Raw genomic sequence first — 57,187 nt, forward strand, 5'->3', positions numbered from 1 at the left:
GCACCGGCGACCGGTATGCCGCAGCGGATCAGGAAGCGCAGGCTCACCGCGCCCGCGCCGAGGCCTGCGGGCAGCACCTGGTTGGCGGCGGAGGCGGCGAACTGTGCCGCGACGAGCCGCCCAGGGTGCAGACGTCCGGGCACCGCGCCCTGCAGGGCGCGGTGCCGCGCAGGGCCACGTCGCCAAGGTCGCCGCGGCGGCCACCAGCGTCATGCCCGCTCGTCCGCGCCCAGCGCCGGGGCGATGCGGACCTCCAGGCCGTCGAGGCGGTGCCGCTCCCAGTCGCGGGCGTACCGGGGCGGTGTGCCGCCGGGGGCGGTGAGGGCGCCGACCGGGACGCTGCGGGTGGTCCGCAGGATCTCGGCCGTCGTGGTGTTGGCGTTGTGGCCGCGGGTCGCGCCGGACGAGCAGCCGGTGTAGTAGGCGACGGGGATGGCCTCGTGCCCGGTGAGCAGGCAGGGCGGGCGTACGCCGAGACGGTGGAGTTCTGCGGCGGAGCGGGCCCAGGACTGGCGGCCCGCGGTGCTGCGGTCCACGGTGCGGTCCAGGACGGCGTACTGCACGGCCAGATGTCCGGCCAGCCCGACGCCGATCACGGCGGCGGCCGCCGGGCGCCACCGGCCGTTCGGCTTCCTCGCCAGGTGGAGCAACGCGTCCGCGACCGGGATGGCGAGCAGTGCGTAGGCGGGCAGGAGGAAGCGGGGCGCCGCGTATCCGATCATGAACAGGTACGGGAAGGCAGCCGTCGCGGCACAGAGCAGCGGCACCATGGTGCGGGTGGTGCGACCGGCCAGGACGGCGATCGCCAGACCGCAGGCGGCGAGCAGGGGCAGGACGAACCACCAGGCGTAGACGACCGGGTGGGGCATCTGGCCGTCGCAGGGCCGGCACAGGGTGCTGCCGACCAGGCTGCGCACCTGGTCGTCGACCGCGAGGTTCCAGCCCAGGTCGCCCTGGATCCGGGAGGCCTGGTTCAGCCGCTCCCGCAGGCCGCCGTAGCTGACGAACGCCTCGATCACCCACTCGGCGCCACCTGCCACGAGGCCCGCCGCCAGGGCGACCCCGAGCCGCCGGTGCCGTGCCGCGACCGCGAGGACGAGCAGAGGGAGCACGACCCATACGGCGTCGGTGGGCCGCATCCACGCCATCAGCGCGGCACCGGCCAGGACGCCCCACAGGGCTCGCCCGTCGAGGCGGTCGGCGCGGGCGCGCAGGAAGCAGCCGACGCAGAGCAGGGCGCCGAATGCGACCCAGAGGTTGGGCATGGCCTGCGGGCCGTAGAAGAGGGTCACCCACAGGGTGGCGAACAGGGCGCCCGCGCCGGCCAGGACGCGGGGCGGGAACAGTCCGCGCCAGGCGCGCAGGGCCAGGTACAGGGCGAGTCCGGACAGGACGGCGAGATAGACGCGCAGCAGGGTCGTGGACGAGGACCAGGAAGCGACGGGCCACACCAGAAGCGATACGCCACGCGCGCGTGGCGCGCTGAAGAAGGCGGCCGGGGCCTCGGTGCCGACCTGGCTGACGTACACCACCTCGTCCCAGCCGAGGCCCATCGAGGGCCGCGCGAGGAGGAGTTGGGCGAGGGTGAAGGCGCCGGCCACCGCCGCGAGCAGGCCCGCGCCGCGCGCTCGCCAGGACCCGCCTGGCACGGTCGCCGCGTAGCGCCGCTCCATGCTCATGAGCATGGGCTTCGTGCCGTGCGTCATCGTCCACCCCTTATCCCTACAAGTCCGAAAACAGGGACAAACTAACCCGTAAGGGATGTGCACGCAGTGCGGAGTTCGGCCAGGTGCCTGATGCCGGCGGGTGACACACTCTGCGGTGTGAGCCTGACCTTCGACGATCTCCTCACCCGCGCCCGGTCCCTCCCCCGCGACGGCCGCCGCGCCGTCCTCGGTATCACCGGCAGCCCCGGCGCGGGCAAGACGACGCTCGCCGAGCACCTGGTGCGGGAGCTGAACGGTGCCGGGGACCCCTGGGTCGCGCATGTGCCCATGGACGGCTTCCACCTCGCCGACGTCGAACTGGACCGGCTCGGCCGCCGGGACCGCAAGGGCGCGCCGGACACCTTCGACGCGGCGGGGTACGCGGCGCTGCTGCGGCGGCTGCACGAGGAGGCCGGCGGCGGCACCGTGTACGCGCCCGGCTTCGAGCGGGTCCTGGAGCAGCCGATCGCGGGCGCCGTTCCGGTGGAGCCGACGGCCCGGCTGGTGGTGACCGAGGGAAACTACCTGCTGCTGGACACGGGCGCGTGGGCGCGGGTGCGCCCGCAGCTGGACGAGGTGTGGTTCTGCGAGCTCGACGAACCCGAGCGGATCGGGCGGCTGGTCGCCCGGCACGAGGAGTTCGGCAAGGCGCACGAGCAGGCGGTGGCCTGGGTGCTGGGCTCGGACCAGCGCAACGCGGAGCTGGTCGCCGCGACCCGCGACAGGGCCGACCTGGTGGTGCCGGGCACGGCGCTGCCCGTCCCGCAGGAGACGCCGGCCGCCCGCGCGGGGGCCTGACCGTATGGGGCTGGACATCACGGTTCTGGCCGTGGACTGGGAGCGGCTGGAGTCCACGCCGGTGCGTGAGCGGCTTCCGCTGCTGGAGGAGGCCGCGTTTCCCGACGTCGACCTCGACTGGGACGCGCCGCCCGAAGTCGGGTGGGTGTGGCCGGCGGTACCGGGTCCGCACTGGTGCGGCCGGTACGCGTTCCACTGCACCAGCGGCTCGTACAAGCCGCACTTCTGGGCGGGGGAGGCCTGGGAGGACGTACGGGACTTCGCCGCTCCCGCGCTCCGGGAGAGCCTCGACGGGTTCCTGGCGGGCCTGTTCTGGCACGACGACCCCGCGCCGCCACCGCTCGACGGCCTCCTCCACGGCGATCCCGATCCCCGGCGGCCCGGCCTGCTCGTCGCGTGCCCACCGAAGGCGGTGGCGGAACTGGCCGCGCGGTGGGCCACCGCCGAACCGCTGCTGGACGGACTGCGCGAGGCATACGCCGTCCATGCCGCGCGTCCCGGCGGATGGATCGAGGACTTCGACGCGTTCGCCGTACTGCTCCGCGAGTGGGCGGCAGTGGTGGGCGAGGCCGAGCGGCGGGGGTGGGGGCTGCTCGGCCTGCCCTGGTGACCGCGACGGCCGACGGGGCCCGGCGGTCTACTCGGCCCGCAGGGTCAGCTCCGGCTCCCCGTGCGCGTCGCCCGCCGCCTCGCCGATCACGGCGGTGAACGCCTCGGTGCGGACGGCCAGCCCTGAACCGTCGTACGCGAACGTGGGCGCGAACCCGCCCGTCGGTCCGTAGCGTACGGCGAAGACGTGCAGGTCCTCCGGGGCGCCGGGGGCCGGTCCCGCCTCCAGGGCCGTCGAGCTGACCAGGTGCCGCCAGCCCTCGTCGGGGTTGCCGTAGCCGCGGGGGTCGGCCGCCAGGGCAAAAGCCGCCTCTTGCTGGGTCCGTTCCGCGCGGGCGTCGAATTGGTCCACACCGTCCGACTCCGGGTGGGTGAGGCGGAGTTCGCCCGCCGACGTGACCTGGCCCTGCGCGGTCCGGCGCACCCGGTCGCCGTCGTCGGCGGCGTACGGCAGGCCGGCGAGCAGGTACGGCGTCCCGGGCAGCCGTTCCACCGCGACGGTCGTCCAGAGGCTGGTGCCGTCGGTGACGTACAGGGACCGGACGTGGCGCAGGACGTGATCGCGGCCGACGACCGGCTTGGTGACCAGCTTGGCCGCGAGGCCGTCGGCGCGGACGTCCCGGACACGGACCTCGCCCATGGGGCGGCAGAACAGGAAACCGTCCGTCACCGGGCCGAAGCCGTGCTGCCGGTTCACCGCGGCCGGGAGGTAGTACGTGCCCGCCGCCTCGACCAGCGACGGCGTCATACGGTCGTCGAAGGCCACCGAGACCGTCCCTGCGCGGAGTTGGTGGCGCGTGGGCGTCGTGGACGGCGTGCGGTGCCAGCGGGTGCTGTCCTGGATCTGCCAGACCAGCATCCAGGCGAAGTGACCGTCGACTCCCCCGTCCGCCTTGACCGCGTGCCGACCCCAGCGGGTGTCGCCCCGGTAGCGCCCCAGGTCGGAGCCGATCCGGGCGCCGAAGTAGCGCAGCCCGAGGACCGACTCGAAGCCGCTGTGCTGCTCGCTGTAGCGCGGGCCGCCGTTGTCGAAGCCGCCGCCCGTGAGACGGGCGTCGATGTAGCGGGCGAGCGCGTCGCCGTCCTCGGCGAAGATCTCCTCGCCGCTGATCCGGTGCGCCTGGGCGAGGAAGGACAGGGAGATCGGGCCGTAGTTGTTGTCGTAGGCACCGCCGTGCTCGGGAGGCAGCAGGGCGCCGCGGTCCGCGACCCGGTGGGCGCGGATCTTGTCGGCGTACAGGGCGATCGCCCGCGAACGCACCTGCTCGCCCTGGCCCGGCGGGAGATGACGGGCCAGCATCAGCCCGCCGACGACGCAGCCGATGGCCTGGTTGCCGGCCTCCTGCGGATTGAAGAAGGTCGCCTCGGTCAGCCAGCTCCAGTAGCCGTGCGCCACCTCGACGAGTTCGGCGCGCTGCTCGTCCTCGACCAGCCCCTCCGCCAGGTCCAGCACATTGACGGTCTGGAGCAGCGCCCACACCGTGCTCGGCCAGTCGCCGATGGGGTGCGCGCCGGAGGCCAGGGTGTAACGGGCGTACGGCAGACCGGAGCCGCGCACCGTCAGGTTCGGGTAGCCGGGGTTGTCGTCGACGTACACCCGCTCGCGCAGATGGAAGGCGAGGCTGCACCGCACCGCCTCCGGCAGCCGCGGGTCCTTGCCGCGCTGCCAGGCGAGGGCGAGGAGCGAGGTGATGCCGAGGGACGTGTCGCCGATGTCGTCGACGCAGTCCGGGTGCTCCAGGTTGCCCTCCGGCGTGAGCCGGGCCAGGGCCTGCTCGACGACGTCGGCGAGGACCGCGTCGTACGCCTCGGGGCTGTCCGGCAGGTCGTGCAGCGGGCCGCGCTGGTGCGTGAGGTGCACGGGAGGGGACGTGAGGTGCACGGGGATCAGCCCTTCATGCCTGAGATGGCCATGGCGTGGTTCGTCGGGGTCACACGACGGGTGCGGGCCGGCGGGCGTGCAGTGCGACGGTCAGTGTGTGCGGGCCGAGTCCACCAATGTAGACGCGGTTCCCGGTCGTCGCATCGGTGCCGCCCACCACGGTGTAGTCCTGACCCGGGTCGTACCGCAGCACGTCGCTCCGGTCCGGACCGGCAAGCGGTTCGCCCGCCTCGACGTCGGTCTCGATCCGGATCTCGTCGTCACCGACCCGGTAGGTCATCGGCGCGGTCGTCAGGCACCAGCGTCCGTCGCCGATCGGTACGGCGCCCTCCGGCACACCGCCCGGCCGGAAGGTCAGTTCGAGGGCCCAGGGCACCCGTGGTCCGCTGATGTCGATCCGCAGGTCGGCCCCGTCGTCCCGCAGGTCCACCTCGACTCGGGTCGTGTGGGAGACCTCGTCCTGGGGCCGGTCCGGGAAGGCCATCGCGGCGGAGAAGCGTCCCTCGTCCACCAGTCGGTAGCCGCCGTCGTCCCGCCTCTCGTCCTTCGGGAGCGGCTGGTAGTAGGCGGCCGTGAGGGTTTCGGTGAGCCGGTACCGGTCGGGGGCGAGCTGTTCCATGTCGGCGGAGCGGAACGGGCCCAGGTCGAAGAACCCCCGCGAGAGACGGACCGCGTCGAGGACGGCGTCGCCGGCGAACATGCGCAGGAAGGTGGGGTTGCAGGCGAGGCCCGATCGGATGCGCCGGTGCTCGGGCACGTCGGAGCCGCCGTACACCACCGTGTGCGCGGCGGCCGAGGCGCGTGCGGCGAGGCGTGCGGTGGTGAGGTACCGGTCACGCGGAAGCGTCTCCGCCTCCGGGGACGGCAGGGCGCGGCACAGGTCCGGGGTGAGGAGGCTCTGGGCGAGCAGGTCGGCGGCGTCGATGCCGCCGGCGGCCGCCAGCCGTGCCGCCCGGGCGAAGTCGCCCCGGCCGGTGCGGATCGCGAGCAGCCGGTAGTGCGGCAGGTAGGGCGCCAGCGGGAACGAGTGCTTCTGGTCCTGCCGTCGCGAGTGGACGGTCTCCACCGTGCCGTCCGGCCTGATCAGGTCCAGGGTCGTGGCGAGATTGCGCTCGACGGCGTCCAGCAGGTCGGCGCGGCCGAGTACGTCGGCCAGCAGCAGCAGCGACGGGTTGGACACGTGGGCCGCGTAGTTGGCGCTGCGTTCCGAGTACAGGCCCTCCGCGTCGATGTCGACGCCCTCGGCGAGCCACTCCTCGACGCGGTCGAGCAGCCGGTGGTCCGGGAACGACCGGTGCAGCCGGGCCAGCGCCGCGCACAGCTCCCAGCGGTGGTTCGGGGTGTGCACCCCACCGCTCAGGAGACTGCCGGAGGCGGCGCCGGCGATCTCGGCGAGCGCGGCCGTGACCTCGCGCAGTTCCGGCCCCGCGCCGACGGCGAGGACGTGCGCGTCGCACACGTCGTTGACGGTGAACGCGGAGTCCGGCGGTGACTGCACGTTGTCGCCGCCCGCGAAGAGGCCGGAGGCCGTCTGCACGGCCCGTAGGGCTCGGAGGTGGGTCATCGAGGCGGCGACGGCCTGCCCGCTGCCGTGCAGTGCCGAGTCCGGGGAACGGTACGCCGCGACCAGGGTCTTCACCCGCCACGCCAGACCACGGTGCGGCACACCGGCGGGTTCCTCGTCGGGGCGGGCCGCCAGCGGGGCGGCCTGCCGGTCGGCGGCGCGGGCCACCGCGCGGACGAACTCGTGGTCGAGCGGGGTGGGCAAGGTCAGTCCTTCAGTCCGGCGTTGATGTCGGCATTCATGACGTACTTCTGGAACACCAGGAAGACGACGATCAGCGGAACCATGGAGATGACCGATCCGCCGAGCAGCACCGACCAGTTGATGTTCTGCGCCCCGACGAGGCTCTGGATGCCGATCTGCACCGTGAACTTCTCTGGGTCGTTCAGCATCAGCAGCGGCCAGATGTAGTCGTTCCACCTCCACTGGAACGACAGGATGGCCAGCGTCAGCATGATGGGCCGGGAGAGCGGCACCATGATCCGCAGGAAGATCGACAGCTCTTTCGCGCCGTCGATGCGGGCGGCCTCGATGAGTTCGTCGGGGACCGTCAGGAAGAACTGGCGGAACATGAAGCAGCCGGTCGCGGTGAGCAGGGCCGGGAGGATGATGCCGGACAGCGAGTTGTAGAGGCCGAGGTCGCGGACCACCAGGAACAGCGGGGCGAGCATGACCTCGGCCGGCAGCATCGTGGTGGCCAGGATGCAGAGGAAGAAGGCCTTGAGCCACTTGTTGTCGTACTTGGCCAGCGCGTACCCGGTGCAGCAGCTGACCCCCACCGTGAGGATCGTCGCGATCACGCACACGATGATCGTGTTGATGAAGTACCCGGAGAAGTTGGCGCTCGCCCACGCTTCCTTGTAACCCGACAGGGTCGGGTCGTCGGGGAACACCGTCAGCGGAAGGGAGAACAGGTCTCCCGCCGGTTTGAGGGAGCTGAGGACGAACCACACCACCGGCACCCCGTAGAGGGCCGCCAGGACCCACAGCAGAGTCGTCGCGGGAATCGCGCGCCGAAGCCCGCCGCTCGCCGCGCCGCGGCGCCGCTTCCTGGGGACGGCCGGCACGGAGTCGGCGTCGGCCTTGCGCACTGTGTCTGTGGTTGTCATCGGTTCTCCACCCGCCGGTTGACCATCATCTGGATGATCGCGACGGCCATCAGGATGAGCATGAGCACGAACGACGCGGCGCTCGCGTAGCCGATCTGGCCCGACTTGAACCCCGTCTGGTAGATGTACTGGACCAGCAGGTTGTTCGACGTTCCGGGTCCACCGTTGTTGAGGGAGGCGAACACCGCGTATTCCTTCATCGCGTGGATCGTGTTGAGCAGGATGACGATGAAGGACGTGGGGGCGATGCTCGGCAGGGTGATGCTGAAGAACTGGCGCCACGGACCGGCGCCGTCGAGCGCGGCCGCCTCGTAGTACGACGTCGGGACGTTCTTGATCGCCGCGATGAACAACAGCATGGAGAAGCCCGTCCAGGCCCAGGCCGCCGCCACCACGACCACGAGCAGTGACAGGTCCGCGTTCGACTGCCAGGGAACGGCGCTTCCGCCGACCTTCTCGATGAAGTAGTTGACCAGTCCGAAGTTCTCACCGAACAGCCATCGCCACAGGACACCCACGATGATGGGCGACAGCAGCCACGGGATGAAGAAGAAGATGCGGGCGACCGACGCGCCCTTGGCGTGCTTGCTCACCAGCACGTTGGCGATGAGCAGCGAAAACACGAAGTTCAGCGGAACGAAGAGCACGGTGTACAGCAGCGTGCGGGTCGTCGCGGCGTAGAAGGTCGAGTCCCCGAGCAGCTTCTGGTAGTTGTCCAGTCCGACGAACTGGAACGCCCCTACGCCCGTGTAGTTCGTGAAGGAGTAGACGAGCCCGATCACCGCCGGCCAGACGAAGAACAGCGCGAAGAGCACGACATTGCCCGCGATGAGGACGAGCGGTGCGAGGGTGTACTTGCTGCGTCTCCTGGGCGGGCTCACGGACACGTCCGAAGCGTCCGGGGCGCGTTTTGTCATCTTCCTGACTCCGTGCTGGTGGAATGGTTTCCTGGGGCTCGGGCCATGTGCCCGGCATCACGTGGGTCCTGGGGGTCCGGGCGGCGGGGTCGAGACCCCGCCGCCCGGACCCGTCGGCCTACGCTCAGCCGCCGACCTGCTGGTTGTAGCCGTCCACGATGTTCTGCAGGGCCTTGTCGGACGACTGCTCACCGTTGATCGCCTTGCCGAGCTCCGCCTTGGTCGGGTCGTCGGCGAGGCTCTTGCCCTTCAGCACCCAGTTCGTCTGCGCGCTGTTGAAGTAGCCGGAGATCGGGTCATAGAGCGGGATGGACTCGTTGTACAGCTTGAACGCCGCCTGCGCCGCCTCGGACTTGAAGGGGTACTTCGGGTTCAGACCGCTCTCGACCGGCAGGAAGCCGGAGGCCTCGCACAGCGCCTGGTAGTGGTCGGGCTCGTACAGCCAGGACAGGAACTTCTTCGCGGCGGCGGCCGCGTCGGCGTTGTTGTTGAAGCCCACCGTCATGCCGCCGCTGTTGACGTCACTGGCCTGCACCGGCTGGGCCGGCGTCGGGACGCTCGCCCACTCGAACTTCGTGATGCTCTCCGAGTAGGCGGCGACCTGCCACACGCCGGACCAGTAGGCGACGACGTCACCGCTCTGGAACATGGCCGACGGGTCGGCGCCGCTGGTCCACACCGACTTCGGCATCGTCTTGTCGTCGTTCCAGCCGACGAAGGTCTTCACAGCCTTCTTGGTCGCCGCGTCCACCGAGAACTTGCCGGAGTCGTCGGCGTGGACGTACTTGCCGCCCATCTCGTAGACCATGGCGCGCAGCCGGGACGGCGACTGGTCGAAGGTCAGGGAGTACTTGGCGTTGGTCTTCTCCCGGACCTCGTTCGCCGCCTTCATGAACTCGGTCCAGGTCCAGGTCTTGTCGGGCGAGGTCGGGTAGTCGACGCCGGCCTTCTCGAAGAGCGACTTGTTGATGAACATGCCGGACGCGGTGACGTCCGAGGGGATGGACAGCACCTTCCCGGACGAGTCCTTGGCGACGAAGTTGGCGTTGATCTTGTTGGTCTTGTTGTTGGCGATGTCGCTGAGGTCGATCAGCTTGTTCGACCAGATCGGGTCGAGCGCCGGCACGGCCGCCACGTCGGGCAGCGAGTTCGCCTGCGCGGAGTTGCGCAGCTTCGTCGCGTAGCCGTCGTAGGGGATGTTGACGAGCTTGACCTTGACGCCGGTCTCCTTCTCGTACTGCGCCACCATCTTCTTCCAGCCCGCGTCCTGCCCCGGAACCGTGGAGATCCAGAACGTCAGCGACTTGGAGGTCCCGCCCGAGTCGGATCCCCCTCCGCACGCGGAGAGCAGCAGGGCACCTGCCGTGGCCACGGCAGCGAGGGGGACAAGGCGGCGCATACCGCCGCGGCCGAGTCGGCGGGAGCGCCGCACACCCACAGTGGTCATCTTCGATCCCTTTTCGTCATTAGGGGACGGAGCACGGCGCCGACCGAGGCGGCACGGGTGCATTTTGCAGGAAAATTCGCTTTCCGGAAGGGGCGGCCTCGCCCGGCCGCGTCGTCCACGCGGGGCGAGATCCCCGGCCGTCCTGGCCGTCACCGCACGGGCACGCCCTCGTGCGGTTGCCGTACGTCGAGTACGGGCGGGAGGTTCGCCCCAAGCCGGCGTCCCGGCCGACTTAGAAAGCGCTTGTCCGGACATTGGCAGACCGAGTCCGAAACCGTCAATCCTTCGTCCGCGCCGCGTCGGTCACGGTTTGGACTCCTCTGGCGACCGCGAGGCGGGCCGCGCCGACCACGGTGCCGAGATCACCGACCTGGCTGCTGACCACCTCGGTGGGCCAGCTGAGCCGCTCCAGCTCGGCCCGCACGCCGGGCAGGAGCTGCGGAGACGCGCCGGTGCTGCCGCCCAGCACGAGCAGTCCAGGGTCCAGTACGGCGGTCACGGCGGCCGCCAGCCTGCCCACGTCCACGGCGTGCCGGGCGACGACGGCACGGGCCGGGGCACTGCCCTGTCCGGCGAGCGCGAAGAGCCGCTCGGCCGTACGCGGGCCGGCGCCATCGGTCTCCGGCCATGCCTCGGCGGCCCGGCGCAGCAGGGAACGGGCCCCGATGTACTCCTCCAGGGCCTCGTGGCGGGGCTCCAGGTCGTCGTCCCAGGGGTAGGGCAGCCGGGCGAGCTCTCCGGCGGCTCCGTTCGCCCCGGCCAGCACCTGCCCTCCTACGACGATGCCGAGACCGATACCGACGCCGATCCGCAGATAGCCGAAGGTGTGACGGCCGCGCGCCGCGCCCTCGTGCAGTTCCGCGAGCGCGGCGCAATTGACGTTGTTCTCCAGATGGACGGGGACTCCGGGCGGCAGTGCGACGGCCACCGCGTCGAAGACGGGCCGCGCCTTGGCAGTCGCCGGGCGCATGCCGGAGCCCTCCTCCCCCCGGGCCGTGACGTCACCGACGGCCACGACGATGGTGCGCAGCGGGGCGTCGGCGGGCAGCGCGCGGAGCGCCTCGCGCACCACGTCGGCCGCCTCGTCCCGGGGTCCGGTGGCCTCGGCGAGCAGGGTGCCGTCCAGGGCGCAGCCGCGGACCCGGGTGAGGGCGGGGCCGAGGTCCACGGCGAGCACGGCACCGGCGGCCGGGCCGAGGCGGTAGACGGCCGCGTTGCGGCCCGTGCCGCTGGAAGCGGTGCCGGAGTGGGCGGCCAGCTGGACGCCCTCCAGTTCGGCGACGGCGGCGGAGACCGTCGGTTTGGACAGCCGCGCAAGGCTGGCGAGCTGCGGCCGGGTCGCGGTGCCGGCCTGGGCCAGCACGGCGAATACATGGCTCGCGCTCTCGGTCAGACGGGGGGCTCTTACCACGTCGTGTTCCACAGTTCCCCCAGGTGACAGGCTGCTCTCCCGGGCCGATCGGCTCGGCGGAAGGCGGCGATGGGTTGCCCTGGCGGCACGCTTTGCCGACCCGGGCGAAAGGCCCGGGAAGCCGACTGCGCGACGCCTATTGACACGCACTGTACTTCGTTAGTTAACTTCCTAACGAACGTCACGGTACTCGCCTGCCGTGGTCCGTCCAGAGGCCCGTCCCGGGGCTTCCCTAGCTCTTCAACTGTCTTGCCCTCCGGCACGGTTCGCCCGCCGTCGCAGCACACAGCTCACCGACGAAAGAGGATCCGTGCAGGTCACCCCTTTGTCTGGCCCTCTGATGGTCGGCATCGACGTGGGCGGCACCAAGACGCATCTCCGCGCGCTCACGGGCGACACCGTGGTGGCCGATCACGTCCGGCCCAGCAGCGGCTGGCGGCCGTGCGATCCGCTGGCTGCCGCCGGCTGGCTGGCCGCGCTGCTCGCCGAGGCCCTGCCCAAGGGCACACGCCCGTCCGCGCTGGCCGTCGGCGCCCATGCATGCGAGACCGCGCGTCAGTGCGCACAGATCCGTACCGCGCTCCAACTGCACTTCGACGTGCCCGCGCTGGTCATGGGCGACGCCGAACTGCTCGTGCCCGCAGCGGGCCTGGACAAGGGTGTCGGCCTGGTCGCCGGCACCGGATCCGTCGCCGTGGGCCGCTTCGCCGACGGCACACCGGTCCAGGTCGGCGGCTGGGGCGCGCTGCTCGGTGACGAGGGCGGCGCCGCCGGTCTCGTACGCGAGGCCGTCCGTGCCGTATGGGCCGCACACGACCGCGGCGAGGAGCCCGACGCGCTGGCGCTCGGTCTGCTGGCCGCCTTCGACGTCCCCGAAGTACCCGCGCTCGGCGCCGCGTTGGAGTCCGTCACGGCGGCCTCCGCCGAGTGGGGCCGGCACGCCCCGGCCGTCTTCACGGCCGCCGAGGCGGGCTCCCCGCTCGCCCGCACCGTGATCGCCGAGGCGGGCCGCGCCCTTGCCGCGCTCGTCGAACGCCTCGCCGCCCGTGGGGTGGTGGTCGACGACGTCGTGGTCGCGGGCAGTACGGTCCTCGCCCAGCCCTCGCTGTACGACGCCTTCGTGTCTGCGCTGGCGGAGAGTGTGCCGACGGCCCGGCCGCGTCCCCTGCGGGCGCCGCCGGTCGAGGGCGCGGTGGCGATGGCCCGTTCACTCCTGTGACACCTGTCGGACGCCGGGCCATCCCGAGTCCGACACAACTCGCCCGTAGATCTTCGCTCGTACGACTCGACCCCAAGCGCTTTCTGCACGCCTCGTGCGTCTCCCGCGCACCGGACGGTCGAGTCGATCATTTCGATCCCCACCCGGCCGTACGGCCGAAGAACTCAAGAGAGGCTCGCATGCCGTCACCCGCCGGGCTCCACGCCAACCCGTCCATGAACAGAAGGCGCTTTCTCCTGACCTCCGTCGGAAGCGGGGCGGCCCTGGTGGCCGTCCCCGCCTTCGCCGGCTGGCTCCCCTCCGCGGACGCCAAGGCCGCGACGAACGCCGCCGCGTTCGTCGACGACTACAAGACCAACGTCGTCGCGAACCAGACGCCCGAGACCAATGCGGTGATCCGCGTCCTCGGCGGCTTCGCGAAGGTGTGGAAGACCGGCGGCGCCTGGAACACCGGCACCCCGCTCACGCCCGAGGTGCTGCGCGCCAACATGCGCTACTGCGCCCGGATCACCGCCGCGCGCACGGACGCCCAGGCGAAGGAATCGTTCATCATCGACCGGCAGCACCAGAGCTACTCGGTGATCGCCGGCATGGGTCCGCTGGCCGACCTGTACAAGTCGGGCGCCAGGGCGGTCACTTCGATCACCAGCGCGCCGGACGGCACTCCCGCCGGGAAGATCAGCGACGCCCTGCCCGCGGACGCGCCGGCCGGTTCCGCGATCGGCGCCGGCTCGTACGACTCCGAGCTCGGCAAGGTGGCCAAGCTGGTCGACACCGTGCGCGGCCCCTTCGCCTCCGGCAACCCGGCCAAGTTCGCCTTCCAGTACCCGCGTCCGTGGCGGATGAACGAGGACAGCGAGGTCGTCGACACCGGCAGGAAGGACGAGTTCGGTTTCCCTGTCTACGAGTCCGAGGTGGTCGTCGCCCCGCAGCTGCTGCGCCAGCGCAGCGAGAACCCCGCCGAGGACGGCGGCTTCCCCAGCGGCCACACCAACGCCCTGCACCTGGCGGCCCTGGCGTACGCCTACGCCGTGCCCGAGCGGTTCCAGGAGCTGGTGACCCGCGCCTTCGAGCTCAGCCACACCCGCATCGTGGCGGGCATGCACTCCACGGTCGACGTCCTCGGCGGCCGCATCATGGCCACCGCCCTGGCCGCCGCCGCCCTCACCGACCCGGCCAACGCGGAGCTCAAGGCCGCGGCGCGCGCCCAGGCCCTCGCGTACTTCGAGGAGCGGACCGGCACGACGGCCGACACGCTGTACGCATACGCCCACTCGGCCTCCGCCGACACCGACCCGTACGCCGACCGCGACGCCAACGCCCGTACGGTCAAGCCCAAGCTGACGTATGTGCTGACCCGGACCGGCCGCGACGAGCCCCTCACCGTGCCGAAGGGCGCGGAGGTGCTGCTGGAGACGCGGCAGCCGTACCTGGACGCGGCGCAGCGTCGCGAGGTGCTGCGCACGACCGCGCTGCCCGCCGGGTACGTCCTGCTGGACGGCTTCGAGCAGTGGGGGCGGCTCGACCTGTTCACCGCGGCGGACGGTTACGGCGCCTTCGACTCCGACGTGACCGTCACGCTGGACGCTGCGGCCGGGGGCTTCGGCGCGGCGGACACGTGGCGCAACGACATCCGCGGCGAGGGCGGCCTGACCAAGCGCGGCACCGGCACGCTCACGCTGACGGGGCACAACCGCTACCACGGCGGCACGGTGGTCGAGGGCGGCGTGCTGGTCGCCGGTTCGGCGAACGCTCTCGGGCAGGGCGACGTACGCGTGGTGGGTGGCACGCTCCGCGCGGACAAGGTCGTGCGTGTGCGCGGTGCGTACGTCCAGGAGGGCGACACGACCCTGGAGCTGCTGCTGCGCAAGAACCACGGTCCGGCCCTCGAGGTGTCCGGCCGCGTGGTGCTGGGCCGGGGCAGCGTGCTGTCGCTGCGTCTCGACGCCGAGCGCCCGCCGGTCGCCGGGACCACGATCCCGGTCGTCGAGGCACAGCGGCTGCGCGGCCAGTTCGACCGGGTGGAGCTGAACTCCGACACGCTGCGGGCCGTACCCGTCTACACGACGGACGGTCTGTCGGTACGACTCCTCAAGCGATAGCCGCGTCCCCCGGCGGGTGCTGATGCAGAGTAGGCCCATGGGCCGGCTCTGGATCAGCACCCGCCGCCGCGGGGTCGGCGGCACCGCGGAGCGGATGATGGCGCTCGAACCGCACTCGGCCCCGGCATCGGGGGCGCGCCCCACCGCCCCCCGCGCTTCGGGCACTTCCCGTGCGTCCGAGGCCCCGCGCTGGCGGCGGTGGGTCGGGCGGCCCTGGCTCATGCCCCTCCTCGTGGTCGCGCTGCTGGGCCAGATGGCCGTCGCGATGGTGACGACGGCCGTGCAGCAGACCCCGACGATCGACGAACCCGTGTACGTGGGCACGGCGGCCGAGTATCTGCACGAGCACCGCCTGCGGCACAACCCCGAGCATCCACCGCTGGGAAAGCTGGTCATCGGCGTGGGGGTGGCGCTGGCCGATCCGCATGTCGACCGCTCCTTCACCGGCGATCAGGGCCGGTTGGGGCGGCATCTGCTGTACGAGTCCGGCAACGACCCGTGGCGACTGATGCTGTTCGCCCGTCTCCCCGTGATCGTTCTGACGCTGCTGTTCGGGTTGATCGTTTTCGCCTTCGCCCGTGAACTCGCCGGTGTGGTCGGGGGTTTGGCGGCGCTCGCGCTGTACGCCTTCTCCCCCGACCTCATCGCGCACGGCTCGCTCGCGACGCTGGACGTTCCGGCGGCCGGGTTCGTACTGGCGTCGGTCTGGCTGGTGTGGCGGGCCCGGCGCCGGCCGCAGTGGTGCGTGCCACTCGCAGGCATGGCGCTCGGGGCGGCGCTGGCGACGAAGATGAGCATGCTGGCGGCGGTCCCGGTGCTGCTGGCACTCACGGCCCTGTCCGTGTGGTGTGCGAGGCCGTCGACCGAGCCGCGCCGCAGGGCGCTCGTGCGCGCGGTCGGGGGCGTCGGCGTCGTGGCGTTGGCCGCCGTCGCCGTCGTATGGGCCTCGTATCTCGTGGTCGATCCGAGGCTGCGCTGGGCGCCGGAACAGCCGGTGCCGGTCGTGCGCGGGCTGCGAGGGCTGGTCGTGGATCTGCTGCCGTTCCCGGAGGCCTACCGGGACGGAATGCGCGTCCAGTTCGCCTTCGAGAACTACCCGTGGCAGGGCTTTCTGTTCGGCCGGCTCTACACGGGCTCGCTCTGGTACTACCTGCCGGCCGCGCTGCTGGTGAAGACGCCGCTCGGCATGCTCGTGCTGTGGGCGGCGGGTGTCGTCGTCTTGGTGGCGGTACGGCGGCTGCGGCCGGTGGCGACGTATCTGCTGGTGCCCACGGGGGTGCTGCTGGCCGCGGCGATGCTCGGGTCGCGGGACTTCGGCACGCGGTACGCCGTGTTCGTGCCGATGTTCCTGGCGGTGGCGGCGGGCTGTGTGCTCGCGGTGCGACGGCGGTGGGTGACGGTCGCGGTGGGGGCGCTGGTGCTGTTCGTCGCGGTCAGCTCGGTGCGGACGTATCCCTACTATCTGCCGTACTCCAACGAGGCGTTCGGGGGCCCGGAGAAGACGCGGCTGCGGTTGCACGACTCCAACGTGGACTGGGGCCAGGACCTCGGCCGGCTGGCCGACCGGCTGCGCGAGCGGTACCCGGGCGAGCGCGTCTGGCTCGTGTACAAGGGCAGCGGGGTGCCGTCCTTCTACGGCATCCGCGCCGCCGATCCCCGCAAGGTGCCGGTCGGCGAAGTGCGCGGGCTGCTGGTCGTGTCGGGCTCCTCGGTGGCCAAGGCGACCGGGCGGCTGGCCGAATTGATCGACAGCAGTCGCCCCATCGACACGGTCGGCCATTCGATCACGATCTATCGCCGCTGAGCGTTGCCCCTCGCAGTGCCCAGGGTCGCCACGATGTGTGAGCTATGTTGAGGCACTGTGGGAGACAAAGGAGCACCGGTGCCATCGCCCCAGCAGGCACGCGCGCAGGCATCCGCGATCACCTCGGGAAAGACGGCTTCGGAGGCCGAGGCATCCCCGACTTCCCAGCTCAGGACGCTTTTCGACCAGCCCAGGCTGTCGCCGGGGCAGCGGCGCATCGCCCAGTATCTGATCGAGCACATCACCGAGGCCGCGTTCCTTTCGATCACCGATCTGGCGGACCGGGTCGGCGTGAGCCAGCCCTCGGTGACACGCTTCGCCGCGGCGGTCGGCTTCAGCGGTTACCCCGCGCTACGGGAGAAGCTCCAGTCGATCGCCCTGGGCACCCTCGCCGGGGGTCCGGCGGCGGCCGAGGAGAACGGCGCCAACGAACTGCAGGCCGCGGTGGACGCCGAGATCGAGAACCTGGAGAACCTGCGGCGCGACTTCGCCTCCCCCGACCAGGTGATCGACATCGGCCGCAAGCTGTCGCAGTCGACCCCGCTGACCATCCTCGGGCTGCGCATCTCGGGGTCCCTCGCCGAGTACTTCGCCTACGCCGCGCGCCGTATCCACCCGGACGTGCGGCTGGTGACCCGGGGCGGCAGCGTCGCCTACGACGCGCTGCTGCAGTCGCGCGAGGCCGGCGGCACCTGGGTGCTGGCGTTCTCCATGCCGCGGCACGCCCAGGAGACGCTCACCGCCGTCCGGGTCGCGCGCAGCGCCGGGCTCAAGGTCGCCCTGGTAACCGACCTGGCGCTCGGGCCGGTCGCCGACACGGCCGACGTCGTCTTCGCCACCGGCACCGGCTCCCGCCTGGTCTTCGACTCCTACGCCGCGCCCGGCGTGATGGCCGCCGCGCTGCTGCAGGCCATGACCGACGCCGACCCGGAGCGCACACAGGCCCGGCTGGAGGAGTACGAGCACATCTCCGACGAGCACCAGTTCTTCCTGCGGGACTGATCCCCTCCATCGCCCGCTCGCGCAGGGCCCCATCCCCTCAGGCAAACCGGAGCACAGCGGCACCATTCATTTCAAAGCGCGCATGAATGTTTTCATACGTCTTGCAAAGCGGACGGCATATATAAATACTTCACACGCACCACCCGCCCGCAGAAAGCAGTCGGTCCGCTCATGCGCACGTCACCCCATCCGCCGTGCGAACGCCGCCTGCCTTTTCCGGGCTCCTCCGCGAACAGCCGAAGCCGCCGTCTCCTACCCGCGTCGGCGCCCGGGCTGTTCGGTCGGGCATCGCCTGCGCGAGCGCCCGTGGCGGCGGCCCCGGTCATCCCCTAGGCCGGGGCCGCGCCGACCCCGTCGGACACCCCATACGACGCCGCACACCCGGAAGCGATGACCATGCCACTGACGACCACGCGCATCAGCACCGACTGGCCGTGCCAGGTCAAGACCCCCGGTTCCTACGACTGGGAACGCTCCGCGACCAAGTGGCTGCGCGAGTTGGTGCCGGCCCGCTACGCCAGCTACCCCGCGCTGATCCGCCACCCCGTGCTGCTCGCCCGGCACGCGCAGATCCAGGTCCAGAACGAGATCCGGGTCGCGCGCACGGCACTGCAGACGGCACGGGCCGACCTGCCCGCGCTCGGCATGCCCGAGTCGGTCATCGAACACACCATCAAGTTGTACGCGGCGGAGGTCATGCAGCTCCAGCACATCGCCCGCAGCGTGCGCGCGGTGTCCCAGGCGCTGATCGACCACGGGCGCTGAGCAGTTCACCCGGCCCCTGAGGTCGCCGCACAGGTGACCGTCGCCGCCGGCTCCCCGGTCGAGTCCGAGGTGTCGGCGAGGAACCCGAAGGTGACGCTCGCGCCGGGCGCCAAGGTGCCGTTCCACGAGGCGTTGGAGACAGTGGCCCTGCCGTCCGCGGTCGTGGAGAGGGCGCCGTCCCAGACCTGCGTGAGGCGGGCTCCGTCGGGCGGTACGACCGTCGCGGTCCAGCCGGATGCCGAGGACGCGGGCGCGTTGGTGACCGTCACCTCGCCCTGGAAGCCGCCCTGCCAGCTGTTGACGGTCCGGACGGACGCCGTGCAGGCGGGGTCTTCGGGGGCGTCCGGCGCGGGCGGTGCGGGCTCGGCCGACGCGGAGGCGGTCGGGGACGGAGCCGGTTCCCGGGCCGCGACGTCGTCGTCACGGCCGGCGAACAGGAGAGCGCCCCCGAAGCCGATGACAGCGGCCGCCGTCACGGCCACCGCTACGGCGGTACGACGAAATCCGGGGCCGGAGACGGCCGGACCGGGCTGGACACCGCCCCGCCGTACGCCCCTCGTCTCCCCGGCGACGGACGGCAGTTCCTGTGTCGCGTCCTCGGCACCGGGCAGGGGCACGGTCTCGTAGCGGGCGTTGTCCTCCTCCCACTCCTTGAACAGCTCCGCGAGGGCGTCGGTGCGACGTGGGCGCAGGACGTGGATGGGTTCCAGGGCCGGGCCGTCGTCCGGCTCCTCGGGCTCGGGCCGTGTGGGCACGCCGCTCTCCTTCCGTCCCCGTCCGCACGGGGCATCGCCAATCCCCGAGGAGTGATACGGGGTTGGCGTCCCGCCGGTTCAGCGGAACCCGGCGGGCGCGCGGCGGTCAGGCCTCCGCGGCGAGGAAGTGGTGCAGGGACGCCGTCATCGCGGCGACGAAGGCGTCCCGTCGTGTGTCGTCCAGGGCGTCCAGCGACAGATACGGGTTCAGGTCCTCCAACTCGACCAGCAGGAGCTCGCCGCCCGGCGCGCGGCAGGCGTCGACGCGCTGGATGCCATGGCCGATGCCGTTCCACTGGATGAAGCGCCGGGCGAACTCCAGGTCGCCGTCGGCGGGTTCGTACGGTTCCAGTTGCCAGCGTCGGTCGGTGTGCGGCGCGTACAGGGCGTACTGGAAGTCGTGGTCGACGAAGTAGAACGAGACCTCGTAGGCGAAGTCGACACACGGCTGGACCAGGACATCCCCGCCGGCCGACTCCCGCGCACCGTCCATGGACACGAACCGAAGTCCCATGGAGTCGGCGCCGAACTTGGGCTTGACGACGTACCGGTCGGCCTCGGGCAGGAGGCTCAGATCCTCGGCACGGTCCACGGTGGGGATGACCGGGTACCCGGCTGCGGTCAGGTCGAGCAGGTACTGCTTGCCGGCCATGTCGGCCTTCCCCGTGAGCGGGTTGTAGACGCGTGTCCCGTCGGCGGTCGCGCGTCGGCGGAACTCGTCGTACGCGTCCTGGTGGGCCAGGACCGGGCCGCTGTTGCGGACGACGACCGCGTCGAAGGCGTCCATGAGCGCGACCGTGTCCCGGGGATGGCACAGGGCGAGGTCGAAGTCGTCGCGCAGCCGGGAGGTGAGGAAGATGTCCTCGTCGCAGTAGCGGCGCCCGCGTGCCTGGTAGGCCAGGTCGGTGACGTACAGGATGCGGGGTCGGGCGGGCGGCATGCGGGGCTCCTCGGCTGCGGCGGCAGCCGATCGTACGCGGGCCGGCAACAACGGACAATCAGCAGGTCGATCAGGGTCGCCGTACCTGCGCCGCGACGCTCGCCCCGGCTACTCGGTCAGGCCTCCGGCTCGCCGAGCCCGCCGCGCAACCGGCGCGTCCGCAGGACCAGTTCGAGTTCGAAGCGCCGCTCGGGATCGTCCAGGTCGTCGCCCCACAGATCCCGGATCTGGCGTAGCCGGTTGCGCACCGTCTGGGGATGGACACCGAGCCGGGCGGCCACCTCGGGCGCGCCGCCCTGGGTCTCCAGCCAGGCGAGCAGGGTCTCGGCGAGACGGCGGGCCTGTTCCGGTCCGGCCTCGGTCAGCCGGTCCAGCCGACGGCGCGCGAGGTCGTCGATCAGTATCTCGGCGGGGAGCAGGACGAGCGCCTCGGCGTGCTCGCTGCAGCGCAGGAGGCGGCCCTGGGGAAGCAGGCCCTCCTGGATCATCTTCGCGGCCGCCGTCGCCCAGTGCAGTGACGTGGCGGCCCGCGTCACGGGAACGCTGGGCCCGATGGCTCCGGACCAGCCGCCCATGGCGCGGCGCAGCCGCTCGACGCGGCCGGGTGCTTCGGGATCCGGAAGCACCAGCCGGGGCTGTTCACCGTCCATGTCCAGCAGGACCTCGTCACCGAGGGCGGGCGTGACGAGCTGCTGGGTGGGGCGGAGCAGGACGGCGACGGCGATCTCGTCGGGCAACGGCCAGTCGACGGCGACGGCGCGTTCCGCGAGGGCGGCCGTCGGGTCGGTGCGGTGCTCGGTGAGGAGGAGGTCGACCAGCAGGCGCTGGCGACGGATCCGCTCCCCCGCCTGGCCGGCGGCGACCTCGGCGTAGCCGTGCAGGGAGTGGGACACGAGTTCGTCGAGGTACTCGAACGCGGACTCGGCGAGTTCGTACATCGCGGGTGGCGGGATCTCGACCTGCTGCCCGATCTCGGCGAGGCTGCGCCAGGCCAGCCGTACGTTGAGCCGGTAAATCGCCTGGAGGGAGTCCAGGCGGCGTCCCGCGAGGGCCTGGTTGCGGCCGAACTCCCGGAAGACCTCGGGGAGTTCGCGGGGTCGTTCGATGTCGGTGGTCAGCTGTGCAACGAAGCTCTCGAGCGCGAGCCGGATCGCCATGAGTGCCTTCGGCTCGCCCGTCTCGTCGGTCGTCAGCTCCAGGTTGGGGAACTCCCGGCGCATGGCCCGCAGGATGTCCTGGGCGATGTCCGGTACCTGCTCCATGGCCAGGTCGGCGAACCGCCGTACCTGGTCGGGCGGCACCTTGCGCCAGGCGGGGGGTGCGGGCACGGGCACCATCTCCTAGCGGTCCGCGGACGGCGTGGACGGCGCGGGTGCGGACCGGTCGCCGGAAGGGTCGGGGAAGGTGACGAGCGGCACGTTCGGCTGCTCGGGGGTGGCGCTCAGGGCGGTGACGAGGCCGAAGGCGGCGCCCGTGGCCAGGGCGGCGGAGAGTGCGCAGGTCAGCAGGGCGGCGAGGATTCTGGGCATGGGGACGAGGAGCCTCTCGTTCGAGGAGGTGGTCACCCAGCGTTCCGGCCCGGTCCGGCACGATCAGTATTGAGTCACTGTTGACACCGGGTCAATAGCGGCTTAATTTCGCCGGTCATAACTACTTACTCCCCGGTAGGCCATCTTCGCCCCGGGTGAGCCGGACTGTCCAGCGCACGGCCGCACAGTCCGCCTCCTTCCGCTGCCACCGGAGTGCCCTCATGCGCCGTACAGCTTCCGTTCTGCCGCTGATTCTGCTCGGTTTGGGCGTGTTCGCGCTGGTTTTCGGCCAGCTGCTCGACCGGTATGTGGAGCCACGGGTCAAACGCACGCCCGTGGACGTCGAGACCGACTCGGTCCTCACCGGGACCGGCAGCTATTTCGACACCGGCGTCCTGGAGACCGTGCACGGGAAGCAGATCACGATCACCCGCCGGATCGTGGGCGACGTGGCCGCCGCCGAGCGCAGCGGACACGCGGTGTGGAACGTCTCCACGCAGATCGACACCCCCGCCACCCTGCCGCTTCGGGACCCGCGCAGGTCGCTGCAGTGGACCACCGAGCGCTGGGTCACCGACCGGCGGACCAACCTGCCGGTGCACTGCTGCGGCGAGCAGCCGTCCTTCCAGGGCGACGCCTATCTGAAGTTCCCGTTCGACGTGCACAAACGCACCCACCGCTGGTGGGACGGCGTGCTGGGCGGGGCCGTACCGCTGAAGTACTCCGGCACCGAGAAGGTGCTCGGACACGAGGGCTACCGCTTCACCGGAAGCGTGGCACCCAGGCGCACGGGCGTGACCCGCGAGGTACCCGGATCGCTGGTGGGACGGCCGAAGCAGCGGCAGGTGACGGCCGAGGAGTGGTACGCCAACGCCCGGATCGAGCTGGTGGTGGAGCGGCGCACGGGCCGGATCATGAACGCCCGCATCGCGCCGCGGATCACGCTCCGCGCTCCCGGCGCCCGGTCCGACGCGGTCACGCTGCTGGCCAGCGACCGGCTGGAGTTCACCGACGCGACCCGGCGCACCCAGGTGGCGCAGACCGCACGCGACAGTCGCCGGCTGGAGGTCCTGGGCGAGACCGCGCCCACGCTCACCACCGTCGCGGGCGGTGTGCTCACGGCCGCCGGACTGACGTTCCTGGTCCGTGAGCGGCGGCGACGAGCGGCACCGGCGGACTCACTGCGGGTGGACAGGACTCACACAGGTGACTGACCCGGGCGTGTGAGCAGGGAGAAATTGTCACCCGCGTGCGTAGCCGTACCGGGCGGCCTCTCCGAAAACTGACGTTACCAACCAGTACCTCCGCGTTCTCCCGGAACCGGCCCAACCGTCACACAACGTCCCCGCCCAGCGTGTCTTCCCCGGACGCCCGGCTCCCCACCCCCCGCATCCGACGAGTTGGAGCAACGATGCCCCAGCACGCTTCCTCCCTGGTCCCCGGCCAGGAGAGGATCACCGCCGCTCACGCCCATACCGCTCCCCCGCACGCCGGTCGGCGTCGTACGCCCGGCACCGACGGCACCGCCTCCGGCACGTCCCCTTTCCCGCGCCGGATCGTCTTCCTCGCCCGCCGCGACCTGGACAACCCCGCGGCAGGCGGCTCCGAACTGCTCGTCGACCGCGTCGCCGACGGCCTCACCGCCGCGGGCCACCAGGTCACGCTGCTGTGCGGCGGCCCGGCGGCATACCGCGACTACCGCGTGGTCTCGGCGGGTGGCGACGCCGGTCATTTCCTGCGCGCCAAGCGGGCGTTCGCCCGTCAGGTCGGCGACTGCGACCTCCTGGTGGAGGTGTGCAACGGCATGCCGTACCTGGCACCGCTGTGGCACAAGGGCCCGACACTGTGCCTGGTGAACCATGTGCACACCGACCTGTGGGACATGCGCTACCCGGGTCCCATGGCCCGGCTGGGCCGCAGGCTGGAGCACTGGGCGCTGGCCGGCCCGCACCGCGGCAGCCTGACGGTCGCCGTGTCCGACTCCACCGCCGCGGCGCTGCGCTCCATCGGCGTCCGGCCGGACCGGATCAGGGTGGTGCACAACGGCGTCGACGCCCCCGGGCCGCTGCTGCCCAAGGCCCCCGAGCCACTGTTCATCGCGGTCGGGCGACTGGTCGAGTACAAGCGGATCGATCTGCTGCTACGGCTGTGGGAGCGGGTGCGTCCGGTCACCGGCGGGCAGCTCGTCATCGTCGGCGACGGCCCCGAGCGGGAGCGGCTGCAGGCCATGGCCGGGCCCGGTGTGGTGTTCACCGGCCGGGTCTCGGAGGCGGAGAAGCACCGCTTGCTGTGCCGGGCGTGGCTGCTGCTGCACCCGTCCCTGGTCGAGGGCTGGGGCCTGGTGGTGACCGAGGCCGCCGCGCGCGGCACTCCGGCGGTCGGGTTCGACATACCCGGTCTGCGGGACTCCGTCGTCAACGGGGTGACGGGTGTGCTGGCCGGGGGCGAGAGCTCCTTCGCCGCTGCCTGGTCCACGCTCGCGCTCAGCCCCGAGCGCCGCAGGGTCATGGGCCGTGCCGCCGAGGCGCGCGCCGAGAACTTCCGGTGGAGCAGCACCGTGCGGCAGTTCCGGGAGGTGGCCGCGGAGGCGTGTCGCGCGGCGGCCCGGTCCACGCCGGGCGGCCCGACCGTGGTGCCCGACCCTTCCCTGCCACGCGACGCGCCCGGACCCGTCGTCCCGCCGCAGGCCACCCGCCGACCCACCCGCGCCTGAGGTGACCGCACATGACTGAGGCCGTCGAACCTCCCCTCAGAGACCCCTCCCTGCGCAGATCGCTCACGCTGTTCCGAGCCTTCCTGCGGGAGCGGACCGACCCCGACCGCTGCTACTCCCTGCTGGCCCGCGACGCGGTCGCCCAGGTGGCACGCCACACGGACCTGCGGGGCCGGATCGTCCTCGACGTCGGCGGCGGCCCGGGCCACTTCACCGAGGAGTTCCGCCGCCGGGGCGCCCACGCCTACCTCTTCGAGCCCGACCCGCGCGAGCTGGGAGCGCGGGGTCGCCCGCCGGAGGGCGCGGTGGTCGCCGACGGCTATCTGCTGCCGGTGCCCGACGGAGTCGCGGACGTGTGCTTCACCTCGAACGTCCTGGAGCACGTCGCCGACCCGCAGACCTTCCTCAGCGAGCTGGTCCGGGTGACCCGGCCCGGCGGACTGGTCTACGTCTCCTTCACCAACTGGCTCTCGCCGTGGGGCGGCCACGAGATGGCGCCCTGGCACTACCTCGGAGCAAGCCGGGCACGCGAGCGCCACCGGCGACGGACCGGCCACGAGGCCAAGCACACCGTCGGCGAGAACCTCTTCCCCGTCCACATCGGGCCCACCCTGCGGCAGGTGCGCGCCCGCGAGGACGTGCGCGTCGTCTCGGCCCGCTCCCGCTATTGGCCCGTCCTCCCGAGCGCCGTCACCCGGATCCCCGGGCTGAGGGAGTTCGCCACCTGGAATCTCCTGCTGATCCTGCGCCGCACCGCAGCTCCGGCGACGCCCCTCGGCAACCAGGCACGTCTCAGCGAGGCACGTTCATGAGCACCACCGTCCAGGCTCCCGCACCCGCCGCCCCCGCACCCGCGCCGACCGCCGCGCCCGTTCAACGGCACGGGCGACGCCTGCTGTTCGGGTTCTGGGCAGCTGTGCTGACCGCGTTCCTCGCGGTGTCCCCGGGACGGATGACCTTCGAGACGAAGCTCGGTGTGGCCGCCGATCCGCTGCGGTTCCTCGGCGACCTCGGCCGGTTGTGGCACGACCGTGCGGGCTTCGGCGGCATCTCCGACCAGTACGTCGGTTACGCCTTTCCGATGCTGCCGTACTACGCCCTGACGGACCTGGCGCACCTCCCGGTGTGGCTGGCCGAGCGACTGTGGCTGTCGATCGTCGTGACCACGGCGTTCTGGGGTGCCCTGCGGCTGGCGGAGCGGCTCGGTGTCGGTTCGGCCCGGTCCCGGCTGCTGGGCTCGGTGGCCTACGCCCTGTGGCCCACCTTCACCGTCGTCGTCGGCTCCACGTCCGCCGCCGCACTGCCCGGCGCCCTGCTGCCCTGGGTACTGCTGCCCCTGACCTCCGCGACACTGAGCCCCCGTATCGCCGCCGCGCGCTCGGCGCTGCTCGTGCCGTTCATGGGCGGAGTCAACGCGGCCTCGACTCTCGCATCGCTGCTGCCAGTCGGCCTCTACCTGCTCAGCCGCCCGAAGGGCCCCCGCCGTCGCGCACTGCTCGCCTGGTGGCTGCCCGGCGTGGTGCTGGCGACCGCCTGGTGGACGGTGCCGTTGCTGCTGCTGCGCTTCTACGGCGAGGACTTCATGCCGTACGTCGAGCAGGCGGACACCACCACCGCCACCATGTCCGCGACCGAACTGCTGCGCGGGGCGGGCAACTGGGTGGCGTACCTCCACTTCGGCGAGGCCTGGCTGCCGGCGGGCTGGACCGTCGCCGCCTCCGTGGTCACCGTGCTGGGCTCGGCGTTCGCGGCCGCCCTGGGCCTGGCGGGACTGGCCCGCCGGGACATCCCCGAGCGGCGCTGGCTGCTGCTGACCGTGCTGGCGGTGGCGCTGCTCGCCCTCGCCGGATACGGCGGCGCCCTGGGCGCGCCCTTCCACGACACCGTGCAGAGCTGGCTCGACGGCACCCTGCGGCCGTTCCGCAACATCTACAAGTTCCAACCGGGACTCGCCCTCGCACTCGCCCTGGGCCTGGCACACCTGACGGCGGTGCTCGCCGAGCGCCGGGGCACCCGGGCGCCGTACGGCCGACGCTACGTCCCGGTGATCGCGGCGCTGCTCGTGCTGCCGGGCCTGGCCTGGCCGTACGCGAACGGCACCATCCTGCAGCCGGGCGCGTTCACCAAGCTGCCCTCCCACTGGGAACAGGCCGCCGACTGGCTGGACGAGCACGCCGCGGACAGCCGTGCGCTCGTCGTACCGGCCACCGCGCACGGCATCCACACCTGGGGCTCCCCCATCGACCAGCCCTTCGACGTGCTTGCGAAAACCCGGTGGGCACAGCGGGACTTCGTGCCGTTCGGCACCGCGGGCTCGCGCCGGGCCATGGACGCGGTCGAGCAGGCGCTGCTGTCGGGCGATGAGGTGCCGGGCCTGCGGGCGTATCTGGCGCGGGCGGGGCTGCACGAGGTGGTCGTGCGCAACGACCTCGACCCCGACCAGATCGGCTACGTGCCGCCGCAGACGGTGCGGCGGACCCTGGAGGCCTCCGGCTACCGCAAGGCCGCCGGCTTCGGCCCGCTCGTGACCGCCGGACGCATCCCCTCCGACACGCCCGTCCAGGTGCAGGGCCTCTACCCACGTCTCCAGGCGGTCGAGATCTACGAGCCCGAAGGCGCCGCCGAGCGACCGGTGCGGGTCGGTATCGCCGCGGCCGGGGACACGGCCGTCGTGACCGGCGGTCCCGAGGCGCTGCTCCAGCTCTCCGCCGACCCGGCGCTGCGCGACCGGCCCGCCGTGCTGGCGGGGGACGCCCATCCCGGCGTCGACACCCCCGCGGTCAAGGCCGAGGCCGACGGAATGCGCCGCGCCGACACCCGCTTCGGCCTGGTCAACTCCAACACCTCGTACACCTACACGCCCACCGAGCGGAACCCCTCCGGCAGCCTCCAGGACCCGGGCGAGGAACCGAGGCAGATCCTGCCCACGCAGGGCGTGGACCATCAGACGACGGCCGTCCTGCGCGGCGCGGCGTCGGTGACCGCGTCCAGCAGCGGCAACTGGCTGTTCCATCTGCCGCAGTACGACCCGGTGAACGCCTTCGACGGCGATCCGGACACCGCCTGGGCCGAGGGCAGCCCGGGCGAACCCTCCGGCCAGTGGCTGCGGGTGGGCTTCGACCGGCCGACCGAAGTCCCCTCGGCACTCCAACTCACCCCACTGCCCGCGGACGCCACGCGGCCCGCCCCCACCCGGGTGCGGATCGAGACGGACCGGGGTTCGGCCGACAGCACCCTGCGGCCGGACGGTGAGCGGCAGTCGGTCCGTGCCCCCGAGGGCCGGGCGAAGTGGCTGAAGGTCGAGATCCTGGACGCCGAGTCGGCTCGCCAGGGGCTGTCGGGCGCCGGATTCTCCGAGGTGTCCGTGCCGGGCGTGCAGGTGACCCGGCTGCTGGCCCTGCCGACCGACGCCGAGCACACCGCCGCCGACGCGCAGGTGTACTCGCTGCACCGCGGCACCGACCCGGGCGGGCTTGCTCCGGGCTCCACGGAGGCGGGACTGCACCGGCAGTTCCACACCCGCGGCGACACGAGCGCGTACGACGTGTCCGCCCGGGCCGTGGCCGTCCCCGGCGACGAACTGGACCGCCTGCTGGACCGCGTCGCGCCGCAGCAGCGCCAGAAGATCACCGCGTCCGCCGACTCCACGAGCGGCAGCGGGACCGCGCTCGGCGCGCGGAACCTGGTCGACGGCGACCTGACGACCGCCTGGATCGCCGGGGAGCGGCCCGTGATCCATCTGAGCTGGCCCGGCCGGAAGAAGATCGACGAGATCGTCTTCGGGGCGGCGGGCGGCCTGTCCTCCCGTCCCCAGGAGGTGCGGATCAGCTCGCCGCACGGCACGGCGACGGCCGAGGTGGACGCCGACGGACTGGCGCGGTTCGACGCGATCACCACGGACCGCCTCGACATCACGGTCACCAGGACCGCGCCGCTCACCCTCTACAACCCCGTGGCCGACGAACGGCTCCAACTCCCGGTGGGCCTCAGCGAGCTGTACGTGCCCGCGCTGGCCGACCTGCGGGTTCAGCGGCCCGGACCGGACGCCCGCTTCTCGCTGCCGTGCGGGCAGGGCCCGGCGCTCGACGTCGACGGCACGCTCCACCCGACGAAGGCGTCCGGCCAGGTCCGCGATCTGACGGAGCGTCGACCGGTGAAGGTGGAGCTCTGCGGGGACGAGGCGCAACCGGGCGGTGTGGAACTGGCCTTCGGCAGGCACCGCGTGGAGGCCAACGGCACCGGGCCGCTCGCGATCACGGACGTCACGCTGTCCCGGGGCGAGCCACGCGCCGTCTCCGGTACGGCGGGCCGTGAGGTCACCGTGCGGGAGTGGACCGGCGACAGCCGGGAGGTCTCCGTGTCCGCCGGGTCGGGCGCGGCGGCGTACCTGCGGACGTACGAGAACCTCAACGACGGCTGGAGGGCCACGCTCAACGGTGAGGAGCTCATCCCGGTCCGGCTCGACGGCTGGCAGCAGGCCTGGCTGATCCCGGCCGGGAAGTCCGGGACCGTGCGCATGGAGTACGAGCCCGCCGGGCTGTACCACGCCGGGCTGATCGGCGGGGCTACCGGTGTCGCCGCGCTCGTGGCACTCGCCTTCGTCGGCCGGCGCCGTGCGGCTCGAAACGCCGCCGGGGACACGGGAGTTCCACCGGCGCCGGGTCCGGTTCTCGGCACCGTGGCGCTGACTGTCGTCCTGGCGCTGGTGGCGGGGCCGCTCGCTCTGGTGGTGCCCGTGCTCGCGGTGGTCGCCCGGGTACGGCCCGGCGCCCTGGTGCCGGTCGCGGCGGTGGCCATGGCGGGGGCGGGCATCGCGGCGGCCACGGGTGCGGGCGCGCCGGTGGCCGCGGATCTCGGGGCGTTCGGCGCGGTCGCGCAGGTGCTGGCCCTCGTGGCCCTGGCCGCGGCCGTGGTGACGAGCGGCACGGGCCGGCCGAGAACCCGCTTCGGCGGGAGGGGTGGTGCGCGGTGACCGCGCCTCCGGTCGAGCCCCGTGTCGGGCGTGGCAGGGCTCCGGTGTCGGCACGGCTGGCGTTCCCGACCGTCGACGAGGTGTCCCGGCACATCCTCAGCGACGACGAGCCGGAGACGGTCCACATCGAGGTCCATCTGCCCGGCCGGCCGGACCCACGGCGACTGCAGGAGGCGTTCCACCGGGCCCTGCTCGTCCACTCCCGGATCCTCGTACGCCAGGCGCCGCACCGCTGGTACCGGCGGTCCTACGAGTGGGAGCTGACGGGCACGCCCGACGTGGACCCGGTGAGTTTCGCCGGGCCGGGACGCGACGCGCTGGCCCGCGCCCGGTCCCGGGCCCTCGCGCTGTGCCCGCCGCTGTCCCAGTCGCCGCCCCTGCGTCTGGAGGTGGTCGCGCTGGACGGTGTACGGACCGTCCTGCTGCTCACCCTGCACCACACCGCGCTCGACGCGCCGACCGGGCTGCGGGTTCTCGCGACGACGGCCGCGCTCTACGGAGGAGGGGAGAGCGCGGCCGTGGGCGGGATCTCGCCCCCGCGCCGGGCGCAGGTCGCACAGCACAGGGACGGCCGTATGCGACGGTCCCGGCCCGCGCGGCTGGCCTCGTCCACCGTGGCCCGGCCGCCGCGAGGGGGCGCGGCCGCCAACGGCATGCTGCTGAGGGAACTGCCGCTGCCACAACCTGATCCGGCGGCTCCCTGGACCGTCAACGACCGGCTCCTGGTCGCCGCCTCCCTGATGGTGAGCCGCTGGAACCACTCCCACGGCGGGCCCGACCGCCCGGTGCGGATCACCATGCCCGTGGACGACCGTGCCCGCGACATGGCGATGCCCCTCGGCAACGGGACACGCCTCGTCGAGGTGCCGGTGACGCCGCAGGACCGGTCCGACGTGCCACTGCTCCTGGCCCCGCGTCCGGATCCGGCCGCGGTGACCCGGCTGCTGCACACCACCGCGCGGCGCACCCGGGCGCTGAAGTCGCAGCGCCGCGCACCGCTCGGACCGGGGGCGTCCCTGCTGACCGCACCCGTGCTTCCGGTCGGGCTGCGCGGAGGGCTCACCCGTGGCGTGCGACGGGCCGTCGCCCCGTGGACCTCGACCCTGCTGCTCAGCAACCTCGGACGGCTGCCGTATCCGCTGGACTTCGCCGACGCGGGGCGGGCCGGTGCCGTGTGGTTCTCCGCGCCCGCCCGCATGCCCCGCGGACTGAGCCTGGCGGCGGCCTCCACCGGCGGCCGACTGCACATGACGCTGCGCTGGTCGCGCGACCTCCTCGACGACGCGGCCGGCGCCGCCCTGGCCCGGCTCTTCGAGGAGTGCCTCTGCACGACGTACGGCCCACGGAGCACCTCATGACCGCCCACGCCACCGCCCCCGGTCTGCGCGACTTCTACGAGGACCCCGCCGTCCCGGTCGCCTCCGGCGAGGACCGCAGCCGACTCCAGGCGCGGTTGCTGGCCCGCGCGCTCGGGCCCGTACGGCCGGGCCGCGAGCCCGCGACCGTGCTCGACGTGGGGTGCGGGGACGGCTCGGCGGCGGCCGTCGCGGCGCGGATCCTGGACGGGCACCGGATCGTGGGCGTCGACTGGTCGCAGGACGCGCTGCGCCGGGCGGCGCTGCGACTGCCCCGGGTGGTGCGCGGGGAACTGTCCGACGGCGGGCTTCCGTTCGCTTCCGCCAGCGCGGACGCGGTGCTGTTCAGCGAGGTCGTCGAGCATCTCGTCGACCCCGACAGCGCCCTCGACGAGCTGCGCCGGGTGCTGCGGCCGGGCGGCCATCTGATGCTCTCCACGCCGAATCTCGCCGCCTGGTACAACCGGGCGCTGCTGCTCGGCGGCGTGCAGCCCGTCTTCTCGGAGGTGAGCCTGCGCGGTGTCCACGGCCGGCCGGGCAGCCAGGTGGTGGGCCATCTGCGGCTGTTCACGGCGCGTGCGCTGCGGGAGTTCGTGACCGCGTCCGGTTTCGAGGTCGTACGGCTGGAGGGAGCCCCCTTCCACGGGGTTCCGCGTCCGCTGCGCCCGCTGGACCGGCTGGCCTGCCGGGTGCCGTCCGTGGCCTCGATCCTCCTCGTGCACGCGCGGCGGAGGTAGCGCGATGGTGTGGGGAGTGGCCGCGGCACTGCTGGCGAACGTCCTGTACAGCACCGGGTTCGTGCTGGAGAAGCGGGCGCTGGCCGGGCTGCCGCCGCTGTCCGCCGGTCGGCCGGGCCGGGCGGTGCTCCTGCTGGCCGGCAGCCCGCTGTGGCTCGGCGGAGCCGTGGCCCTGGCCCTGGGCTTCGCCGCTCAGCTGGCCGTCTACCGTGTGCTGCCGATCGCCGCCGCCCAAGGGCTGTTCGTCACCGGACTCGTGCTGCTGCTCCTGCTCTCCTCGGTGGTGCTCGGCGAGCGGCTGACGGCCGGGGAGCGGCGCGGTCTCGCCGTCATCGGGGTGGCGCTGCTGATGATGGTGGCCTCCCTGCACGACGGCACCGAACCGATCGCCCGCACCGCTCCGGCCGGCCCCCTGCTCGCCCTGTGCCTACCCACGCTCGCCCTCGGCCTGTGGCTGTACGGCACGGCCGAGCGCCGCGCCCGGCGGCGCAGCGACCGTCCGGCGCCGACGGGCGTGGTGTACGCGGTGGCCATCGGGCTGGTGTACGGGGTGAGCTCGCTCGCGATCAAGGGCGTGTCGGGACACCTCGCCACCGCGGGGCTCGGCGACGCCGTCCCGGCCCTGCTCGTCTCCCCCTACCCCTACCTCCTGCTCCTCACCGGAGCCTGTGGCCTCGTGCTCTCGCAGACCGCCCTGCAGCGCTGCCGGGCCTCGCTGATCGTGCCCGTGTGCACCACCGTCACCTGTGTGTTCGGCGTGGCGGCCGGCACGGTCGCGTTCGGCGAGCCGCTCCCCCAGGACCCGCTGCGGCTCGTCCTGTGCCTGGGCGGCACCGCGCTCGCCCTGGCCGTCGACTGACCCTGCCCCGTCACCACACCGACCGACCCGCACCCGAAGGGAACCGCTCATGAGGCCCGACGACCCGTTGCTGAAGATCCTGGTCTGCCCGCTCGACAAGGGCCCGCTGATCCTGGACGGACAGGGATCCGCGCTCTACAACCCCCGGCTCCGGCGCCGTTATCCGGTGATCGACGGCATCCCGCAGCTCCTTCCCGCCTCCGGGGAACCGGTGACGGACACGGAGCTCGCAGCACTCAGTACCCTGCCACCAGCGCACTGAGTGCCATCAGCCTCGCTCTGGTGCTACGTTCCCGTTCATGAGCTCCAGCAGTGCGGCGCCCGGCCGCGGCGAGAAGGCGGAGGCCGCGACGGCGAAACCCCCGATGCGGGAGGCCCTGGTCGCGGCGGCGTTCCAGCTGTTCACCGAGCGGGGCTACGAGCAGACGACGGTCGACGACATCGTGGCGCTGGCCGGTGTCGGGCGGCGGTCGTTCTTCCGTTACTTCCCGTCCAAGGAGGACGTGGTCTTCCCCGACCACGAGCGGTGCCTGGCCGACATGACGGCCTTCCTCGCCACGAGCGGCGCGGAGCACGAGCCGGTGCGGCGGGTGTGCGACGCGGCCCGGCTGGTGCTGCGCATGTACGCGGAGAACCCGGCCTTCTCGGTGCAGCGCTACCGGCTCACCAAGAAGGTGCCGGGGCTGCGCGCGTACGAGCTGTCGGTGGTGTGGCGCTACGAGCGCGCCCTGGCCGAGTATCTGCGGGAGCGCTTCGCCGGCCGGCGCGACGGAACCCTGCAGGCCGACGTGATCGCCGCCGCCGTGGTCGCGGCGCACAACAACGCGCTGCGTTCGTGGCTGCGGTCGGACGGGCAGGGCGACTCGAGCGCCGCGGTGGACCACGCGCTGGGGTATGTGCAGTCCGCCTTCGGTGTCGCCCCCGCCCCGGGTCCCGCGCTCGACGAGGAGCCCGACGACGTGGTGGTCGTGGTGTCCCGGCGCGGAGCCCCGCTGTGGCGGGTCGTGCAGGAGATCGAGACCACGCTCGGGCGCGACTGATCCGGGATCCCGCCAGATTCAGGGTACGGAGTGCCTTTACGTCTGGCACTGAGTGCCATACGCTGCGGCTGTGCGCGGTGGCACGGTGAACCGCGCACGTGCGTGCCCGGATGAACCGAGCACGTGGGATTCCGGCCGAGCGCAGGGAGTTGACCAGCGTGTACCACCACTCAGGCAGCGTTGTTCGTCAGACCGCCGGCTTCGGGGCCGGTCTCCTCGACCCCGCGGCTCCGGACACCGACGCCATGCTCTTCCAGCGCTGCACCTGGTGCGGCACCGCCATGTACCACCGGCTGCTGTGCCCGGTCTGCCAGGGCAGTGACCTGCGCACGGAGCGCAGCGAGGGCGTGGGAACGGTCCGCCACTCCACCGTGCTGCACCGCAACACCCCCGCCGCGCGCAACGTGTCGCTGGTCGAGATGGCCGAGGGGTTCGTCGTACGCGGCCGGGTCATGGGCCCGCCCATCGGCATCCACAGCGGGGACCGGGTCCGGCTGTCCACGGCGAAGGACCCGGTCCGGGGCGAGCCGGTGTTCCAGCTGGTCGACGAGCCCTACCGGGCCTGGACCTGAGCCGCCTGTCCCTGACCGCCTGAGGCGTCCCGGATCCCGGGGAGCAACTCCCGTACGTCGACGGGCCGCCCCGTCTCGAAGCACTGGTTCGCGGCGAGCCCGACGGCCAGGGCCAGCGCACCGTCGCGTTCGCATGCCGTGGGGTGCCCGGCCGGACCCGCGTCGACCGACTGCGCGGGATCGACGGGGCCGAAGAGGGCGTCGAGCATGCGCGGGTCTCCCCCGCCGTGCGCCTCGTGGGCGGTCACGAGCGGAACGTCCACCGGAGGCCGCCAGAGCGGACGCAGCGTGAGCCGTGCGCCGCCCGCGTGCTCCGCCGCCGTGTCCCCGTGCAGCGCCCCGCTGCGCGAGCCGATCCGGGTCCGGGGCCGCTGCCAGCGGCTCTCCTCGACTTCGAGTTCCAGCCGTCCGGCGCTGCCGTTGAACATCACCCGGTAGCCCTCCCACGGGGAGTACGCCGTGAGGTGGTACGTCATCGTCGTGCCCTTGGCGTACCGCACCAGGACGGCCATGTCGTCCTCGATGGTGACGGGCCCGTCGAAGACGTTGCGGTCGCGGACGTACCCGTCGTCCCGCTCGGCGTCGAGGTAGAGGGCGCGCAGGGTGTCGTCGGCCGCCAGGTCCAGGGCGAAGGGATCGTCGGCGGCCGGTCGGCGCCGTGGGCGCGGTCGTAGTCCCGGCGCAGCCCGTGGCGTTCGCCCGCCGCACGGCCGTAGAAGCCGAGCCGCCCGTAGCCGAAGACGTCCCTCGGCTCGTCGGCGAGCCACCAGTTGACCAGGTCGAAGTGGTGGCCCGACTTGTGCACCATCAGACCGCCGCTGTGCCGCTTCTCCCGGTGCCAGCGGCGGAAGTAGTCGGCGCCGTGGCGTACGTCGAGCAGCCACTCGAAGTGCACGGAGAGGATCTCGCCGATCGCGCCCTCGGTGAGCAGGGCGTGGACCTTCTCGTGCACGGGGTTGAAGCGGTAGTTGAAGGCGACGGTCAGGGAGTTGCCGGTCTCCCGGACCGTGTCGAGGATGCGGGCACAGCGGTCCGCGTCGACGGTCATCGGCTTCTCGGTGATCACGCGGCAGCCGGCCTTCAGGGCCGGGACGATGTACCGGTCGTGCTCGGCGTCGACGGTGGTGACGACGACCTTGTCGATCTCCTCCTTCGCGAGCATGTCGGCGAAGCGGTCCGGCTCCCACTGGGTGGCGACGGGTTCGCCGGCCTCGGCCAGCAGCCGGTTGTGGAAGGCCATGCGGGTGGGGCTGGGGTCGCAGAGGGCGGCGACCAGGTGGTCGGGGCGTTCGGCGAGGGCCCGGGTGAAGGTCTGGGCGCGGTGGCCGGTGCCGACAACGGCGGTGCGGTGACGGGGAGTTCGGCTCATGGGGGTGGCCTTTCCCGTCGGCCGGTCACCCAGTCCTCGGTGAGACGGACGGCGCGGCCGGAAATCGTTCGCGCCACTGCGCCCCCTTCCTTCACAGGCAACGCACAAGCATCTCCTGCCGTCCTCTCGGAGTGAGGGCCCCGGGGCCGTCCCGGGGCGAGCGGAAGGAGGGGCACGTGATCCGTGCCCGGCGAATATGGGTCACCGCGGTGGCGTTACTCGCGGTGGTGGGGGCGTCGCCAGGGTGGGCCCAGGCTCAACCGGCGTCCGACGTACGGGCGTTGGCGGACCCGGTCGACGAAGGCGCCGGTCTGCCGGACGACTGGAGCATCACCGGTGAGGGCACCGCGCGGAAGCTGGTGTGGCGGTCCGACGACCGTGTACCCATGGGGGATGCCCGGGTCGAGTTCTACGCCGGCGACCGCCTGCTCGGCCGTCCCGCCCCCGGGAAGGACGGGCGCACATTCCGGCTCGGCCTCGACGGGGTCCGTCTGGACTCCGTGCGCGACCTTGAAGTACGGGCCGCCGGACGCCGGTTGGACGCACCCGAGGCCACGTCCGGCGCACGCTCCGCGGTGACCGTCCCGCAGCGGCTGCCGGTGAACCAGGTCGACCCCGGCAAGCCGGGCGCCTACCGAACCGTCACCGGCGAGTACGACCTCGACCCGGTACGGCTGCCCGGTTTCGCCGAGCCGGTGGAGATGCGGGCCGTGGTGGTGGCGCCCAAGGACGCCGACGGCCGCCGTCCGCTCGCTCTCTTCCTGCACGGACGCCACTTCACCTGCTACACCCCGCAGGGCGAGATCACCGGCGACTGGCCCTGCGCCGCCGGCTCCAAGCCGGTGCCGAGCCACCGGGGTTATCTGCGCGACCAGCGGCTCCTGGCCTCCCAGGGCTATGTGACGGTCTCGCTCTCCGCCAACGGCATCAACGGCCAGGACTGGCAGGCCGAGGACGGCGGCGCGCAGGCCCGTTCCTCGCTCGTCCGGCAGCATCTCGCCCGCTGGGCCGACTGGTCCGCCCACCCGGCCACGGCACCGGAGGCCGTACGCAAGGCACCCAGGGCCGATCTGTCCCGGGTGCTGCTGGTGGGTCACTCGCGGGGCGGCGAGGGCGTCAACCGGGCCGCGATGGACAGCCTTTACGCGCCGCCCGCGGCCCAGGACGGCTATCACGGCCCGGTGCGCTGGCGCATTCGCGGCACCGTCCTCATCGGCCCGACGATCTTCGGCCAGAATCCGGTCGCCGATGTGCCGTCGATGACCATCCTGCCGGGCTGTGACGGCGACGTCTCCGACCTGCAGGGCGAGGTGTACGTCGACGGCACCCGTCAGATCAGCCGGGGCACCGCGCTGCACAGCGCCGTGTACATGGTCGGCGCCAACCACAACTTCTTCAACAGCGAGTGGACGCCGGGCCAGGCCGTGGCGCCCGCCGACGACGACTTCTGGCACGACGAGGAGCAGCCCGACCCGGTCTGCTCCCCCGGCACGAGGACCCGGCTGACCGCAGACCAGCAGCACAAGGCCGGCGCCACCTACATCGCGGCGGCGGCACGGCTGTTCGTCGCCGGGGACGACCGGGTCCGCCCGCTGCTCGACGGCTCGGGCCGCCGCGCCCCCTCGGCCGGTCCCGCACACGTCCTCACCCACGCGGTGGGCGCGAAGCGCGGTCCCGGCTTCCTGCCGGACGGCAAGGTCACCGTGAGCGGCGCCCGGCTGTGCTCGGCGGTGGACCCCTCCGCGGCCAAGGCCTGCCTCTCGTCGGAGACGGCCGGAGGCTCGCCGCACTTCGCGCGGTGGGACACCGACCGTGAGCCCGGCCGCCGAGCGGTCGCGCTGAGCTGGACCGCGGCGGGATCCGCCGCACGGATCCGGCCTCAGCAGCCGCTGTCCCTCACCGGCGCCAAGGCGCTCGCGCTGCGCGTCATCGTGCCGCCCAACACCACCGGGACGCAGCTGGACGTCTCCGTCACCGACGTCTCCGGACGGCACCGGACCCTCGGCCGGGTCAAGGTCGACGGGCTGCCGGGGTCGGACCGGACCGCCTCGTACTGGGCGCGTGAGGTGCGTGTGCCGATCGGGGCCGACGACGCGGCCGCCCTCGACCTGAAGCACGTCAAGTCCCTGGAACTGACGCCGCGCACCAGGTCCGGGCGGGCCTGGCTGATGGACGCCTGGGCGTGGCGGCCGGGCACGCCGGTCGTGCGGGAGGCGTCGCTGCCCCGGGTCGACGTCGGCCGACTCACCGTCAAGGAAGGTGACTCGGGCGTTCGGACCTACCGGGTGCCGGTGCGGGTCTCCGGGCAGGGCAGCGGGCAGGTACGCCTGTTCGTCGCCGACCCGGTCACGGGCAAGGTCACGGACCGGCTGGTGACGGTCCGGCCCGGGACGCAGGGCATCGACGTACCGGTGAAGGTCGAGGGCAACACGCGCTACGGCTATGAACTGGCGCACGACGTCTTCGTGAAGGCGGTCCGTACCGCCGTGGTGGGCTCCCACCGGGGCGGGGTGACCGCGGAGAACGACGACCCGATGCCCTCGATCTCCGTGACCCCGGTCGCGGACCGGGTGGCCGAGGGGAAGCCGTTGAAGTGGCGGGTGTCCCTGTCCGCGGTGGCCGATGTCGAGATCGGCGGGTCGTTCACCGTGCTGCCGGTCACCGGTGGCCAGGAGCTGTCGACGAAGGACGTCGACCCGCGCTGGCTCCTGGACAACTCCGGTGCGTCCCCTGATCCGGAACGCCCGTTGTCCAAGGTGGACGGTCTCTATCTGTGGGCGTCCGTCGACGCCGGGGAGAAGAGCACGGAGTTCGTGGTGCCGACGCTCAAGGACGGCGTGACCGAGCCGGCCGAGTCGGTGCGCTTCCAGATCGCCGACGAGTCCGGTGAGCCGGTGCCCGGCGCGCCGGTGCTGACGGGCACGGTGGTGGACGCCCCGTGACACGTCACCGGACGTCCGTGAGGTAGGTCCGGGCGCGGTGCCGCGGATCAGGGCGTCAGCGTGATCCGTATGCCGACTGTGCCGTTGACACCGCGGCGCAGTCGGCTGCCGAGCAGCGTGAGGCGGCCGGTGATCCCGTACTTGCGGGCGATGAGCCTGCGGTAGCGGGCGCTGGTCGCCTCGTCGCAGATCTCGGCGGTGGCGGGGACCGACTCGCCGGTGGGCCTGCCGCGCAGGTCACAGGGGCCGACGAGGACGTCGGCGCGGGCCCGGATGCGCTTGACCTTCCAGGAGTCGGCGACCGTCCACACGCCCAGTGCGTCCCCGTCGCGGACCACCCAGACCGGCGTGGGCACGCCGGTGCCGTTCTTGCGGTAGCTGGTGATGAGCAGGTACTTGCCCGCTCCGAGCTGTTCCAGCGACGTGTCGTCCATGGCCGGAAGTGTAGGCAGCGGGTGGGACGCCGATCGTCGCGCCCCGCCCCTGCCCGGTCAGTCGAGTGCCGCGACCATCCGCCGGACGCCCTCCGTGATCAGCTCGGGCGACGTGGCCAGGTTCAGCCGGACGTGGCCCGCGCCGCCGGTCCCGAACGGGATCCCGGAGTTCAGTGCGACCCGGCCGCGGTGCAGAAAGACGTCCGCCGGGTCCTCGTCGAGGCCGAGGGCGCGGCAGTCGAGCCAGGCCAGGTAGGTGGCCTCACCAGGGCGGTAGGTGATCGCCGGGAGGTGCTCGGCCAGGAGGTCCGCGAGCAGGCGCCGGTTGTCGTCGAGGCCCGCCAGCAGGGCGTCGAGCCAGCCGGTGCCGTCGCGCAGGGCGGCGGTGTGGGCGATGACGCCGAGGTGGCTCGGCCCATGGCTGACCTCTTCGGGCAGTCGGGCCAGGTCGGCGGCGGCAGCGGGCCCGGCGACGGCCAGGGCCGCCTTGAGTCCGGCCAGGTTCCAGGCCTTCGACGCGGACATCAGCGACAGCCCGCTCCCGCCGCCCGGGACGCTCAGGTACGGCACGAAGTCGACACCGTCGGCGGTGAGGGGTGCGTGGATCTCGTCGGCGACGACGCGCACGCCGTGACGGTCGGCGAGGGCGGCCACGGCCGACAGTTCCTCCGCGGTGTGCACGGTGCCGGTCGGGTTGTGGGGGCTGCACAGCAGGAAGGCGGCTCGCCTGCCGCCCGCGACCGCCCGCCGGAAGGTGTCGTCCAGCGTGTCGAGGTCGATGCGCAGGTCCGCACCCAGCGGAGCCTCCACCACCTGCCGGTCCATGTGCTCGACGAACTGGTGGAACGGCGGATACACGGGTGAGTTCACCACGACCGGATCGCCCGGACCGGTGACCAGCTTGAGCATCTCCACCACGCCGAGCATCACGTCGGGCACGATCGCCGTCCGCTCCACGGCGAGCCCGCCCCAGCCCCACCGCTTGTCCGCGAAAGTGGCGAGCGCCTCCGCGTACCCGGCGCCCGCCGGGTAGCCGGTGTCGCCGAGGGCGAGGGCGTCGGTGACCGCGCGGACGATCGGTTCGGCAAGCGGTACGTCCATCTCGGCCACCCACAGCGGCAGCACGTCGTCGGGGTAGGTGCGCCACTTCATGCTCGTACGACATCGGAGGCGGTCCAGGGTCAGGGCGCGAAAAGGATTTGGTTCTCCGGACGTCTCGTGCGGGATCCTGGTCATGGGGCACAAGATAGGGGGCTGTGCGGTGGCCGGGAACGGCGAGAACGCGGCCTGGGCGGTGCCGGGCCGCGGTTTTCTCGAAGTGGCCTGCGACGAGTCGGGGTCGGACGGTGAGAATCTCACCGGCGGGAACACCGATGTGTTCGCGCACGCCAGTGTGCGGCTGCCCGTGGAGTCGGCCGCCACACATGTGCAGGAGGTCAGGGACCGGATTCGTTCGCCCGCGTCGGAGTACAAGGCGAACCATCTGCTGCGGGAGAAACACCGGGCGGTGCTGGAATGGCTGCTCGCGCCCGCCGGTCCGATCCATGGGAACGCCCAGGTGCATCTGATCGAGAAGGCGTACTTCGTCGTGGACCGGGCCGTCGACCTGCTGCTCGGCGACGCCGCCGACGCGCTCGGCCTGTACCGGGCGGGGCGACGGGAATTCGGCGACGAGCTCTGGCGGGAATTCCTGACGGCGGCCAACCAGTTGCTGCGGGTCAGGAACGACGGTGCGCCCCAGGAGCCCGTCGACGCGTTCTTCCGCACGGTGCAGGTGCTGCGGCGCGCGGATTGCCGTACGGAAGTGGCCGAAACACTGGACCGACTCGCGATGTCCCGTTCACGCGCCGATTCCTATCGGACGCGACTGGTGGACGGACCGACCCTCATTCCCGTCCTCAATCCCTTGCTGCCCGCCATCGTGAATACGGCCGCGTTCTGGAGTGCCGGTGGACGGTCCGTGCGGCTCGTCCACGACCGGCAGAACATGCTGACGCCGGAACGCATCGCCTGGATCGAGGAGACGGCCCGGCGGGCCGGTATCGGCTTCGGTGGGCTGCGGCTGGTGCACTCGGTGCTCGATCCGCGGGTGCAACTCGCCGACTTCCTCGCGGGAATCGCCCGCAGGATCGCCTCCGACGAGCTGAACGGACAGGGCGATCCGGCACTCACCGCACTGCTGCGTCCGTACGTGGATCCGGCGTCGATATGGGGCGACGAGCGCAGCTGGGCAGTGCTCGAGCGGACCCGCGCACAAGAACGATCACCTGTGCGGTGAACACGGGCGGCCCGGGCCACGTATGGAGTGAGGGTGCTCAACCACGGGAGGGCCCCGCGGCGTTGACGCCGCGCTGTACTGGTTCGGGAGCCATGCATGAGGCACGCACGACGACGTCTCGTCCGGCGAGTGACACGGCTGGCGGCGGTCGGCGGACTCCTCCTCGGAGGAACGATGGTCACACGCGCCGTGGCGAGCGAACCACCGGACGCCTCCGCCGTCCCCCGCACGTACGCGGCTTCGGCCGCCGACACCGGCAGCGGTCTCGTCTCGCGCCTTGGCACGTCCCGTACGGCGGGCAGCTGGCTCGGTGCCGACGGGAAGCCGGTCGTCGCGGTCACCGACGAGGAGGCGGCCGCCGAGGTGCGCAAGGCCGGCGCCGAGGCGAAGATGGTCGACCACAGCATGGACGAGCTGAAGTCGGCGACGTCCACGCTGCGTTCGGCGCCGCGCGTGGCCGGCACGGCGTGGGTCATGGACTACCAGTCCAATGAGGTGGTCGTACGGGGCGACAGCACCGTCTCCGCCGCCGACTGGTCCCGGATGACTCAGGTCGCGGGCGACATCGGGGGCTTCGTGCGCATGGAGCGCACCGAGGGCACGTTCACGACACGGCTCAACGGCGCGCTGCCGCTGCTGTCGACCGCCGGGCGCTGTTCGGCGGGCTTCAACGTCACCGACGGACAGCGCGACTTCATCCTCACCGCCGGGCACTGCGGGCCGAACGGTTCGGTGTGGTTCGCCGACAACCGGGGCGACCAGCAGATCGGCCAGACGGTCCAGCAGAACTTCCCCGGCGGTGACTTCTCCCTCGTGGAGTACGCGAACGGGGACGCGGGCGCCGGCGCCGACGTCGTGTCCATCGGCGACGGCAAGGGGGTGCGGATCACCGGCGCCGCGGATCCCGCCGTCGGGCAGCGGGTGTTCCGCAGCGGCAGTACGAGCGGGCTGCGTGACGGCGAGGTGACGGCGGTCAACGCCACAGTCAACTACCCCGAGGGGACGGTCACCGGGCTCATCGAGACGAACGTGTGCGCCGAACCCGGGGACAGTGGTGGTCCGATGTTCTCCGAGGGGGTCGCGCTGGGGGTGACCTCGGGCGGCAGCGGCGACTGCAACGCGGGCGGTACGACGTTCTTCCAGCCGGTGACGAAGGCGCTGGAGGCGCTGGACGTCAAGCTGATCGTGACGGCGCAGAACGGTTCGGGTCAGGGTGCCTCACCGGCGCCGTCGGCGACGCAGAGCGCGGTCGCGCCCGGGGACGCGTCGCCCGGCTCGTCGGTCTCGGTGAGCGGCGCCTCGACGCTGCTGTCCCGCCTCGCGGACCCGAAGAACGTCGGTCCCGGTCTGCTGGTGGTCGCGGGCAGCCTGGTCGCGCTGGCGGCGACCCGGTTCATCCGGGCGGAACAGGACCGCAAGGCGTACCGGCGGTACTACTCGGCGACGTGGGGCTGAGGCCGGCCGCATGAGAAAGGCACCCCTGGTCCCAGGGGTGCCCGGTGAGGTGGCGCGACGGATGGTGAGGTGCGCCGAGGAGGGTGTTCGGGGCTGGGCCGAGGCGAGTGCTCAGGCCGCCTTCGCCGACTGGGGGGCCGCTGCGGCCCACTCCAGGACCAGGCGCTGGTACTCCTCGCGCTGCTCGACGCTCAGTGTCCCGCCCGACCGGCGCCACAGCGCCCGGATCTCCTCGTTGACCTCGTCAGCCGATCGCTCGGAGGCGAATTCAACAGTGGTGGACATGCTGTGAAGCATAAGGCTCCAGGGGTGAAGGCGCTGTGAGCAAGGTCGCACAATACGGGCATATCGAACCGTGTTGCTGATCACGTCCATCTGCCAACACCCCTCGCCGAGTTCAGGCGTCCACCGCCCCCAGCACCAGCACCTGGATCGCCAGAACGGCGGCTCCGCGTGCCCAGTCGTGAAAGTCGGACACCTTGGTCTCCAGGTCGATCGGCGCCGCGAGCGGGTGCCGGTGGGCGCGGATGGTCTCCGCCACGGTCTTGCCGGCGACCTCCATGAGCCCCACTCCCTCTCCGGCGAGCAGGATCTTCTGCGGCAGCACGAAATTGCCGATCTGGGCGACCAGGGTGCCGAGCGCACGGGCCGCCTCCTCGATCACCCGGGCGGGCATCGGCTCACCGGCCGCGGCGAGCCGCAGGATCTCCTCGTACGTCCCGTCCCGGCCGGTGGCGGCCTGTACCTGGTAGCGGATGTTGGGGATGGTCAGCAGTGAGACGGCGCTGCCTCGCGCGCCGTCCGGGGTGAGCGGTCCGTTGGGGTTCACGATCCAGTGCCGCCCGAAACCGCGGTCCTCCTCTGCGTACGGCACCCGCTTGCCGCCCAGGACCAGGCCGTAGCCGATGCCGGCGCCGATGGTGAGCACGACGAAGCGGTCGAGGCCGCGGCCGGCGCCGAACCAGGTCTCGGCCTCGACGAGGGCGGCCACGTCGTTCTCCACGACGACCGGCAGCCCCGTGCGCTCCTCGACCAGCTCGGCGAGCGGGACGTCGCTCCAGTGCAGGAACGGGGACTCCCCGACCACGGCTCGGTCCTCCACGAGACCGCCCACGCCGATGCCGATGCCGGCGAGCCGAGGGTGGTCACCGGCGAGTTCGTCGGCCATCTCCCCCAGCAGGTCCACGACTTCGGCGGGGTCGTGGGTGGTGAGGGGCCGGTCGTGGCGGGCGACGATCTCGCTCCTGAGCGTGGTCACGACGCCGTAGACCATGTCGTCGGTGATCTTGAACCCGAGGAAGGAGAGGGACTCGGCGACGACGTCCAGCGGCTGGGACGGGCGGCCCTGGCGCACCTCCGCCGGGGCGCCCGCCTCGGGGACCTCGACGAGGAGGCCCGACTCGATCAGCGGCTTGGTCAGCCGGGTGAGGCTGCCCGCGGACAGGTTGAGCCGTCCGGCGAGTTCGGTGCGCGACAGGGGGCCGCCGAGGAGCACCTCGATCGCGACGGAGCGTTCACCGGGGCTGAGCGGAAGCCAGCTGGCGGCTACTGGGGTCATGGTCGTCAGGCTCCCACACGATTCTTTCCCGCAGGATTTCTTTCTCTGCAAAATCAACCAGGCCAGCGTAAGGCAGTGAGACGGGCCTGGAGAAGATGTTGACGCGCCTCTTGACGGTTGGATTCTTCCGCCACAAAAGTAAGTGGCCGAGGACGAGCCGCAGACGAGGGAGTCTCCCGATGACCATCGCCTCCAGCAGCCCTCCGTCGCGTCTGCCGTTGGGCGACGCCACGGGGACAGGGACGAAGCAGAGGACCAGGCGGGCGGCGGCCCGCGAGAACCAGGGCGACGGGCGGCTCGCCGCGGTGTTCATCGCGCCGGCGCTGCTGGGCTTCGCCGTCTTCCTTCTGTGGCCGACGCTGCGGGGCATCTATCTGAGCTTCACCCGCTTCAACCTGCTCACTCCGGCGGAGTGGGTGGGGCTGGACAACTACGTGCGGATGGTCAACGACCCGATCTTCTGGGACTCGCTGACGGTCACCGTCGAGTACGTGGTCATCAACATCGGGGTGCAGACGGTCTCGGCGCTCGCCATCGCCGTGCTGCTGCAGCGGCTGACGCAGTCGGCGGTGCTGCGCGGGATCGTGCTCACGCCGTATCTGATGTCGAACGTCGTCGCCGGTCTGGTCTGGCTGTGGATCCTCGACACGCAGCTCGGCATCGGCAACGAGATCGTCACCGCCCTCGGCTTCGACCGCATTCCCTTCCTCGCGGACGAGACCTGGGCGATCCCCACCATCGCCCTGATCAACGTCTGGCGGCACGTCGGCTACACCGCGCTGCTCCTGTTCGCCGGGCTCCAGGCGATCCCGAACGACGTGTACGAGGCGGCCAGGGTGGACGGCGCGAGCGAGTGGCGGATGTTCTGGCGGATCACGATGCCGCTGCTGCGGCCGGTCCTGGCGGTCGTTCTGATCATGACGGTGATCGGTTCGTTCCAGGTGTTCGACACGGTCGCCGTGACGACCGCGGGCGGTCCGGCTAACGCGACCAACGTGCTCCAGTACTACATCTACGGCTCCGCCTTCGGCCGCTTCCAGTTCGGCTACGCCTCGGCGATGTCCGTCGCCCTGCTGGTCGTGCTGAGCGCGATCACCGTCCTGCAGTACCGGCTCACCCGGGCCGGCCAGACCGACCTCGGCTGACGGAAGGGAGACACCGACATGACTGCCGTGACGACAACGACGACCGGGATACGACCGGTCAAGCGCAGGATCTCCCCGGGCCGGGCCGTGGCCTGGACCGCGATGGGCCTGATCGTGCTCATCACCCTGCTGCCGTTCTACTGGATCCTGCGCACCGCGCTCTCCACCAACGCCGGCCTGAACGCCGACCCGGCCAACCCACTGCCGGTCGACCTCAGCACCAGCGGCTTCGAGCGGGCCCTCGGGCTGCAGTCCGCCGAGGAGGCGGTCGCCCAGGGCGGCGCAGGCGGCGGGCTGGACTTCTGGCGCTATCTGCTCAACTCGGTGATCGTCTCGACCCTGATCACCGCTTGCCAGATCTTCTTCTCGGCGATGGCCGCGTACGCCTTCGCACGGCTTCGCTGGCGCGGCCGGGACAAGGTGTTCGGTCTGTTCCTGGCCGGGCTGATGGTGCCGACCATCTTCACGCTGCTGCCGAACTTCGTGCTCATCAAGCAACTCCACCTGGTGGACACCTTGTTGGGCATCGCGCTGCCGAGCCTGTTCATGACCCCGTTCGCGGTGTTCTTCCTGCGGCAGTTCTTCATGAACATCCCCCATGAGATCGAGGAGGCGGCGCTGCTCGACGGCGCCGGGAAGGTCAAGATCTTCTTCCGGGTGATCCTTCCGATGGCGTCCACGCCGGTCATCACGCTGTCCGTGCTGACGTACATCACCTCCTGGAACGACTACTTCTGGCCGCTGATGGTCTCCTACAGCGACAGCTCGCGCGTGCTGACCGTGGCACTGGCGATCTTCCGGGCGCAGACTCCGGCGACCGGCGTCGACTGGTCCGGGCTCACGGCGGCGACGCTGATCGCCGCGCTGCCGATGCTCGTGCTCTTCGCCTGCTTCGCCCGCCGCATCGTCAGCTCCATCGGCTTCACCGGGATCAAGTGAGGGACCTGAAGATGCGACTTCGTACGCTGACCGCACTGGCCGGAGCGCTCACGCTGTCCCTGGCGACCGGCTGCGCGCAGGGCGACTCCACCGGGGCGTCCGCGAACACCGTGACGTACTGGCTGTGGGACGCCAACCAGCTGCCCGCCTACCAGGCCTGCGCGAAGGGGTTCGAGAAGGAGAATCCCCGACTGCGCGTGAAGATCACCCAGTTGGGCTGGAGCGACTACTGGACCAAGCTCACCGCAGGGTTCATCGCGGGCACCCAGCCGGACGTGTTCACCGACCACATCCAGAAGTTCGGCCAGTTCGCCGACCTGAACGTGCTGGAACCACTGGACGACCTGAACATCGACGAGTCCGCCTACCAGCCGGGGCTGGCCGCCAACTGGATCGGCCAGGACGGCCACCGGTACGGCACCCCGAAGGACTGGGACACCGTCGCGCTCTTCTACAACGACAAGATGGCGAAGGCCGCCGGGCTCACCGCGGACCAGCTGGGCAACCTGTCCTGGAACCCCGAGGACGGCGGCACCTTCGAGAAGGCCATCGCCCGTCTCACCGTCGACAAGAACGGCAAGCGGGGCGACGAGCCGGGGTTCGACAAGAACAACGTCAAGGTGTACGGGCTGGGCTCCAACGGCGGCGGCTACGGCGACGGCCAGACGCAGTGGAGCATGTTCGCCGCCTCCGCCGGGTGGAGTTACACGGAGAAGGCGCGCTGGGGTACGCGGTACCAGTACGACAGCAAGACCTTCCAGTCCGTGATCAAGTGGTACTTCGGGCTCGCGAAGAAGGGCTACCTGGCCCCGTTCTCCGACTACAACGTCCAGTCCAACCAGGCCAACACCCAGGTCGCCGCGGGCACGGCCGCCGCCGCGTTCGACGGTGCCTGGATGATCTCCACCTACGCGGGCTTCAAGGGCAGGGACGTCAAGAGCGCCCCCACACCCGTCGGCCCGACCGGCAAGCGCGCCACCATGATGAACGGCCTCGCCGACTCCATCACCAAGGCCTCCAAGAACAAGGAGGGCGCTCGCAAGTGGGTGGCCTACCTGGCCTCCGACGAGTGCCAGAGCGTCGTCGGCAAGGCCGGGGTCGTCTTCCCCGCCACACCGGCCGGCACCGAGGCCGCCATCGCCGCCTACAAGGAGAAGGGCATCGACGTCTCGGCCTTCACCGAACCGGTGGCCGACAAGAAGGACTTCCGGACCTTCTCCTACCCGATCACCAACTACGCGGCGGACGTCACGGCGCTCATGCAGCCCGCGATGGAGGACATCTACGGCAACGGCAAACCCGTGACCGGCCTCGACCAGACCAACAGCCAGATCAATCTGATTCTCGACCAGTGAAGGGCACCCTCCACATGACGTTCTCCCTCGGCATCGTCGGCGCCGGCCAGTTCTCGGGCCAGTTCGCGAAACTGTTCCTGGCCCATCCCGGCGTCACCGACGTCTACGTCACCGACCTCCTCCCCGAACGAGCCGAGCAACTCGCCGCCGCCGAAGGCCTGACCGGCACCTTCCCCTCGTACCAGGCCATGCTGGAGTCGGAGGCCGTCGACGCGGTCGCCATCTTCACCCAGCGCTGGACGCACGGCCCGCTCGTGCTCCAGGGCCTGAATGCCGGAAAGCACGTCTACTCCGCCGTCCCCATGGCGATCACCACGGAGGAGATCGCGGCGATCATCGACGCGGTCAAGGCGACCGGCCTGACGTACATGATGGGCGAGACCAGCCAGTACAACCCGGCGACGGTGCACGCCCGCAACCAGATCGCCGAGGGCGCCTTCGGACGGCTCTTCTACGCCGAGGGCGACTACGTCCACGACATGGACCTGGGGTTCTACGAGGCGTACCAGTACAGCGGCGGCGAGAACTGGAAGGCGACCGCCAGCTATCCCCCGCTGCTGTACCCGACGCACGCGGTGGGCGGCGTGCTGGGGGCGTGGCAGACGCACGCCGTCAGCGTCTCGGCGATCGGAGTCGTGGACGACCGGGGCGACGGTGTCTTCGACAAGGACGTCAGCCAGTTCGGCAACGACGTGTCCAACGCGACCGCGCTGTTCGCGGTCGCGGGCGGCGGCTCGTTCCGGACGAACGAGTTCCGGCGGGTCGGCTACCCCTCTCACATACGGGAGTCGCGTTTCCGGTTCTTCGGCACCGAGGCCAGCATGGAGCAGCTCGCCACGGTGGCCCTGTGGCAGGACAAGAAGGGCGTGAAGGACATCAGCGAGCTGCTGGAGCCCAAGCCCACACTGTCTCCTGATGACCCGTCACTTCAGCACATCGCGCCGGATCTGCGGGCCGCCTTCACCTCGGGTTCAGCACCGGTGCACGACCGCTCCCGCCTGCCGAGGGAGTTCGACAACCTGCACAACGGCCACGAGGGCAGCCACCACTTCCTGGTCGACGACTTCGTGACCGCCGTCAACACGCGCACCCTGCCGTCCGTGAACGCGTGGGTGGCCGCCCGCTACACCCTGCCGGGCATCGTCGCGCACGAGTCCGCACGGCAGGGCGGGGTCAGGCTGGAGATCCCGGACTTCGGGGACGCCCCCGAGGCGTGACGTTTCTCCGCGAGCCGGGTGCCTGCGCCGCGTCAGGTGCCCGGCTTGCGGCCGTACACGAAGACGTCGTCGCCGTTCTTCAGCAGCGACCAGTACTTCTTCGCGTCGGTCTTGGTCATGTTGACGCAGCCGTGCGAGCCCGGCGGGTTCCACATGCTGACGCCGACCGAGTGGAAGGCCTGGCCGCCGTCGAAGAACTGGGCGTAGGGCATGGGCACGTTGTAGATGCTCGACACGTGGTCGATATTGCGCCAGTAGATCTTCTTCAGGCCCGTGCGCGTCTCGTAGCCGTTGCGGCCCGTGCGGACGGGTACGGGGCCGTAGACCAGCTTGTCCCCGTCCTGGATCCAGCTCAGCTGGAGCGTGAGGTTCACACAGGCGATGCGGCCCTTGTTGACGGGGCACTTGCCGTCCTTGTTGGGCTTGTTGCCGACGGCCTTCTGCTTGTTCATGAGATCCATCACGCCCCAGGTGACGGGACCCGCGTAGCCGGCGTTCGGGCTGATGCCATGCTTGGTCTGGAAGGCCTGGATGGCCTTGCAGTCGGCGGCGGACTGCTTGCCGTCGACCGGCCGGCCGAGGAACTTCTCGACCTGCTTCTGGTACGGGCCGGTCTGGGTCGTACAGCTCGGCGCCGCCTGCGCCGGTGCGGCGGCGATTGTGAGCGCGAGCGGTGCGACGAGTCCGCCGGTGATGCCGAGTGCGACGGCGCGCCGTCTGCGTATGTCCCCCATGGCCGGGCCTTCCCCTTGCGTGGTCCTGTGAACTTCTGCCTGGTAGACCAGCGTGCGGGGATGTCGGTTGTGGCCTTGGCCGGGCTGTGACCAAACGGTGAAATTTGGCCAGGCCGGAGGTCTCGGAAGGGGGCGTGGGTCACGCGGCGCGCCGCGCGCCTCAGATGTCGTCCGAGTGCCGGAGCGCCACCTGGAATCCGGTGTTGACCGCGGTGAGGCCGCCGTCGACGGTGAGGGTGGTGCCGGTGATCCAGGCCGCGTCGCGGGACGCCAGGAAGGCGACCGCGGCGGCGATGTCCTCGGGTTCGCCGACCCGGCCCAGGGGGTACAGCCCCCGGACCGCGTCGAGGTCCGCGTCCCGCCCCTCCCAGGCGGAGGTGCGCACCGTGCCCGGCACCACCAGGTTGACGCGGACTCCTCGGGCGGCCGCGTGGCCGGCGAGGGTCCGGGTGAGGGAGCCGAGGCCGGCCTTGGCGACGCTGTAGGCGTGGTTGCCGAAGTCCTGGAGGCCGTTGACGGAGCCGATGCTGACGATGGCCCCGCGGCCGGTGGCGGCCAGGTGCGGGAGCGCGGCGCGGCAGCAGCGGTAGGGGCCGGTCAGGGTGATGTCGAGGTCGCGGGCCCATCCCTCGTCCGGGAAGTCCTCGAAGAGCGGAGGGTCGGGGGTGCAGGAGGCGGCGCTGTTGACCAGGACGTCGAGCGAGCCGAAGGCCTCCACGGCGTGCGCGACGGCCGCCTCGACGGAGTCACGGTCAGCGACGTCGCAGGCCAGCGCCTCCACCGTGAGCCCCAGGTCCCTCAGGGCCGACGCGGTCTTCTCGGCCTCGGGCCCGTCCCGGTCGGTCACGAGGACGCGCGCGCCCTCCTCGGCGAACCGGCGAGCGGTGGCCGCGCCGATGCCGCGGGCCGCTCCGGTGACCAGGACTCCGTACCCTGCGAAGCGCGTTGTGTCCGTCATGGACCGCACCGTAGTGCCGGGACGATCATCCGGGCAGGTAGCGTGCGTCCATGTCCGTGTTCATTCAGCAACTCCCCGCGCTCATCGGTGTCGTGATCGGTGCGCTCGGTTCGTATGTGGTGGTCGTGCGGGGCGACCAGGCGAGGTTCCGGCGGGAGCAGGCGGCGCGTTGGGAGGAGCGGCGGCTGGCGGTGTACGCCGACTACGCACAGTCGGTGAAGAAGACGGTCACGGTGACGTACCGGGTCGCTGCCAAGCTCGGCAACGACCCGCACCCGGATCCCCTCACCCTCGAAGAGGCCAAACCGCTGTTGGCCGACGCGACCACCCGCCGGGATCCCTCCGGTGAAGCACTGATCATGCTCGGCAGCCCCGAAGTCGTGGACAAGGCACGGGCTTGGGTCGTGACGGCGATGGAGATGGAGCACTTCGTGCGCGCGAGCAGGCAGGATGCGGAAGCCTGGCAGGCTCTGCTGGAGCGGCAGCGCGCCGGACGCGAGGGCTACTACACGGCAGTGCGGGACGACCTCGGCCTCCCGCCCGGCCACTCGGCGCGCTGGTCGCTCCCCGCAGCCGACCCGGTCCCGCCTCAGCGGTAACCCGTCGTGTCCGCCGGCTTCCCCGCGTCCTGGACCTCGACGAGGTACCGCCAGGCGTCGGGGCGGCTGCCGTCGAGGTCCGTGAAGCCGTAGACCTGCGCGAGCTGCCCGCCGGAGAGGGACTCGCCGTTCCAGCGGGCCACGTCGGGATCGGCGGCGAGGGCGGCGACGGCGCGTCCCACATAGCGGGGGGTCTCGGAGATGGCGAAGTGCGGGACGCGTTCGAGGGCGTCGCGCCAGTTGTCCTCCCGTACGCCGAAGGCCTCCAGCATCATCTCCGAGCGCAGCCACCCCGGGGTCAGCGCGACGGCGGTGGCGCCGCGCGGTCCGAGTTCATGGCCGAGGGAGAAGGCCATGCGCAGGACGGACGCCTTGGCGAGGTCGTAGAAGAAGGAGGTCCGGTAGTTGTCGCGGTTGTACTCCGCGGTGCCGTCGGTCATCTCGACCACCAGTCCGCCGGGGTGGCGCAGGAGCAGCGGCAGGGCGTGGTGGCTGGTGATCGCGTGCGTCTCGACGGCCAGCCGGAGCAGGCGGAGGCCCTTGTCGAGGTCGTGCTCCCAGACGGGGCTGTCCCAGGCGAACAGCTTCTCGCCGCCCCAGATGTCGTTGACGAGGACGTCGAGGCGGCCCTGCTCCTCCGCCATGCGGTCCACCAGGACGCGGACCTGCGCCGGGTCGAGATGGTCGGTGGGTACGGCGATGCCCTGGCCTCCCGCCTCGGTGACCAGGTCGGCGGTGTCCTCGATCGTCTCGGGGCGGTCGTACTCCGAGCGCCGGCCGCGTGTGCTGCGTCCCGTCACGTAGACGGTGGCCCCGGCGGCCCCGAGCTCCACGGCGATACCGCGTCCGGCTCCCCGTGTCGCCCCGGCGACCAGTGCGACCTTGTCCTTCAGCGGCTGTGACATGTCCGGCCTCCCGACCCTGTACGAGCGATGTCGCTATCGAGGGTGCCGGGTAAGCCGGACATCTTCTGTCGTCTTTTACGGGCGGGTGTGGCCTTTCCCGGGAGGGTCACCCGGCCGGGCGCAGTCGCGCGTCGAGTGCGTCGCAGGTCGGCACCGATCATCGGTTCTCCGCCCCCGACGATGGGTTCCCGGTCTCAGTGGCCGCGGTCGATCCACTCCTGCAGGTGCGGCGTCTCCGTGCCGATGGTGGTCGCGTCGCCGTGGCCGGTGAGGACCTTGGTCTCGGGCGGGAGGGTGAGCAGGCGGGTGCGGATCGAGTCGATGATCGTCGGGAAGTGGGAGTAGGAACGGCCGGTGGCGCCGGGGCCGCCCTGGAAGAGGGTGTCGCCGGTGAAGACGACGCCCAGGCCAGGGTCGTGCAGGCACACCGCGCCCGGCGCGTGGCCGGGGGTGTGCAGGACGGTCAGGTCGGCACCGGCGGCCTCGATGATCTGCCCGTCCACGAGATGGGCGTCGGGGTCGCGGTCCGGATGGGTCTGCTTCCACAGCGACAGGTCGTCGGGGTGGAGCCAGATCGTGGCGCCGGTGCGGTCGGCCAGGGCGGGTGCGGCGTCGATGTGGTCATTGTGGGCGTGGGTGCACACGATCGCGGTGAGGCGGCGGTCGCCCACGGCCTCGGCGATGGCGTCGGCGTCATGGGCGGCGTCGATGACGATCACCTCGTCGTCGTCGCCGACGATCCACACGTTGTTGTCGACGTCCCAGGTGCCGCCGTCCAGCGTGAACTGGCCGGAAGTGACCAGGCGTTCGATGCGCGCGGCCCCGCTCACAGCGTCACCACCGAGCGCAGGACGTCGCCGCCGTGCATCCGCTCGAACGCCTTCTCCACCTCGTCGAGTTGGATGGTCTCGGTCACGAACGCCGCCAGGTCCAGACGGCCCTGCAGGTGCAGGTCGATCAGCATCGGGAAGTCGCGCGAGGGCAGGCAGTCCCCGTACCAGGAGGACTTCAGCGACCCGCCCCGGCCGAAGACGTCCAGCAGGGGCAGTTCCAGCTTCATCTCCGGCGTCGGCACACCGACCAGGACGACAGTGCCGGCGAGGTCGCGGGCGTAGAAGGCCTGCTTGTACGTCTCCGGGCGGCCGACCGCCTCGATGACGACGTCCGCGCCGAAGCCGCCGGTCAGCTCGCGGATCTCCTTCACCGGATCCGTCTGCTGGGAGTTGACGGTGTGCGTGGCGCCCATCGCGCGGGCCGTCTCCAGCTTGCGGTCGTCGATGTCGACGGCGATGATCCTCGCCGCCCCGGCCAGGCGCGACCCGGCGATCGCCGCGTCCCCGACACCGCCGCAGCCGATCACCGCCACGCTGTCACCACGGCCCACCTGACCCGTGTTGATCGCCGCGCCGATCCCGGCCATCACACCGCAGCCCAGCAGACCCGCGACCTGCGGTGCCACCGACGCGTCCACCTTGGTGCACTGCCCGGCCGCCACCAGCGTCTTCTCCGCGAACGCACCGATACCCAGCGCCGGAGACAGCTCCTGCCCGGACGAGGCAAGGGTCATCTTCTGCTTGGCGTTGTGGGTGTCGAAGCAGTACCAGGGCCGCCCCCGCAGACACGCACGACACTGACCGCACACCGCACGCCAGTTGATGATCACGAAGTCCCCGGGCTCGACGTCGGTGACCCCTTCACCGACGGCCTCCACCACACCGGCCGCCTCATGCCCGAGCAGGAAGGGAAAGTCGTCGCTGATGCCGCCCTGCTTGTAGTGCAGGTCGGTATGGCACACACCGCACGCCTGCACCTTCACCACGGCCTCGCCCGGCCCCGGATCGGGCACCACGATCGTCTCCACCCGCACCGGCTCGTCCTTGCCCGGTGCGATCACACCGCGAACTTCCTGCGCCATGGTGCTTCACCCTTCCCTCGGCAGCCCTTGGTCCACTCCCGACCCTAGATGTGACTGATCAGTAAAGGCACGGGACAGAGCCCTTCACATCACCATCCGGCCACCACACCTGGATACCCCCGGGGGTACCTCTGCTATCTTTGACATATACCCCTGGGGGTAATTCTTCCGGCGGGTTTCACGTGGAGACGGGGAAGACGAGGAGAGAGGAGCACTGCCGTGTATTTCGTCGACACCATCGACGTGCCGGGGCTCGGGAACCGCAGCTATCTGGCGGGCGGTGCGCACAGCGCCGTGGTCGTCGATCCGCCCAGGGACATCGACCGGGTGATCGCGGCCGCCGCCCGGCGGGGGGTGCGCATCACACATGTCGCCGAGACCCACGTCCACAACGACTACGTGACCGGCGGCCTGGAACTGGCCCGGATCACCGGTGCCGCCTACCTCGTGCCGGCCGCGGCACGGGTGGGGTACGAGCGGGTGGCGGTCGCCGACGGGGACCGTACGGAGATCACGGACGGCCTGGGGCTGCGTGCCCTGGCCACTCCGGGGCACACCCCGCACCACACCTCGTACGTCCTGGAGGAGTCCGGGCGCGCGGTGGCCGTCTTCACCGGCGGTTCGCTGCTGATCGGCACGGTCGGGCGGCCCGACCTCGTGGAGCCGCGGCTGACCGAGCCTCTGGCGCGGGCGCAGTACGACTCCGCGCACCGGCTGGCCGCCGAGCTGCCGGACGAGACGGCGGTCCTGCCGACGCACGGTTTCGGCAGCTTCTGCTCCGCCACGCAGGGGGCCGGCGGGTCGGCGACGACCATCGGGCGCGAGCGCGCCGTCAACGAGGCTCTGGTGAAGGACGTGGACGCGTTCGTCGCGGACCTGCTCGCCGGGCTGGACGACATCCCGGCGTACTACGCGCACATGGGCCCGGCGAACGCGGAGGGTCCGGCGCCGGTGGACCTGACCCCGCCGCGCCCGGCCGACGCCGGGGAGATCGCGGCGCGGCTGGCCGCCGGGGAGTGGGTGGTGGATCTGCGCAACCGGGTCGCCTTCGCCGAAGGCCATGTCGCCGGGTCGTTCAACTTCGAGGCCGAGGGGCAGCTCGCCACCTATCTGGCCTGGCTGCTGCCGTGGGGCAAGCCGGTCACGCTGCTCGCGGAGAGCCCGGCCCAACTGGCCGACGCCCAGCGGGAACTCGTCCGGGTCGGCATCGACCGGCCGGCCGCCGCCGCGACCGGCTCCCCCGCCGACTGGACCCCGCAGGGCGAGCGGCCGCGCTCCTTCCCGCGCGGCACCTTCGCCGACCTGGCCGCTGCCGAACGGGCCGCACGGGACGCCGTCGTGGTGTTGGACGTGCGGCGCGACTCCGAACGCGCCGCCGGTCACATCAGGGGCTCGGTGCACATTCCGCTGCACCGGCTGCGCGACCGTCTCGTGGAGATACCGGACGGCACCGTGTGGGTGCACTGCGCCGGCGGTATGCGCGCGGCCATCGCCGCCTCGCTGCTCGACGCGGCGGGACGTGACGTCGTCGCCGTCGACGACGGGTTCGCCGCGGCGCACGACGCCGGGCTCCCCATGGCGCGCATCACCGTGGCGGAGGCTCATGAGCGGGCGGGCGCGGACGCCGTTCTCGTGGACGTGCGCGAGCACGACGAGTGGGCCGCCGGACACGCTCCGGGCGCCGTACTCGCGCCGCTGTCGGCACTGTCGTCCGGGGAACTGCTCCCGCAGGCCGCACAGGGCCGGCCGGTCGTCGCGATCTGCCGCTCCGGGAAGCGCTCCCGGGAGGCCGCGGCCCTGCTCGCGGCGCGCGGCACCGATGTCGTGGACGTCGTCGGGGGCATGAGGGCCTGGGCCGAGGCAGGGCTTCCCTTGGTGGCGGAGCCGGGGGCGCGCGGTGGTGAGTGACGGCGTGAGGGGAGCACGGGAGATCCTGGGCGATACGCGGGAGTTCGCGGGACGAGCCCGGGAACTCACGAGCCCTGCCCGCCGGTCCGCGGCGCGAGCCCGGGAGCTGCAGACCGAAGCCGTGCCGCCCCATCCCCTCGGCCGCGCACGACCCCTGCCCCTGGATTACCACGCCATGTCCCCCCGCCCGGGTTCCCCACGGTGAGCGCCCTTGTCCTCGGTCTGCTCGCCGGTGCCGTCACCGGGCTCGCCCTCGGCGCGTTGGGAGGTGGCGGCAGTGTGCTCGCCGTGCCCGCGCTGATCTATCTGCTGGGCTTCACGCCGGCCGCGGCGGCGACCGCGAGTCTGGTCATCGTCGCCGTCACGTCCGTCACCGCGCTGGGCACGCATGCCCGCGAGGGCACCGTGCGCTGGCGCGCCGGGGCACTGTTCGCGGCGGCGGGCCTGGTGCCCGCGGCGGTCGGCGGGGCGGTGTCCGGGCGACTGCCTCCCGGGGTGCTCACCGGGGCGTTCGCGGTGATCGCCGCTGTCGCCGCGCTGCGCATGCTCCGGCCGTCGGCCGCCGTACGGAACGACGACGTGCCGGTGCGTCCCGTTCGGGTCGTTCAGGCCGGGGCGGGGCTCGGCGCGGTCACCGGAGTGCTCGGGGTGGGCGGCGGCTTCCTCGCCGTACCGGCGCTGGTGAACGTGGTGGGGCTGCGCATGCGGGCCGCCGTGGGCACGAGCCTGCTGGTCATCACCGTCAACTCGCTGGTCGCGCTGGCGGCTCGGGCCGGCTCGGGCGCGCCCGTGGACTGGACCGCCGTCGCACCCTTCACAGCGGCTGCGGTGCTCGGCGCCTGGGACGGCAAGCGTCTCGCCGCGAAGGTCTCCGGAGGCACGCTTCAGCGGGTCTTCGCGTACGTCCTGCTGGCGGTGGCCTTGTTCATGCTGGGCGACGCCGTCGCGTGAAACCTACGGCCGCGACGTCCACCGCCGTGAAATCGACGGCTGTGACACCCGCGGCCGTGACACCTACGCCAGCGACAGGAACAGCTTCTCCAGCCGGGCCTTCATCTGCTGCGTCGTCTCGCCGTCCCGCTCGCTCTTGTCGGCCTCGGTGAGGCACTGCTGCAGCCCGGTCGCGATGATCGCGAAGCCGGCCCGGTCCAGGGCCCGGGAGGCGGCGGCGAGCTGAGTGACGACGTCCTCGCAGTCGCGTCCCTCCTCGATCATCTTGATCACTCCGGAGATCTGCCCCTGCGCCCGGCGCAGACGGTTCAGCACCGACTTGAGGTCATCGCCCTCGAACTGCAGCTCCACGATCACTCCCTCTACATACCCTTGGGGGTATTTTACCCCCTCCCCCGAAAGGATCTCACTTCCCATGAACCCGCAGCTCAACCCCGACTCCCACGACCCCGCCCCCCTCGCACCCTCCTCCCTCAACCCCGACGAGGCCCGCACCCGGCTGCCCGGCCTGACCGTCATCGACGTGCGCACGCCGGGCGAGTACGCCGCCGGGCATCTCCCCGAGGCCCTCAACATCCCCTTGGACCAGCTCGACAGGGCCCTGCCCGCGCTCCGGCGGCTTTCCGGCGAGCTGCTGGTCGTCTGCGCCTCCGGCGCCCGCTCGGAGAACGCGTGCCGTGTGCTCGCCGGGCACGGCATACGGGCCATGACCCTGACG

General features: G+C 71.7%; 48 protein-coding genes and 4 pseudogenes (2 of these 52 cut by a window edge). 29 read left to right on the forward strand and 23 right to left on the reverse strand.

Annotated features, from left to right (window positions below):
- Both ABD932_RS35160 and ABD932_RS35165 read right to left on the reverse strand, forming a co-directional pair.
- Positions 1–143, reverse strand: the 5' portion of a protein-coding gene (locus ABD932_RS35160; protein WP_425587564.1) for a hypothetical protein. 52 nt of this gene lie to the left of the window's left edge; only the first 143 of its 195 coding nucleotides appear in the window; the start codon lies at positions 141–143; the stop codon falls past the left edge of the window.
- A gap of 66 nt (positions 144–209) precedes the next feature.
- Positions 210–1,706 (reverse strand): hypothetical protein, encoded by a 1,497-nt coding sequence (locus tag ABD932_RS35165; protein WP_345019234.1) that lies wholly within the window; start codon positions 1,704–1,706, stop codon positions 210–212.
- 117 nt (positions 1,707–1,823) lie between these two features.
- Here ABD932_RS35165 and ABD932_RS35170 point away from each other — a divergent pair, with 117 nt between their 5' ends.
- Both ABD932_RS35170 and ABD932_RS35175 read left to right on the forward strand, forming a co-directional pair.
- Positions 1,824–2,504: a nucleoside/nucleotide kinase family protein gene (locus tag ABD932_RS35170; RefSeq protein ID WP_345019236.1), complete on the forward strand. Its 681-nt coding sequence runs from the start codon at positions 1,824–1,826 to the stop codon at positions 2,502–2,504.
- A gap of 4 nt (positions 2,505–2,508) precedes the next feature.
- On the forward strand, positions 2,509–3,114 hold the full coding sequence (locus ABD932_RS35175; protein WP_345019238.1) for a hypothetical protein: 606 nt from the start codon (positions 2,509–2,511) through the stop codon (positions 3,112–3,114).
- Between the two features lie 27 nt (positions 3,115–3,141).
- Here the strand turns inward: ABD932_RS35175 and ABD932_RS35180 are convergent, their stop codons facing one another.
- The 6 genes from ABD932_RS35180 to ABD932_RS35205 form a co-directional block, all read right to left on the reverse strand.
- Positions 3,142–4,974, reverse strand: coding sequence for a hypothetical protein (locus tag ABD932_RS35180; RefSeq protein WP_345019811.1), 1,833 nt, complete (start codon positions 4,972–4,974; stop codon positions 3,142–3,144).
- Positions 4,975–5,044: 70 nt separating this feature from the next.
- Complete coding sequence (locus ABD932_RS35185) at positions 5,045–6,763, reverse strand: hypothetical protein (RefSeq protein WP_345019240.1); 1,719 nt, start codon at positions 6,761–6,763, stop codon at positions 5,045–5,047.
- 2 nt (positions 6,764–6,765) lie between these two features.
- Positions 6,766–7,668 carry a carbohydrate ABC transporter permease gene (locus ABD932_RS35190; protein ID WP_345019242.1) on the reverse strand — a complete coding sequence of 301 codons (903 nt, stop codon included), beginning with the start codon at positions 7,666–7,668 and terminating at the stop codon, positions 6,766–6,768.
- Positions 7,665–8,585: a carbohydrate ABC transporter permease gene (locus ABD932_RS35195; RefSeq protein ID WP_345019244.1), complete on the reverse strand. Its 921-nt coding sequence runs from the start codon at positions 8,583–8,585 to the stop codon at positions 7,665–7,667. Before ABD932_RS35195 ends, ABD932_RS35190 begins: the two co-directional genes overlap by 4 nt.
- A 124-nt stretch (positions 8,586–8,709) precedes the next feature.
- The gene (locus ABD932_RS35200) at positions 8,710–10,032 is read right to left on the reverse strand and encodes an extracellular solute-binding protein (protein WP_345019246.1); all 1,323 of its coding nucleotides are present in this window, start codon (positions 10,030–10,032) and stop codon (positions 8,710–8,712) included.
- Between the two features lie 277 nt (positions 10,033–10,309).
- Positions 10,310–11,443, reverse strand: a complete 1,134-nt coding sequence (locus ABD932_RS35205) for an ROK family protein (RefSeq protein ID WP_345019248.1) — start codon at positions 11,441–11,443, stop codon at positions 10,310–10,312.
- 340 nt (positions 11,444–11,783) lie between these two features.
- On the opposite strand from ABD932_RS35205, the gene ABD932_RS35210 reads away from it, so the two are divergent.
- The 5 genes from ABD932_RS35210 to ABD932_RS35230 all read left to right on the forward strand — a co-directional run bounded on the left by ABD932_RS35210 (position 11,784) and on the right by ABD932_RS35230 (position 18,335).
- Positions 11,784–12,662, forward strand: a complete 879-nt coding sequence (locus ABD932_RS35210) for an N-acetylglucosamine kinase (RefSeq protein ID WP_345019813.1) — start codon at positions 11,784–11,786, stop codon at positions 12,660–12,662.
- A 179-nt stretch (positions 12,663–12,841) separates the two neighbouring features.
- The gene (locus ABD932_RS35215; RefSeq protein WP_345019249.1) at positions 12,842–14,764 is read left to right on the forward strand and encodes a phosphatase PAP2 family protein; all 1,923 of its coding nucleotides are present in this window, start codon (positions 12,842–12,844) and stop codon (positions 14,762–14,764) included.
- A gap of 37 nt (positions 14,765–14,801) precedes the next feature.
- Positions 14,802–16,568 (forward strand): phospholipid carrier-dependent glycosyltransferase, encoded by a 1,767-nt coding sequence (locus tag ABD932_RS35220; protein ID WP_425587565.1) that lies wholly within the window; start codon positions 14,802–14,804, stop codon positions 16,566–16,568.
- Between the two features lie 78 nt (positions 16,569–16,646).
- On the forward strand, positions 16,647–17,570 hold the full coding sequence (locus ABD932_RS35225; RefSeq protein ID WP_345019251.1) for a MurR/RpiR family transcriptional regulator: 924 nt from the start codon (positions 16,647–16,649) through the stop codon (positions 17,568–17,570).
- Positions 17,571–17,960: 390 nt separating this feature from the next.
- Positions 17,961–18,335, forward strand: a complete 375-nt coding sequence (locus ABD932_RS35230) for a hypothetical protein (RefSeq protein WP_345019252.1) — start codon at positions 17,961–17,963, stop codon at positions 18,333–18,335.
- A gap of 5 nt (positions 18,336–18,340) precedes the next feature.
- Here ABD932_RS35230 and ABD932_RS35235 read toward each other — a convergent pair whose 3' ends face one another.
- The 4 genes from ABD932_RS35235 to ABD932_RS35250 all read right to left on the reverse strand — a co-directional run bounded on the left by ABD932_RS35235 (position 18,341) and on the right by ABD932_RS35250 (position 21,595).
- Positions 18,341–19,090, reverse strand: coding sequence for a cellulose binding domain-containing protein (locus ABD932_RS35235; RefSeq protein ID WP_345019254.1), 750 nt, complete (start codon positions 19,088–19,090; stop codon positions 18,341–18,343).
- 106 nt (positions 19,091–19,196) lie between these two features.
- Entirely contained in the window at positions 19,197–20,030 is an 834-nt protein-coding gene (locus tag ABD932_RS35240) for an ATP-grasp domain-containing protein (protein ID WP_345019256.1), read from the reverse strand.
- Positions 20,031–20,146: 116 nt separating this feature from the next.
- A complete protein-coding gene (locus ABD932_RS35245; protein WP_425587566.1) occupies positions 20,147–21,367 on the reverse strand; it encodes a PucR-like N-terminal domain-containing protein in 1,221 nt (406 codons plus the stop codon).
- Between the two features lie 3 nt (positions 21,368–21,370).
- Positions 21,371–21,595, reverse strand: coding sequence for a hypothetical protein (locus ABD932_RS35250; RefSeq protein ID WP_345019257.1), 225 nt, complete (start codon positions 21,593–21,595; stop codon positions 21,371–21,373).
- A gap of 185 nt (positions 21,596–21,780) precedes the next feature.
- Here ABD932_RS35250 and pgfA point away from each other — a divergent pair, with 185 nt between their 5' ends.
- The 10 genes and pseudogenes from pgfA (at position 21,781) to ABD932_RS35300 (ending at position 33,807) form a co-directional block, all read left to right on the forward strand.
- Positions 21,781–22,773 carry a cell envelope lipid trafficking protein PgfA gene (gene pgfA / locus ABD932_RS35255; protein ID WP_345019259.1) on the forward strand — a complete coding sequence of 331 codons (993 nt, stop codon included), beginning with the start codon at positions 21,781–21,783 and terminating at the stop codon, positions 22,771–22,773.
- Between the two features lie 197 nt (positions 22,774–22,970).
- On the forward strand, positions 22,971–24,272 hold the full coding sequence (locus ABD932_RS35260) for a glycosyltransferase family 4 protein (RefSeq protein WP_345019260.1): 1,302 nt from the start codon (positions 22,971–22,973) through the stop codon (positions 24,270–24,272).
- A gap of 11 nt (positions 24,273–24,283) precedes the next feature.
- Positions 24,284–25,084: a class I SAM-dependent methyltransferase gene (locus ABD932_RS35265; RefSeq protein WP_345019262.1), complete on the forward strand. Its 801-nt coding sequence runs from the start codon at positions 24,284–24,286 to the stop codon at positions 25,082–25,084.
- Positions 25,081–29,244, forward strand: coding sequence for an alpha-(1->3)-arabinofuranosyltransferase domain-containing protein (locus tag ABD932_RS35270; protein ID WP_345019264.1), 4,164 nt, complete (start codon positions 25,081–25,083; stop codon positions 29,242–29,244). The genes ABD932_RS35265 and ABD932_RS35270 overlap by 4 nt, the downstream gene beginning before the upstream one ends.
- Entirely contained in the window at positions 29,241–30,602 is a 1,362-nt protein-coding gene (locus ABD932_RS35275; RefSeq protein WP_345019266.1) for a condensation protein, read from the forward strand. Before ABD932_RS35270 ends, ABD932_RS35275 begins: the two co-directional genes overlap by 4 nt.
- Positions 30,599–31,336: a class I SAM-dependent methyltransferase gene (locus tag ABD932_RS35280; protein WP_345019267.1), complete on the forward strand. Its 738-nt coding sequence runs from the start codon at positions 30,599–30,601 to the stop codon at positions 31,334–31,336. Before ABD932_RS35275 ends, ABD932_RS35280 begins: the two co-directional genes overlap by 4 nt.
- 4 nt (positions 31,337–31,340) lie before the next feature.
- A pseudogene (locus ABD932_RS35285) lies at positions 31,341–32,230 on the forward strand (DMT family transporter); the annotation flags it as partial.
- A 14-nt stretch (positions 32,231–32,244) separates the two neighbouring features.
- Positions 32,245–32,457, forward strand: a complete 213-nt coding sequence (locus ABD932_RS35290) for a Trm112 family protein (RefSeq protein WP_345019270.1) — start codon at positions 32,245–32,247, stop codon at positions 32,455–32,457.
- A 37-nt stretch (positions 32,458–32,494) separates the two neighbouring features.
- On the forward strand, positions 32,495–33,235 hold the full coding sequence (locus ABD932_RS35295; RefSeq protein WP_345019272.1) for a TetR family transcriptional regulator: 741 nt from the start codon (positions 32,495–32,497) through the stop codon (positions 33,233–33,235).
- A 158-nt stretch (positions 33,236–33,393) separates the two neighbouring features.
- Positions 33,394–33,807 (forward strand): Zn-ribbon domain-containing OB-fold protein, encoded by a 414-nt coding sequence (locus ABD932_RS35300; RefSeq protein ID WP_126399130.1) that lies wholly within the window; start codon positions 33,394–33,396, stop codon positions 33,805–33,807.
- Here ABD932_RS35300 and ABD932_RS35305 read toward each other — a convergent pair.
- Positions 33,789–35,176: pseudogene (locus tag ABD932_RS35305) on the reverse strand (Gfo/Idh/MocA family protein). The gene ABD932_RS35300 and the pseudogene ABD932_RS35305 sit on opposite strands and share 19 nt — an antisense overlap.
- A gap of 176 nt (positions 35,177–35,352) precedes the next feature.
- Between ABD932_RS35305 and ABD932_RS35310 the strand changes: the two are divergent.
- Complete coding sequence (locus ABD932_RS35310) at positions 35,353–38,118, forward strand: hypothetical protein (RefSeq protein ID WP_345019273.1); 2,766 nt, start codon at positions 35,353–35,355, stop codon at positions 38,116–38,118.
- Between the two features lie 47 nt (positions 38,119–38,165).
- Here ABD932_RS35310 and ABD932_RS35315 read toward each other — a convergent pair whose 3' ends face one another.
- Together ABD932_RS35315 and ABD932_RS35320 are read right to left on the reverse strand one after the other, a co-directional pair.
- On the reverse strand, positions 38,166–38,552 hold the full coding sequence (locus ABD932_RS35315) for a PPOX class F420-dependent oxidoreductase (RefSeq protein ID WP_345019275.1): 387 nt from the start codon (positions 38,550–38,552) through the stop codon (positions 38,166–38,168).
- A gap of 57 nt (positions 38,553–38,609) precedes the next feature.
- The gene (locus tag ABD932_RS35320) at positions 38,610–39,788 is read right to left on the reverse strand and encodes a MalY/PatB family protein (protein ID WP_345019276.1); all 1,179 of its coding nucleotides are present in this window, start codon (positions 39,786–39,788) and stop codon (positions 38,610–38,612) included.
- Between ABD932_RS35320 and ABD932_RS35325 the strand changes: the two genes are divergently transcribed.
- On the forward strand, positions 39,787–40,830 hold the full coding sequence (locus ABD932_RS35325) for a hypothetical protein (RefSeq protein WP_345019278.1): 1,044 nt from the start codon (positions 39,787–39,789) through the stop codon (positions 40,828–40,830). The genes ABD932_RS35320 and ABD932_RS35325 overlap by 2 nt on opposite strands.
- A 96-nt stretch (positions 40,831–40,926) precedes the next feature.
- Positions 40,927–42,285 (forward strand): S1 family peptidase, encoded by a 1,359-nt coding sequence (locus tag ABD932_RS35330; protein ID WP_345019279.1) that lies wholly within the window; start codon positions 40,927–40,929, stop codon positions 42,283–42,285.
- Between the two features lie 111 nt (positions 42,286–42,396).
- Here the strand turns inward: ABD932_RS35330 and ABD932_RS35335 are convergent, their stop codons facing one another.
- Both ABD932_RS35335 and ABD932_RS35340 read right to left on the reverse strand, forming a co-directional pair.
- Positions 42,397–42,582, reverse strand: coding sequence for a hypothetical protein (locus ABD932_RS35335; protein WP_345019281.1), 186 nt, complete (start codon positions 42,580–42,582; stop codon positions 42,397–42,399).
- Between the two features lie 100 nt (positions 42,583–42,682).
- Entirely contained in the window at positions 42,683–43,843 is a 1,161-nt protein-coding gene (locus ABD932_RS35340) for an ROK family protein (RefSeq protein ID WP_345019282.1), read from the reverse strand.
- A gap of 179 nt (positions 43,844–44,022) precedes the next feature.
- Between ABD932_RS35340 and ABD932_RS35345 the strand changes: the two genes are divergently transcribed.
- From ABD932_RS35345 to ABD932_RS35360, 4 genes are read left to right on the forward strand one after another with little or no spacing between them, the layout of a single operon-like run.
- Positions 44,023–44,988, forward strand: a complete 966-nt coding sequence (locus ABD932_RS35345) for a carbohydrate ABC transporter permease (protein ID WP_345019284.1) — start codon at positions 44,023–44,025, stop codon at positions 44,986–44,988.
- A gap of 18 nt (positions 44,989–45,006) precedes the next feature.
- Entirely contained in the window at positions 45,007–45,927 is a 921-nt protein-coding gene (locus ABD932_RS35350) for a carbohydrate ABC transporter permease (protein WP_345019286.1), read from the forward strand.
- Between the two features lie 11 nt (positions 45,928–45,938).
- Entirely contained in the window at positions 45,939–47,282 is a 1,344-nt protein-coding gene (locus tag ABD932_RS35355; RefSeq protein WP_345019288.1) for an ABC transporter substrate-binding protein, read from the forward strand.
- 14 nt (positions 47,283–47,296) lie between these two features.
- A complete protein-coding gene (locus ABD932_RS35360) occupies positions 47,297–48,499 on the forward strand; it encodes a Gfo/Idh/MocA family protein (protein WP_345019820.1) in 1,203 nt (400 codons plus the stop codon).
- Positions 48,500–48,531: 32 nt separating this feature from the next.
- On the opposite strand, the gene ABD932_RS35365 is transcribed toward ABD932_RS35360, so the two are convergent.
- Both ABD932_RS35365 and ABD932_RS35370 read right to left on the reverse strand, forming a co-directional pair.
- Positions 48,532–49,233 carry a L,D-transpeptidase family protein gene (locus ABD932_RS35365; RefSeq protein ID WP_345019290.1) on the reverse strand — a complete coding sequence of 234 codons (702 nt, stop codon included), beginning with the start codon at positions 49,231–49,233 and terminating at the stop codon, positions 48,532–48,534.
- A 160-nt stretch (positions 49,234–49,393) separates the two neighbouring features.
- Positions 49,394–50,191: an SDR family NAD(P)-dependent oxidoreductase gene (locus tag ABD932_RS35370; RefSeq protein WP_345019292.1), complete on the reverse strand. Its 798-nt coding sequence runs from the start codon at positions 50,189–50,191 to the stop codon at positions 49,394–49,396.
- Between the two features lie 50 nt (positions 50,192–50,241).
- On the opposite strand from ABD932_RS35370, the gene ABD932_RS35375 reads away from it, so the two are divergent.
- Positions 50,242–50,790, forward strand: a complete 549-nt coding sequence (locus ABD932_RS35375; RefSeq protein WP_345019294.1) for a hypothetical protein — start codon at positions 50,242–50,244, stop codon at positions 50,788–50,790.
- On the opposite strand, the gene ABD932_RS35380 is transcribed toward ABD932_RS35375, so the two are convergent.
- The 3 genes from ABD932_RS35380 to ABD932_RS35390 all read right to left on the reverse strand — a co-directional run bounded on the left by ABD932_RS35380 (position 50,781) and on the right by ABD932_RS35390 (position 53,610).
- Positions 50,781–51,695 (reverse strand): SDR family oxidoreductase, encoded by a 915-nt coding sequence (locus ABD932_RS35380; RefSeq protein WP_345019296.1) that lies wholly within the window; start codon positions 51,693–51,695, stop codon positions 50,781–50,783. The two genes, ABD932_RS35375 and ABD932_RS35380, sit on opposite strands and share 10 nt — an antisense overlap.
- 194 nt (positions 51,696–51,889) lie before the next feature.
- Positions 51,890–52,525, reverse strand: coding sequence for an MBL fold metallo-hydrolase (locus tag ABD932_RS35385; protein ID WP_345019298.1), 636 nt, complete (start codon positions 52,523–52,525; stop codon positions 51,890–51,892).
- A complete protein-coding gene (locus ABD932_RS35390; protein ID WP_345019300.1) occupies positions 52,522–53,610 on the reverse strand; it encodes an S-(hydroxymethyl)mycothiol dehydrogenase in 1,089 nt (362 codons plus the stop codon). Before ABD932_RS35390 ends, ABD932_RS35385 begins: the two co-directional genes overlap by 4 nt.
- A gap of 219 nt (positions 53,611–53,829) precedes the next feature.
- On the opposite strand from ABD932_RS35390, the pseudogene ABD932_RS35395 reads away from it, so the two are divergent.
- From ABD932_RS35395 to ABD932_RS35405, 3 genes and pseudogenes are all read left to right on the forward strand, one after another.
- Positions 53,830–55,186, forward strand: a pseudogene (locus tag ABD932_RS35395) (MBL fold metallo-hydrolase); the annotation flags it as partial.
- A 26-nt stretch (positions 55,187–55,212) separates the two neighbouring features.
- A pseudogene (locus tag ABD932_RS35400) lies at positions 55,213–55,518 on the forward strand (rhodanese-like domain-containing protein); the annotation flags it as partial.
- Between the two features lie 201 nt (positions 55,519–55,719).
- On the forward strand, positions 55,720–56,469 hold the full coding sequence (locus ABD932_RS35405) for a sulfite exporter TauE/SafE family protein (RefSeq protein WP_345019302.1): 750 nt from the start codon (positions 55,720–55,722) through the stop codon (positions 56,467–56,469).
- Between the two features lie 63 nt (positions 56,470–56,532).
- On the opposite strand, the gene ABD932_RS35410 is transcribed toward ABD932_RS35405, so the two are convergent.
- On the reverse strand, positions 56,533–56,820 hold the full coding sequence (locus tag ABD932_RS35410; RefSeq protein WP_345019304.1) for a metal-sensitive transcriptional regulator: 288 nt from the start codon (positions 56,818–56,820) through the stop codon (positions 56,533–56,535).
- 64 nt (positions 56,821–56,884) lie between these two features.
- On the opposite strand from ABD932_RS35410, the gene ABD932_RS35415 reads away from it, so the two are divergent.
- Positions 56,885–57,187, forward strand: partial view of a rhodanese-like domain-containing protein gene (locus ABD932_RS35415; protein ID WP_345019305.1) — the start only. It continues 321 nt past the right edge of the window; 303 of the gene's 624 nt are visible here — the first part of the coding sequence; its start codon is at positions 56,885–56,887; its stop codon lies beyond the right edge, outside the window.

Source organism: Streptomyces shaanxiensis, from assembly GCF_039537145.1.
Taxonomy (GTDB): domain Bacteria; phylum Actinomycetota; class Actinomycetes; order Streptomycetales; family Streptomycetaceae; genus Streptomyces; species Streptomyces shaanxiensis.

Excerpts from the sequence above, each read along its gene's own strand:
- ABD932_RS35360 (WP_345019820.1), top strand. The coding sequence starts at position 47,297 with ATGACGTTCTCCCTCGGCATCGTCGGCGCCGGCCAGTTCTCGGGCCAG.
- ABD932_RS35330 (WP_345019279.1), top strand. The coding sequence starts at position 40,927 with ATGAGGCACGCACGACGACGTCTCGTCCGGCGAGTGACACGGCTGGCG.
- ABD932_RS35345 (WP_345019284.1), top strand. The coding sequence starts at position 44,023 with ATGACCATCGCCTCCAGCAGCCCTCCGTCGCGTCTGCCGTTGGGCGAC.
- ABD932_RS35320 (WP_345019276.1), bottom strand. The coding sequence starts at position 39,788 with ATGACCAGGATCCCGCACGAGACGTCCGGAGAACCAAATCCTTTTCGC.
- ABD932_RS35230 (WP_345019252.1), top strand. The coding sequence starts at position 17,961 with ATGACCATGCCACTGACGACCACGCGCATCAGCACCGACTGGCCGTGC.
- ABD932_RS35215 (WP_345019249.1), top strand. The coding sequence starts at position 12,842 with ATGCCGTCACCCGCCGGGCTCCACGCCAACCCGTCCATGAACAGAAGG.
- ABD932_RS35325 (WP_345019278.1), top strand. The coding sequence starts at position 39,787 with ATGGGGCACAAGATAGGGGGCTGTGCGGTGGCCGGGAACGGCGAGAAC.
- ABD932_RS35260 (WP_345019260.1), top strand. The coding sequence starts at position 22,971 with ATGCCCCAGCACGCTTCCTCCCTGGTCCCCGGCCAGGAGAGGATCACC.
- ABD932_RS35240 (WP_345019256.1), bottom strand. The coding sequence starts at position 20,030 with ATGCCGCCCGCCCGACCCCGCATCCTGTACGTCACCGACCTGGCCTAC.
- ABD932_RS35200 (WP_345019246.1), bottom strand. The coding sequence starts at position 10,032 with ATGACCACTGTGGGTGTGCGGCGCTCCCGCCGACTCGGCCGCGGCGGT.
- ABD932_RS35380 (WP_345019296.1), bottom strand. The coding sequence starts at position 51,695 with ATGTCACAGCCGCTGAAGGACAAGGTCGCACTGGTCGCCGGGGCGACA.
- ABD932_RS35175 (WP_345019238.1), top strand. The coding sequence starts at position 2,509 with ATGGGGCTGGACATCACGGTTCTGGCCGTGGACTGGGAGCGGCTGGAG.
- ABD932_RS35350 (WP_345019286.1), top strand. The coding sequence starts at position 45,007 with ATGACTGCCGTGACGACAACGACGACCGGGATACGACCGGTCAAGCGC.
- ABD932_RS35270 (WP_345019264.1), top strand. The coding sequence starts at position 25,081 with ATGAGCACCACCGTCCAGGCTCCCGCACCCGCCGCCCCCGCACCCGCG.
- ABD932_RS35195 (WP_345019244.1), bottom strand. The coding sequence starts at position 8,585 with ATGACAAAACGCGCCCCGGACGCTTCGGACGTGTCCGTGAGCCCGCCC.
- ABD932_RS35290 (WP_345019270.1), top strand. The coding sequence starts at position 32,245 with ATGAGGCCCGACGACCCGTTGCTGAAGATCCTGGTCTGCCCGCTCGAC.
- ABD932_RS35370 (WP_345019292.1), bottom strand. The coding sequence starts at position 50,191 with ATGACGGACACAACGCGCTTCGCAGGGTACGGAGTCCTGGTCACCGGA.
- ABD932_RS35355 (WP_345019288.1), top strand. The coding sequence starts at position 45,939 with ATGCGACTTCGTACGCTGACCGCACTGGCCGGAGCGCTCACGCTGTCC.
- ABD932_RS35390 (WP_345019300.1), bottom strand. The coding sequence starts at position 53,610 with ATGGCGCAGGAAGTTCGCGGTGTGATCGCACCGGGCAAGGACGAGCCG.
- ABD932_RS35315 (WP_345019275.1), bottom strand. The coding sequence starts at position 38,552 with ATGGACGACACGTCGCTGGAACAGCTCGGAGCGGGCAAGTACCTGCTC.
- ABD932_RS35280 (WP_345019267.1), top strand. The coding sequence starts at position 30,599 with ATGACCGCCCACGCCACCGCCCCCGGTCTGCGCGACTTCTACGAGGAC.
- pgfA (WP_345019259.1), top strand. The coding sequence starts at position 21,781 with ATGCGCCGTACAGCTTCCGTTCTGCCGCTGATTCTGCTCGGTTTGGGC.
- ABD932_RS35190 (WP_345019242.1), bottom strand. The coding sequence starts at position 7,668 with ATGACAACCACAGACACAGTGCGCAAGGCCGACGCCGACTCCGTGCCG.
- ABD932_RS35220 (WP_425587565.1), top strand. The coding sequence starts at position 14,802 with ATGGGCCGGCTCTGGATCAGCACCCGCCGCCGCGGGGTCGGCGGCACC.
- ABD932_RS35375 (WP_345019294.1), top strand. The coding sequence starts at position 50,242 with ATGTCCGTGTTCATTCAGCAACTCCCCGCGCTCATCGGTGTCGTGATC.
- ABD932_RS35265 (WP_345019262.1), top strand. The coding sequence starts at position 24,284 with ATGACTGAGGCCGTCGAACCTCCCCTCAGAGACCCCTCCCTGCGCAGA.
- ABD932_RS35165 (WP_345019234.1), bottom strand. The coding sequence starts at position 1,706 with ATGACGCACGGCACGAAGCCCATGCTCATGAGCATGGAGCGGCGCTAC.
- ABD932_RS35295 (WP_345019272.1), top strand. The coding sequence starts at position 32,495 with ATGAGCTCCAGCAGTGCGGCGCCCGGCCGCGGCGAGAAGGCGGAGGCC.
- ABD932_RS35335 (WP_345019281.1), bottom strand. The coding sequence starts at position 42,582 with ATGCTTCACAGCATGTCCACCACTGTTGAATTCGCCTCCGAGCGATCG.
- ABD932_RS35340 (WP_345019282.1), bottom strand. The coding sequence starts at position 43,843 with ATGACCCCAGTAGCCGCCAGCTGGCTTCCGCTCAGCCCCGGTGAACGC.
- ABD932_RS35210 (WP_345019813.1), top strand. The coding sequence starts at position 11,784 with ATGGTCGGCATCGACGTGGGCGGCACCAAGACGCATCTCCGCGCGCTC.
- ABD932_RS35245 (WP_425587566.1), bottom strand. The coding sequence starts at position 21,367 with ATGGTGCCCGTGCCCGCACCCCCCGCCTGGCGCAAGGTGCCGCCCGAC.
- ABD932_RS35365 (WP_345019290.1), bottom strand. The coding sequence starts at position 49,233 with ATGGGGGACATACGCAGACGGCGCGCCGTCGCACTCGGCATCACCGGC.